At 72.4% G+C, this 55,150-nt stretch carries 53 protein-coding genes, 1 tRNA gene, 3 pseudogenes and 1 riboswitch (1 of these 58 cut by a window edge); of the genes and pseudogenes, 24 read left to right on the top strand and 33 right to left on the bottom strand.

Annotation, left to right across the window (positions count from 1 at the left end; genetic code table 11):
• Both BU197_RS30265 and BU197_RS05995 read left to right on the top strand, forming a co-directional pair.
• A pseudogene (locus tag BU197_RS30265) lies at nt 1–2,618 on the top strand (phosphoribosyltransferase domain-containing protein) (it extends 221 nt beyond the left edge of the window).
• Nucleotides 2,615–3,520, top strand: coding sequence for an HAD family hydrolase (locus BU197_RS05995; protein WP_223183342.1), 906 nt, complete (start codon nt 2,615–2,617; stop codon nt 3,518–3,520). The pseudogene BU197_RS30265 and the gene BU197_RS05995 overlap by 4 nt, the downstream one beginning before the upstream one ends.
• Before the next feature lie 22 nt (nt 3,521–3,542).
• Here the strand turns inward: BU197_RS05995 and BU197_RS05990 are convergent, their stop codons facing one another.
• The 3 genes from BU197_RS05990 to BU197_RS05980 form a co-directional block, all read right to left on the bottom strand.
• Nucleotides 3,543–3,758, bottom strand: a complete 216-nt coding sequence (locus tag BU197_RS05990) for an FmdB family zinc ribbon protein (protein ID WP_188267154.1) — start codon at nt 3,756–3,758, stop codon at nt 3,543–3,545.
• Nucleotides 3,759–4,068: 310 nt separating this feature from the next.
• Nucleotides 4,069–5,394 (bottom strand): hypothetical protein, encoded by a 1,326-nt coding sequence (locus BU197_RS05985; RefSeq protein WP_223183343.1) that lies wholly within the window; start codon nt 5,392–5,394, stop codon nt 4,069–4,071.
• Nucleotides 5,395–5,697: 303 nt separating this feature from the next.
• A complete protein-coding gene (locus BU197_RS05980; RefSeq protein WP_188267152.1) occupies nt 5,698–6,465 on the bottom strand; it encodes a DUF4097 family beta strand repeat-containing protein in 768 nt (255 codons plus the stop codon).
• Between the two features lie 164 nt (nt 6,466–6,629).
• Here BU197_RS05980 and BU197_RS05975 point away from each other — a divergent pair.
• Nucleotides 6,630–6,704 (top strand) — tRNA-Val (locus tag BU197_RS05975).
• Between the two features lie 151 nt (nt 6,705–6,855).
• Here the strand turns inward: BU197_RS05975 and BU197_RS05970 are convergent.
• Complete coding sequence (locus BU197_RS05970) at nt 6,856–7,743, bottom strand: LysR family transcriptional regulator (RefSeq protein WP_188267151.1); 888 nt, start codon at nt 7,741–7,743, stop codon at nt 6,856–6,858.
• 143 nt (nt 7,744–7,886) lie between these two features.
• On the opposite strand from BU197_RS05970, the gene BU197_RS05965 reads away from it, so the two are divergent.
• Nucleotides 7,887–8,252 carry a YybH family protein gene (locus BU197_RS05965; protein WP_188267150.1) on the top strand — a complete coding sequence of 122 codons (366 nt, stop codon included), beginning with the start codon at nt 7,887–7,889 and terminating at the stop codon, nt 8,250–8,252.
• Between the two features lie 85 nt (nt 8,253–8,337).
• Here the strand turns inward: BU197_RS05965 and BU197_RS05960 are convergent, their stop codons facing one another.
• From BU197_RS05960 to BU197_RS05945, 4 genes are all read right to left on the bottom strand, one after another.
• Nucleotides 8,338–8,964, bottom strand: coding sequence for a DUF4865 family protein (locus BU197_RS05960; protein ID WP_188267149.1), 627 nt, complete (start codon nt 8,962–8,964; stop codon nt 8,338–8,340).
• Between the two features lie 31 nt (nt 8,965–8,995).
• Nucleotides 8,996–9,406: a cupin domain-containing protein gene (locus BU197_RS05955; protein ID WP_188267148.1), complete on the bottom strand. Its 411-nt coding sequence runs from the start codon at nt 9,404–9,406 to the stop codon at nt 8,996–8,998.
• A 46-nt stretch (nt 9,407–9,452) separates the two neighbouring features.
• Nucleotides 9,453–10,028: a TetR/AcrR family transcriptional regulator gene (locus BU197_RS05950; protein ID WP_188267147.1), complete on the bottom strand. Its 576-nt coding sequence runs from the start codon at nt 10,026–10,028 to the stop codon at nt 9,453–9,455.
• Nucleotides 10,029–10,211: 183 nt separating this feature from the next.
• Nucleotides 10,212–10,490 carry a hypothetical protein gene (locus BU197_RS05945; RefSeq protein ID WP_188267146.1) on the bottom strand — a complete coding sequence of 93 codons (279 nt, stop codon included), beginning with the start codon at nt 10,488–10,490 and terminating at the stop codon, nt 10,212–10,214.
• A gap of 117 nt (nt 10,491–10,607) precedes the next feature.
• On the opposite strand from BU197_RS05945, the gene BU197_RS05940 reads away from it, so the two are divergent.
• Nucleotides 10,608–11,186: a DUF4231 domain-containing protein gene (locus tag BU197_RS05940; protein ID WP_223183344.1), complete on the top strand. Its 579-nt coding sequence runs from the start codon at nt 10,608–10,610 to the stop codon at nt 11,184–11,186.
• A 29-nt stretch (nt 11,187–11,215) separates the two neighbouring features.
• Here BU197_RS05940 and BU197_RS05935 read toward each other — a convergent pair whose 3' ends face one another.
• Both BU197_RS05935 and BU197_RS05930 read right to left on the bottom strand, forming a co-directional pair.
• Nucleotides 11,216–11,665 (bottom strand): lamin tail domain-containing protein, encoded by a 450-nt coding sequence (locus BU197_RS05935; RefSeq protein WP_188267145.1) that lies wholly within the window; start codon nt 11,663–11,665, stop codon nt 11,216–11,218.
• A gap of 210 nt (nt 11,666–11,875) precedes the next feature.
• A complete protein-coding gene (locus tag BU197_RS05930; protein ID WP_188267144.1) occupies nt 11,876–12,637 on the bottom strand; it encodes a GntR family transcriptional regulator in 762 nt (253 codons plus the stop codon).
• 220 nt (nt 12,638–12,857) lie between these two features.
• On the opposite strand from BU197_RS05930, the gene BU197_RS05925 reads away from it, so the two are divergent.
• Both BU197_RS05925 and BU197_RS05920 read left to right on the top strand, forming a co-directional pair.
• Nucleotides 12,858–13,088: a hypothetical protein gene (locus BU197_RS05925; protein ID WP_188267143.1), complete on the top strand. Its 231-nt coding sequence runs from the start codon at nt 12,858–12,860 to the stop codon at nt 13,086–13,088.
• 195 nt (nt 13,089–13,283) lie between these two features.
• Entirely contained in the window at nt 13,284–13,544 is a 261-nt protein-coding gene (locus tag BU197_RS05920; protein ID WP_188267142.1) for a DUF2277 domain-containing protein, read from the top strand.
• On the opposite strand, the gene BU197_RS05915 is transcribed toward BU197_RS05920, so the two are convergent.
• From BU197_RS05915 to BU197_RS05895, 5 genes are all read right to left on the bottom strand, one after another.
• A complete protein-coding gene (locus BU197_RS05915; RefSeq protein WP_411158447.1) occupies nt 13,504–14,133 on the bottom strand; it encodes a DedA family protein in 630 nt (209 codons plus the stop codon). The genes BU197_RS05920 and BU197_RS05915 overlap by 41 nt on opposite strands.
• Before the next feature lie 374 nt (nt 14,134–14,507).
• Nucleotides 14,508–15,071 carry a DoxX family protein gene (locus tag BU197_RS05910; RefSeq protein ID WP_188267141.1) on the bottom strand — a complete coding sequence of 188 codons (564 nt, stop codon included), beginning with the start codon at nt 15,069–15,071 and terminating at the stop codon, nt 14,508–14,510.
• A 185-nt stretch (nt 15,072–15,256) separates the two neighbouring features.
• Nucleotides 15,257–15,907 carry an HNH endonuclease family protein gene (locus tag BU197_RS05905; RefSeq protein ID WP_188267140.1) on the bottom strand — a complete coding sequence of 217 codons (651 nt, stop codon included), beginning with the start codon at nt 15,905–15,907 and terminating at the stop codon, nt 15,257–15,259.
• Between the two features lie 302 nt (nt 15,908–16,209).
• Entirely contained in the window at nt 16,210–16,878 is a 669-nt protein-coding gene (locus BU197_RS05900) for an HAD-IA family hydrolase (protein WP_188267139.1), read from the bottom strand.
• A 158-nt stretch (nt 16,879–17,036) separates the two neighbouring features.
• A complete protein-coding gene (locus BU197_RS05895) occupies nt 17,037–17,747 on the bottom strand; it encodes a peptidoglycan-binding protein (RefSeq protein WP_188267138.1) in 711 nt (236 codons plus the stop codon).
• A 683-nt stretch (nt 17,748–18,430) separates the two neighbouring features.
• Here BU197_RS05895 and BU197_RS05890 point away from each other — a divergent pair.
• Complete coding sequence (locus BU197_RS05890) at nt 18,431–20,497, top strand: MFS transporter (protein ID WP_188267137.1); 2,067 nt, start codon at nt 18,431–18,433, stop codon at nt 20,495–20,497.
• Nucleotides 20,498–20,512: 15 nt separating this feature from the next.
• Here BU197_RS05890 and BU197_RS05885 read toward each other — a convergent pair whose 3' ends face one another.
• From BU197_RS05885 to BU197_RS05870, 4 genes are all read right to left on the bottom strand, one after another.
• Complete coding sequence (locus BU197_RS05885; protein ID WP_188267136.1) at nt 20,513–20,998, bottom strand: GNAT family N-acetyltransferase; 486 nt, start codon at nt 20,996–20,998, stop codon at nt 20,513–20,515.
• A gap of 43 nt (nt 20,999–21,041) precedes the next feature.
• The gene (locus BU197_RS05880) at nt 21,042–21,368 is read right to left on the bottom strand and encodes an antibiotic biosynthesis monooxygenase family protein (protein ID WP_188267135.1); all 327 of its coding nucleotides are present in this window, start codon (nt 21,366–21,368) and stop codon (nt 21,042–21,044) included.
• A 58-nt stretch (nt 21,369–21,426) separates the two neighbouring features.
• Nucleotides 21,427–22,128: an O-methyltransferase gene (locus BU197_RS05875; protein ID WP_188267134.1), complete on the bottom strand. Its 702-nt coding sequence runs from the start codon at nt 22,126–22,128 to the stop codon at nt 21,427–21,429.
• A gap of 71 nt (nt 22,129–22,199) precedes the next feature.
• Nucleotides 22,200–23,447 (bottom strand): cytochrome P450, encoded by a 1,248-nt coding sequence (locus BU197_RS05870; RefSeq protein WP_188267133.1) that lies wholly within the window; start codon nt 23,445–23,447, stop codon nt 22,200–22,202.
• A gap of 266 nt (nt 23,448–23,713) precedes the next feature.
• On the opposite strand from BU197_RS05870, the gene BU197_RS05865 reads away from it, so the two are divergent.
• A complete protein-coding gene (locus BU197_RS05865) occupies nt 23,714–24,883 on the top strand; it encodes a steroid 3-ketoacyl-CoA thiolase (RefSeq protein WP_188267132.1) in 1,170 nt (389 codons plus the stop codon).
• Between the two features lie 102 nt (nt 24,884–24,985).
• Here BU197_RS05865 and BU197_RS05860 read toward each other — a convergent pair whose 3' ends face one another.
• From BU197_RS05860 to BU197_RS05830, 7 genes are all read right to left on the bottom strand, one after another.
• Nucleotides 24,986–25,387 (bottom strand): transglycosylase SLT domain-containing protein, encoded by a 402-nt coding sequence (locus tag BU197_RS05860; protein WP_188267131.1) that lies wholly within the window; start codon nt 25,385–25,387, stop codon nt 24,986–24,988.
• Nucleotides 25,388–25,663: 276 nt separating this feature from the next.
• Nucleotides 25,664–26,512, bottom strand: coding sequence for an ECF transporter S component (locus tag BU197_RS05855; RefSeq protein ID WP_188267262.1), 849 nt, complete (start codon nt 26,510–26,512; stop codon nt 25,664–25,666).
• Between the two features lie 11 nt (nt 26,513–26,523).
• Nucleotides 26,524–28,443: an ABC transporter ATP-binding protein gene (locus tag BU197_RS05850; RefSeq protein ID WP_188267130.1), complete on the bottom strand. Its 1,920-nt coding sequence runs from the start codon at nt 28,441–28,443 to the stop codon at nt 26,524–26,526.
• On the bottom strand, nt 28,440–29,528 hold the full coding sequence (locus tag BU197_RS05845; RefSeq protein WP_188267129.1) for a CbiQ family ECF transporter T component: 1,089 nt from the start codon (nt 29,526–29,528) through the stop codon (nt 28,440–28,442). Before BU197_RS05845 ends, BU197_RS05850 begins: the two co-directional genes overlap by 4 nt.
• Before the next feature lie 484 nt (nt 29,529–30,012).
• Nucleotides 30,013–30,714: an SCO2322 family protein gene (locus BU197_RS05840; RefSeq protein ID WP_188267128.1), complete on the bottom strand. Its 702-nt coding sequence runs from the start codon at nt 30,712–30,714 to the stop codon at nt 30,013–30,015.
• The gene (locus tag BU197_RS05835; protein ID WP_188267127.1) at nt 30,711–31,961 is read right to left on the bottom strand and encodes a prenyltransferase/squalene oxidase repeat-containing protein; all 1,251 of its coding nucleotides are present in this window, start codon (nt 31,959–31,961) and stop codon (nt 30,711–30,713) included. The genes BU197_RS05840 and BU197_RS05835 overlap by 4 nt, the downstream gene beginning before the upstream one ends.
• 74 nt (nt 31,962–32,035) lie before the next feature.
• Nucleotides 32,036–32,175, bottom strand: a riboswitch (cobalamin riboswitch).
• A gap of 27 nt (nt 32,176–32,202) precedes the next feature.
• Nucleotides 32,203–33,267, bottom strand: a complete 1,065-nt coding sequence (locus BU197_RS05830) for an MBL fold metallo-hydrolase (RefSeq protein WP_188267126.1) — start codon at nt 33,265–33,267, stop codon at nt 32,203–32,205.
• A gap of 386 nt (nt 33,268–33,653) precedes the next feature.
• Between BU197_RS05830 and BU197_RS05825 the strand changes: the two genes are divergently transcribed.
• The 6 genes from BU197_RS05825 to BU197_RS05800 all read left to right on the top strand — a co-directional run bounded on the left by BU197_RS05825 (nt 33,654) and on the right by BU197_RS05800 (nt 38,626).
• The gene (locus BU197_RS05825) at nt 33,654–33,797 is read left to right on the top strand and encodes an HGGxSTG domain-containing protein (protein WP_188267125.1); all 144 of its coding nucleotides are present in this window, start codon (nt 33,654–33,656) and stop codon (nt 33,795–33,797) included.
• A gap of 172 nt (nt 33,798–33,969) precedes the next feature.
• Nucleotides 33,970–35,439, top strand: coding sequence for an aldehyde dehydrogenase (locus BU197_RS05820; protein ID WP_188267124.1), 1,470 nt, complete (start codon nt 33,970–33,972; stop codon nt 35,437–35,439).
• Nucleotides 35,439–35,672 (top strand): ferredoxin, encoded by a 234-nt coding sequence (locus BU197_RS05815; protein WP_188267123.1) that lies wholly within the window; start codon nt 35,439–35,441, stop codon nt 35,670–35,672. Before BU197_RS05820 ends, BU197_RS05815 begins: the two co-directional genes overlap by 1 nt.
• 331 nt (nt 35,673–36,003) lie before the next feature.
• Nucleotides 36,004–36,549 (top strand): TetR/AcrR family transcriptional regulator, encoded by a 546-nt coding sequence (locus tag BU197_RS05810; RefSeq protein WP_262928231.1) that lies wholly within the window; start codon nt 36,004–36,006, stop codon nt 36,547–36,549.
• Between the two features lie 142 nt (nt 36,550–36,691).
• Nucleotides 36,692–37,885, top strand: coding sequence for an MFS transporter (locus BU197_RS05805; protein WP_188267121.1), 1,194 nt, complete (start codon nt 36,692–36,694; stop codon nt 37,883–37,885).
• Nucleotides 37,886–38,359: 474 nt separating this feature from the next.
• The gene (locus BU197_RS05800) at nt 38,360–38,626 is read left to right on the top strand and encodes a hypothetical protein (RefSeq protein ID WP_188267120.1); all 267 of its coding nucleotides are present in this window, start codon (nt 38,360–38,362) and stop codon (nt 38,624–38,626) included.
• Nucleotides 38,627–38,823: 197 nt separating this feature from the next.
• Here BU197_RS05800 and BU197_RS05795 read toward each other — a convergent pair whose 3' ends face one another.
• Nucleotides 38,824–39,615: an MBL fold metallo-hydrolase gene (locus BU197_RS05795; RefSeq protein ID WP_188267119.1), complete on the bottom strand. Its 792-nt coding sequence runs from the start codon at nt 39,613–39,615 to the stop codon at nt 38,824–38,826.
• Nucleotides 39,616–39,699: 84 nt separating this feature from the next.
• Here BU197_RS05795 and BU197_RS05790 point away from each other — a divergent pair, with 84 nt between their 5' ends.
• The gene (locus tag BU197_RS05790; protein WP_411158446.1) at nt 39,700–40,317 is read left to right on the top strand and encodes an ABATE domain-containing protein; all 618 of its coding nucleotides are present in this window, start codon (nt 39,700–39,702) and stop codon (nt 40,315–40,317) included.
• Between the two features lie 336 nt (nt 40,318–40,653).
• Here the strand turns inward: BU197_RS05790 and BU197_RS05785 are convergent, their stop codons facing one another.
• Nucleotides 40,654–41,280 carry a TetR family transcriptional regulator gene (locus tag BU197_RS05785; RefSeq protein ID WP_188267117.1) on the bottom strand — a complete coding sequence of 209 codons (627 nt, stop codon included), beginning with the start codon at nt 41,278–41,280 and terminating at the stop codon, nt 40,654–40,656.
• Between the two features lie 319 nt (nt 41,281–41,599).
• On the opposite strand from BU197_RS05785, the gene BU197_RS05780 reads away from it, so the two are divergent.
• From BU197_RS05780 to BU197_RS05765, 4 genes are all read left to right on the top strand, one after another.
• Nucleotides 41,600–42,919: a glycosyltransferase family 4 protein gene (locus BU197_RS05780; protein ID WP_188267116.1), complete on the top strand. Its 1,320-nt coding sequence runs from the start codon at nt 41,600–41,602 to the stop codon at nt 42,917–42,919.
• Between the two features lie 148 nt (nt 42,920–43,067).
• A complete protein-coding gene (locus BU197_RS05775; RefSeq protein ID WP_317452207.1) occupies nt 43,068–43,907 on the top strand; it encodes a class I SAM-dependent methyltransferase in 840 nt (279 codons plus the stop codon).
• Nucleotides 43,904–44,989, top strand: a complete 1,086-nt coding sequence (locus BU197_RS05770; protein WP_188267115.1) for a prenyltransferase — start codon at nt 43,904–43,906, stop codon at nt 44,987–44,989. The genes BU197_RS05775 and BU197_RS05770 overlap by 4 nt, the downstream gene beginning before the upstream one ends.
• Before the next feature lie 155 nt (nt 44,990–45,144).
• Entirely contained in the window at nt 45,145–46,674 is a 1,530-nt protein-coding gene (locus BU197_RS05765; protein ID WP_188267114.1) for an RICIN domain-containing protein, read from the top strand.
• 58 nt (nt 46,675–46,732) lie between these two features.
• On the opposite strand, the gene BU197_RS05760 is transcribed toward BU197_RS05765, so the two are convergent.
• Both BU197_RS05760 and BU197_RS05755 read right to left on the bottom strand, forming a co-directional pair.
• Entirely contained in the window at nt 46,733–47,221 is a 489-nt protein-coding gene (locus tag BU197_RS05760) for a hypothetical protein (RefSeq protein ID WP_188267113.1), read from the bottom strand.
• Nucleotides 47,222–47,267: 46 nt separating this feature from the next.
• Nucleotides 47,268–48,368, bottom strand: coding sequence for a hypothetical protein (locus BU197_RS05755; protein ID WP_188267112.1), 1,101 nt, complete (start codon nt 48,366–48,368; stop codon nt 47,268–47,270).
• A gap of 364 nt (nt 48,369–48,732) precedes the next feature.
• On the opposite strand from BU197_RS05755, the gene BU197_RS05750 reads away from it, so the two are divergent.
• From BU197_RS05750 to BU197_RS05740, 3 genes are all read left to right on the top strand, one after another.
• A complete protein-coding gene (locus BU197_RS05750; protein ID WP_188267111.1) occupies nt 48,733–49,488 on the top strand; it encodes a hypothetical protein in 756 nt (251 codons plus the stop codon).
• A gap of 68 nt (nt 49,489–49,556) precedes the next feature.
• On the top strand, nt 49,557–51,392 hold the full coding sequence (locus BU197_RS05745; protein ID WP_188267110.1) for an FG-GAP-like repeat-containing protein: 1,836 nt from the start codon (nt 49,557–49,559) through the stop codon (nt 51,390–51,392).
• Between the two features lie 151 nt (nt 51,393–51,543).
• Nucleotides 51,544–52,068 (top strand): hypothetical protein, encoded by a 525-nt coding sequence (locus tag BU197_RS05740; RefSeq protein WP_223183379.1) that lies wholly within the window; start codon nt 51,544–51,546, stop codon nt 52,066–52,068.
• Between the two features lie 263 nt (nt 52,069–52,331).
• Here BU197_RS05740 and BU197_RS31250 read toward each other — a convergent pair whose 3' ends face one another.
• Entirely contained in the window at nt 52,332–52,490 is a 159-nt protein-coding gene (locus BU197_RS31250; protein ID WP_317452208.1) for a hypothetical protein, read from the bottom strand.
• Between BU197_RS31250 and BU197_RS05735 the strand changes: the two are divergent.
• Nucleotides 52,470–52,910, top strand: a pseudogene (locus tag BU197_RS05735) (DUF4157 domain-containing protein); the annotation flags it as partial. The gene BU197_RS31250 and the pseudogene BU197_RS05735 overlap by 21 nt on opposite strands.
• 781 nt (nt 52,911–53,691) lie before the next feature.
• Here BU197_RS05735 and BU197_RS05730 read toward each other — a convergent pair.
• Entirely contained in the window at nt 53,692–54,702 is a 1,011-nt protein-coding gene (locus tag BU197_RS05730) for an LLM class F420-dependent oxidoreductase (protein ID WP_188267108.1), read from the bottom strand.
• Nucleotides 54,703–54,867: 165 nt separating this feature from the next.
• Nucleotides 54,868–55,150, bottom strand: a pseudogene (locus tag BU197_RS05725) (hypothetical protein); the annotation flags it as partial.

Raw genomic sequence — 55,150 nt, 5'->3', positions numbered from 1 at the left:
CGAGGCCGCCCGCGCGGTCGTCCTCGGTTACGCCGAGACCGCCACCGCCCTCGGCCACTCCGTCGCCGACGGCCTCCGGCACGCCCCCTACCTCCACTCCACCCGGCGCCCGGTCCCCGGCGTCGCCCGCGCGGGCGGCTTCGAGGAGTCCCACTCCCACGCCACCTCGCACCTGCTGCTCCCCGAGGACCCGGCCCTGCTCGCGGGCGACGGCCCCCTCGTCCTCGTCGACGACGAGTTCTCCACCGGGAACACCGTCCTCAACACCATCCGCGCCCTGCACGAGCGCTACCCGCGCGGCCGGTACGTCGTCGTCGCCCTCGTCGACATGCGCTCCGCCGCCGACCTCGGCCGCCTCGACGCCTTCGCCGAGGAGATCGGCGCCCGCGTCGACCTGGTGACCCGCGCCGCCGGCACCGTACGCCTTCCGGAGGGCGTACTGGAGAAGGGACAGGCCCTGGTCGCACGGCACGAGACGGCGGGCGGGGAGCCGGCCGGCGAGACAGCGGGGGAGGCCGCAGGGGAGACAGCGGGGGAGGCCGCAGGGGAGACGGCGGGGGAGGCCGCGGGGGAGACGGCGGGGGAGGCCAAGAGGGCGGTCACCGGGACGACCACGACCGCCGTGGGGACCCCCGATACGGCTACCGGTACGGCCCCCGAGGGGACCCCTGATACCCCCGATATGCCCTCCGAGGCGGCGCCCCGGCCCGCCGCCCCCCTCCGTGTCGACCTCGGCTGGCCCTCCGGCGTGCCCGACGGCGGACGGCACGGCTTCACGCCCGCGCACCGCACCCGCCTCGAAGCGGCGCTCCCCGGCCTCGCCACCCGTATCGCACCCGCCCTCGGCGGCGCCCGCCGTATCCTCGTCCTGGGCTTCGAGGAGCTGATGTACGCGCCGCTGCGCCTCGGCACCGCCCTGGAGGAGGCCGGACACGACGTCCGGTTCTCCACCACCACCCGCTCACCCGTCCTGGCCGTCGACGACCCCGGCTACGCGATCCGCACCCGGCTCGTCTTCCCCGCACACGACGACCCGGCCGACGGACCCGGCGAGCGGTACGCGTACAACGTGGCGGGCGCGGACTTCGACGCCGTCGTCGCGGTCGTCGACTCCGCCGCCGACACCCCCGCGCTGCACGCCCCGGACGGCCTCCTCGCCCGGCTGGCCGCGCACATCCCACGCGTCGTCCTCGCGGTCGTGCCCTCGTACAGGCCCCGGACCACGGGACCGGAGACGCCGGAGACGCCGGAAGCCACGGTGACGCCTGTGACGACCGAGGCCCCCAAGGCACCCGAGGCCCCCAAGGCTCCCGAAGCCTCCAAAGCCGTCCAAGGCCTCCAGGGGCCCCAACCTCCCCAGGCCTCCCAACCTCCCCAGGCCTCCCAACCTCCCCAGGCCCCCCAGGTTCCCCAGGCCCCCCAGGTTCCCCAGGCTCCCGAAAGGAGCTAGCTCCATGCTGCCCGAGCCCCTTCGCGGCCCCGCCTTCTCCTCGTACGCCCCCGAGGAGGTCGGCTGGCTGCTCCAGGACCTCTCGGACGTCGTCCTGGAGGCGCCCACCGAGGAACGTGAGGAGGCCATCCAGAGCGGCGGCGCCCACTACGCCGAGTCGCTGCCCGTCGAGTACCAGCCCGACGCCCGCTACCAGGAGCTTTTCCACAGCGCACTGGAGGCCTCCGCCGCCCGTATCGCCCGCGCCGTCGGCACCGTCACGGAGACCGTCCTCGCCGAGCGCGCGGGCCGCCGCCCGGTCCTCGTCTCGCTGGCCCGCGCCGGCACCCCCGTGGGCGTCCTCATGCGCCGCTGGGCCCAGGCCCGGCACGGCCTCGACCTGCCCCACTACGCCGTCTCGATCGTGCGCGGCCGGGGCATCGACGCCACCGCCCTGCGCTGGCTAGCCGCCCACCACGACCCGGCCGACGTCGTGTTCGTCGACGGCTGGACGGGCAAGGGCGCCATCACCCGCGAACTCGCCCAGGCCATCGAGCGGTTCGAGGCGGCCGAGGGCGTCACCGGCTTCGACCCGGAGATCGCGGTCCTCGCCGACCCGGGCTCGTGCGTCCGCGTCCACGGCACCCGCGAGGACTTCCTCATCCCCTCCGCCTGCCTCAACTCCACGGTCTCCGGCCTGATCTCGCGTACGGTGCTCCGCGCCGACCTCGTCGGACCCGACGACTTCCACGGCGGGAAGTACTACCGCGAGCTGGCCGGTGTCGATGTCTCCGGCGTCTTCCTCGACGCCGTGTCCGCCCGCTACGACGAGGTCGCCGAGTCCGTCGCGTACGAGGTGAAGGAACTCCTCTCGACCGACCGCACCCCCACCTGGGAGGGCTGGGCGGCGGTGGAGCGGATCAGCGAGGAGTACGGCATCCACGACGTGAACCTCGTCAAGCCGGGCGTCGGCGAGACCACCCGCGTCCTGCTCCGCCGGGTCCCCTGGAAGATCCTCGCCAAGCGCGGCGCCGAAGCCGACCTCGCGCACATCCGCCTGCTCGCCGACCAGCGCGGAGTGCCGGTCGAGGAGGTCGACGACCTTCCGTACAGCTGTGTCGGCCTGATCCACCCCCGCTACACCCGGGGTGCCACGGGCGCCGACGGCAAGGCGGTGGCGGCCCGATGAACGCGACCCCGCCCACGACGGGCACGGGCACGGGAACAGGCACGGATACGGGACCGGGAACGGGTGCGGGGCGGGCGGGCGGCACCACCCTCGTCGCCAGCGACCTCGACCGCACCCTCATCTACTCCTCCGCCGCGCTCGCCCTCGGCATGCCCGACCCGCAGGCGCCCCGGCTGCTCTGCGTCGAGGTGCACGAGTCCAAGCCGCTGTCGTACATGACGGAGGAGGCGGCCGTTCTCCTCGCCCGGCTCACCGGCGAGGCCGTCTTCGTGCCGACCACGACCCGGACGCGCAAGCAGTATCTGCGGATCAGGCTCCCCGGCACCGCGCCGAAGTACGCGATCTGCGCCAACGGCGGGCACATCCTCGTCGACGGCGTCTCCGACCCCGAGTGGCACGCCTCCGTGCTGCGCCGGATCGCCGAGGAGTGCGCGCCGCTCTCCGAGATCCGCGCGTACCTCACCGCCACCACCGACCTGTCGTGGGTCCGCAAGCACCGGGTCGCCGAGGACCTCTTCGCCTACCTCGTCGTCGAACGGGAGCGGCTGCCCGCCGACTGGCTGGCCCGCTTCGGCGCCTGGGCGGGCGAGCGGGGCTGGACGGTCTCGCTCCAGGGCCGCAAGGTGTACGCGGTCCCGAAGCCGCTCACCAAGAGCGCGGCGGTCCGGGAGGTCGCCCGCCGCACCGGGGCCGCCCTCACCCTGGCCGCGGGCGACTCGCTCCTCGACGCGGACCTGCTGCTCGCCGCCGACCGTGCCTGGCGGCCCGGCCACGGCGAACTGGCCGACCACGACTGGACCGCCCCGCACGTCGACGTCCTCACGGAACGGGGGGTCGCGGCGGGCGAGGAGATCCTGCGCCGCTTCCGCGCGCGGGCAGCCGAGGCCGCCCGCGGGGTGTAGCTCCTAGGTCGGAAGAGACGGCCTAGCCGCAGCAGCCACCGCCACAGCAGCCGCCCCCGCCGCCGCCACTCGGTGCGGGGGCGGCGGCGGTCGAGCCGCCGACGGCCACGGCGGAGAGCAGCTTCACGGTGTCGTCGTGCCCGGCGGGGCAGGACGCCGGAGCGGAGGACTCGGCCATCGGCCGACTGAGTTCGAAGGTGTCACCACAGGTACGGCAACGGAATTCGTAACGGGGCATGGGGACAGGCTAGAGGCAGACCCCGGTCGCGCACGAGACCGGGGAGACCCCGGAGAGACCGGAGAGACCGTGGAGCGGCCCTGAGCCCATCACGGAGCCGGGGCCCGGCCATTCCCGGAGAACCGGCCATCAGGGGCGGGTGGACCGGCCGCCCCGAGCCGCCGGACCGGCCATCACCGGGCCTGGGGCCCGCCCACCGCCGGAGAACCGCCCACTGCCGGAGAACCGCCCACTGCCGGAGCACCACCCACCGCCGGAGAACCGGCTGCCGCCGGAGCACCACCCACCGCAGGCCGGGGCCCGGACTCGCTCACTGCCCGCCGCCGCGCTCCTCCCGTATCCGGCCGACGACCTGCGCGGCGGTGGCGCGTACGCCCTCCAGTTCGGTGAGGAAGTGCCAGTAGTCCGGGTGGCGCCCCTCCAGGGTGCCGACCGCCCGGTCGAGCCGGGCCACGGCCTCGTCGAGCGGGCGGGCGTGCTGCGGCTCGGGCGTGCTGCGGCCCTCCATGGCGAGCCGCTGGGCATCGCGTACGGCGAACCGCGTCCGGTCGATCTCGGCGCTCGGGTCCACCGCGACGGCGTCCAGGCGCCGCAGCCGCTCTCCGGCGGCGGAGACGGCCTCGTCGGTGGTGTCGAGCAGGGCGCGGACGGTCGAGAGCAGCGAGGTGGCGTCGGGCCAGCGCTGCTCGGCCCGCGCCGTGGCGGCCTCGGCGAGCCGGTCCCGCGCCTGCTTGAGGGAGTCGGCGGCCTGATCGGGCACGTGCTGGAGGTCCTGCCAGCAGGCGGCGGCGAACCGGCGCCGCAGCTCGGAGAGGACGGGCTCGACGCCCTCGGTGCGGGTGGTGAGGGCTTCGGCACGGGTCCGCAGGGAGACCAGGCGCCGGTCGATCTCGGCGGCCCGTCCGGGCAGCCGCTCGGCCTCGGTGCGTACGGCCTCGGCGTCCCTGAGCACCCGGTCGGCGCGCTGGAGGGTCTCGGGGACGCCGTGTCGCCCGGCACCTTCGTTGAGCGCGGTCAGCTCGGGGCCGAGGGCGGCGAGCCGGGCGGCGAGGTCGTCGGCGCGCAGCCCCGCTTCCCGTACGGAGTCCAGGGCGCCGCTCGCGCCCCGCAGGGCCTGCCGGGCGCGTTCGACGGCGGGGGCGAGCCGGGCCAGCTGGGTCTCGGCCCGGCCGAGGAGGGGGCCGAGGCTCTGTTCGAAGCGGTCGAGTTCGGTCCTGGCGCGGTCCAGCTCCTCCTTGGCGCGGGTCAGCTCGGTGCGGGCGCGGGTGGCGGTCGCGGCGTCGAGTTCGTCGCGGTCCAGGTCGTGGGCGTCGACGGCGCTGATGTAGGTGTGGCTGACCTCGTCGATCCGGCGCCCGAGGGCCTCGAAGCCCTCGACGGCGCGCCGGGCCTCGAGGGAGTTGTCGACGGCGGTGATGGTCTCGATGGAGATCCGCAGCCCGCGCTGGGCGGTGTCCAGCTCGTAGAAGGCGGCTGCGGCGGCGTCCTTCGCGGCCTGTGCCTCGGCGCGCTGACTCTCGCCGCGCCCGCCGAACCAGCGCCGGGTGCCGCCACCGGCGAAGGCGCCGGGCAGGAGGGCGCCGGCGAGCAGGGGCAGGGCGAGGGCGAGCCGGAGAGCGGTGAGACCGGGAGGCATACGGCCGCCGGAGGGGGCGCCGGAGGGGGCGCCGGTCGGGCGGGGCGCGGCGGGGACCCGACGGGGAGGCTCGGGGCGGGAACCGGGGTCCGCCGGACTGGGGGCCAAAGGCTGGGGACAGGAGCCCGCCGGGCTGGGAGCCGCGGGGTGGGAAGGGGTGTCTGTCGGGCGGAGCGCGTCACGACGCCGGACGTCGCCCGCCCCCCTCGCGTCGCTCGCCGCCACGTGCCTCTCCCGTGCTGTGTCCGCCGTGCCCGGTCAGGGTTCATTCTCCCATCCGGTAAGGACGAACACACAGGCCGGTCAGTTCGCGGTGCGGACGGTCACGTCGCCGTTGTCGCTGCGGGCGCGGACGGAGCCCTCGCCCGCGTCCCGGCGGGGGACGTCGACACGGACCCGGCCGTTGCCGCTGGTGGCGTCGACGGCGTACTCGGCGGTGGGTACGGAGACGGTGATGTCGCCGTTGTCGGTGGAGGTCTCGACGCGGCGGGGGACGGCGCCGAGGGAGACCCGGACGGTCCCGTTGTCGGAGCGGGCGGTGACGTCGGGGGCGGTGACGTCCGGTTCGACGGTGATGTCGCCGTTGGCGGTGTGCAGATCGAGCGGGGCGGTGGACTTGTGGACCCGGACGTCCCCGTTGTCGGAGCGGATCTTCAAGGGGGTGGCGAAGCCCTCGGCGGTGACCCCGCCGTTGTCGTCGTCGATGGTGACGGCGACGCCCCGGGGGACCTGGACGCGGTGGACGCCGCTGCAACTGGAGGCGACGGCCTCGCAGTGGACGCGCAGGGTGAGCCGCCCGTCGGCCAGCTTCCACTCGGGCTCGGGCCCGGAGCCGAGGAAGGCCCACCCGTCGATCTGCCGCTCGACCCGTACGTCGTCGACGTCGGCGGGGGTGACGACCAGCTTGGTGTTGTCGGAGTCGATGGTCAGCGCCTTGCCCTCGAAGGCGAAGTTCTCGCGCTCGACAGGCGCACCCTCGACATCGGCGGACCCGCACCCTCCGAGCGTGAGCGCCCCGAGCAGCACCGCACCGGAAGCGAACAGCACGCGCGTCGCACGACCAACCACCATGAAACCGAACCCCCAGAACCGTGAGCAGTCCCCGCACGCTATTCCCCCCGCCCACCCGACCACGATCCGGCAGCCCACCGCCCCCGGGGTGGGGCTACCCCTAGGCCCCGCCACAGGGTTTGCGGCATCCACCCCGGCGCCATGTAGGCTGATGGTTCTTCCACGGGTGCGTAGCTCAGGGGTAGAGCGCTGCTCTTACAAAGCAGATGTCGGCGGTTCGAAACCGTCCGCGCCCACCACTCCGGCCTTGCATTCAGGTCGGTGACGGCCCAGGTCGGACAGTATCCGGCCTGGGCCGTCGGCGTTTCGTCGCGCCTTCGTCGGGGCCGGGTCGTGTGCCGGGGACGGTGCCACCCGTCGAGTCGAGTGGGGCGCGGTTGGCCCCCGCCATCAGGCGTCAGCCCCCGCAAACGCCCGCCCGCTGTAGTCGAGCATTTCGCGTACAGCCGGGCTCAGGGTGTTCTTCCAGACCAGGGCCAGTACGGCGGGGGTTTCCGCGTCCGTGATGGGGCGGGCGGTGAGGCGGTCGGTGTAGCTCGTGGCCATGGATTCGCTCAGGATGGCGACGCCCAGGCCGCGGGCTGACAGGTCGGCGATGGCGTCTCCGGCGCTGGCCTGGAGGGCGATCTTCGGGTGGAGGTTCTGTGCGGCGCACGCGAGGTCGAAGACCGTGCGCAGGCCGGTGCCGGGAGGCATGCAGACGATCGGGTGGGTCACCAGTTCGCGCAGGGTGATCCGGTCCTGGGCCAGCAGGGGGTGGCCGGCCGGTACCGCCACGACGAGCCGTTCGCTGATGATCGTCAGGGCTTCCAGGCCGTCGGGGGCGGCCGTCGCGGTTCCGACGAGGGCCAGGTCGAGGGTGCCGGATCGGACCCCCTCGACGAGGCGGTCCGACGTGTCCTCCAGGAGGGAGATCTCCACCCCGGGGTGTGCCTGGTGGAAGGCGGAGAGCGCGTCGAACAGGGGCGTGATCGTGCAGCCGATGACCATTCCCACCGTGAGCCGCCCCCGGATCAGGTCGGCGACCTCGCTCACCGCCTGGTCGACCGCTCCGGCCGCGGCGAGTGCCGCGCGGGCGTGTTCGAGCGCGGCCTTTCCCGCGACGGTGAGCGTGGCGATCCGCGCCGACCGGTCGAACAGTTCGGCGCCGAGTTCCCGTTCCAGCTGGCGGATCTGAGCGCTGACCCCGGACTGGCTGATGTGCACCCGTTCCGCCGCTCGGGTGAAGTTCCGTTCTTCCGCGACCGCGACGAAGTACTCTAGCTGCCTCAGTTCCATGACTACGGATTCTAGTTTCCATCGGAATCATTTGTTGGACTTCTGGATCATGGCAGATCAGGCTGGACGTGCGGGGCCGGAGACCTCAGTGGTTCCTCGGTTCCGTGGTTCGCGGTCGACAGAGCAATGCCAGGAGAAGAAACATGACCGAGTACGAGAAGGCCATGCGGCCCGAGGACATCACCCGTCTCTTCGTCGAGCGGTCGAACGAGGGCGACGCGGCCGGGGTCGCCGCGCTCTACGCGGAGGACGCGGTGATGGCCTATCCGCACGACGACTGGACGGTGGGCCGGGAGGCGATCCGTGAGCTGTGGGAGAAGGTCCTCGCCGACCGTCCCCGCTTCGAGTTGGAGACGCCGCTCCCGACGCTGGTCAGCGGGGACACCGCCCTCACCTCGACCCCGCCGAGGGACGGGGCCGGTGCGCGGGCGCAGGTCGTCCGGCGGCAGGCCGACGGGAGTTGGGTGCGGCTGCTCGACCAGCCCGAGTTCCTCCAGCCCGGCCAGTAGGAAGCCCGTTTCAGGAGCAGGCCCGTCCAGGAGGAGTCGAGCGCCGTACGGCTCCGAACGCGGCTCCCGGCGGTCCCGCCCGTGCCTACCAGCCCCGCCCCTCCGGCAGCGCGTCCAGGCCCGGCGCCGACAGGTGCAGTACCTCGTAGCGCTCCGTGGCCTCCTCGTCCGGTGCGGAGGAGTCCGCCCACAGGACGAAGCGCAGCAGTCGCCAGTGGTGCGGGTCGAAGGCGAGCGCGGCGGTGTGGACGGACTCGTGGGCGGCGAGGCGGCGCAGTTCCTCCGTCTCCCGGTCGATCAGGGCGGACAGGCCCAGGCCCGTGCCGGCCAGGTCGGTGCCGGCGTCGACATCGGCGGGGATCGGGGTGAGGCGGCGGGAGGCCGCCTTGGGCGGTGCCGTGCGGGCGGGGCCGGTGTGGCAGGCGATGCCGGTCCAGTGGCGGGCGGCGGGGCGGCCGAAGTCCCGGAGGATGTTCTGGAACCCTCCGCCGCCGACGAGGAACCGGGCCATCGCACCCGTGTCGTTCCACAGATAGAAGGGTGCGTACTGGTTGACCGGCGAGCCGTCCGTACCGCGTTCGCGGATGGCGTACGCCTTCAGGCCCAGTCCGGCCCGGTCGTCGAGGAGGGGGCCGCTCCTGGCCACCCGCTCGCGGATGATCCCCATGTCGTAGTCGGCGGGCAGGGTGATCTCGTACTGCTGGGCATACACGGGCGGGCGGCCTTTCCTCGCGGAGGGGTGGTCAGGGGGTGTGCGGTGCCGCGCGGTACTCGGTCTCGGAGACCTGGGGGCCGCGCTCGGCCTCGGTGCCGTCCGGGGCGACGTCCTGGACGGCCAGATGCGTCATGAAGGTGGTGGGCGAGGCGCCGTGCCAGTGCCACTCGTCCGGCGCGATGCGCACGGTGTCGCCCGCGCGGATGACGGTGACCTCTCCGCCCCGGCACTGGACGAGCCCGGCCCCCTCGGTGACATGGAGGACCTGGCCGAAGGGGTGACGGTGCCAGGCGGTGCGGGCACCCGGTGCGAAGTGGACGCTGTCGATCCGGAAGCGTGACGTCCCCTCGGGCGGGGCGATCTCGTCGATCCACGCCGCCCCGGAGATCCACTCGGGCGGCGCGACGGCGGTGGTGCGCGGCGTACGGGAGACACGCATGGAGGCTTCTTTCCGGGGGTGCGGCTGTCTGCGGTGCGGTACGGGACTACTCGGGCGCGGTGCGTTCCTGTGCGGCCAGCAGGCTCAGTACTCCGCCGACCGCCTGGTCGAAGGGCCGCATCGAACCGGCCGCGCGGGCCAGGACGTAGCCGCCCTGGAGCGTCGCGACGAGCGTCGCGGCCGTCGCGTCCGGGTCGAGCGTCGCGGCCAGTTCGCCGCGCTCGCGTCCCTCGGCCAGTACGCCGGCCAGCCGTTCCCGCAGCCAGGCGAGGGTGTCGTCGACGGGGGCCCGCAGCGCCGGGTCGGCCATGACGTCCGGGTCCTGGGTGAGCCGCCCGATCGGACAGCCCTTGAGGACCTCGCGCTCGCGGCGCAGATACGCGGTGACGCGGTCGACCGCGGTCCCCGGCGCGGAGAGCTGCTCGTCGGCTTTGGCGCGCATCTCCTCGGCCGTCCGCCGGATCGCGGCGAGCGCCAGATCCGGCTTCCCGGCGAAGTGGTGGTACATGCTGCCCTGCCCTGCACCGGCCCGTTGCTGGATGGCCTTGGGGCTGGTGCCGGTGTAGCCGCGTTCCCACAGCAGTTCGCGCGTGCTCTCGATGAGGCGGTCCGCAGTGTCCATGGCCGGGAGTGTACATACTAGTAGGTACAGAAGGGGGTGGACTGGCCTGCGCGGGGGTGTGACCTGGTGGAAAGGGGGAGGGCCCTCCCGTCCGGCGTCCGGCGTTTGGAGCCTGGCGTCCGGCGTCCGGCGCTCAGAATCCGGCCTCCGGCGGAGGGCGCCTCCAGTGCGCGGCCGGGCGGGTCAGCCCTTGATGACCTCGACCTTCTTGTCCCCGGCCGACTTCGCCGAGGCGGCGACCGCCTTGACCGTTCCGTTCTCCCGATCGGACGACGGCTTGACCGTGCCCGTCTCGCGGTCGGAAGCCGCGGTGACCCACTTGACCGTGCCCGTCTCGCGGTCGGACGCCGCCGTCGTGCTCGGGCCGGTGTGGGCCGCGAGGGCGACGAAGGTCGCGGCCAGGACGCCGAGGGCTATGCCCGCCTTGGTCGCCATGGGGTGGGTGGTGTGGATCTGCGCCATGGGGTGTCTCCCTGAAGTGCCTTTGCCTGAAGGTGAGATGAACGTACCTTGTGCAGGGTTGTGGGGGGAATGGATGGCGAGTTGACGTCGAGCCCGCGCGGCCGGTGTACTCCCCGCATGGCTGATGTCGGGGACGCGCCCGAACCGGGGGCGCAGAGCGGTGAGATGACGCCGCAGCGGTATATCGAGGGCCGGCTCGTCCAGTACCAGGGCTGGTACGACGCCAAGGCGGCCCGCATGAAGGCGATGCATCTGCGGATGCGGACCGTCTCGGTCGTCGGCGGGGCGCTCGTGCCCGTCTTCGTCAACGTGGACGCGGGCTTCGCGCGGATAACGGCCACCATACTGAGCGTGATCGTCGTCGCCGCCGTCTCCCTGGAGAGCGTCTTCCGGTACCGGGAGCAGTGGAAGAACTACCGGTCGACCGAGCAGCTCCTCGGGCACGAGCGCGTCTACTTCGAGACCAAGGTCGGGCCGTACCACGGCCTGCCCCGGCGGGAGGCGTTCTCGACGCTCGTCGCCCGGGTCGAGAAGGCCATCGCCAACGAGAACTCCGCCACTCTCAACGTCATGACGCTCGGCGGGCAGGTCAACGCCGACGTCCAGCAGCACGGCATCCCCGGCCCCCGTACGGCCGGCGACTCCCTCGACCCCGCCGACGACAAGGGGCCCCGGAGTCCCTCCGAAGCCCCCTGAAACCGGCGTAGTACGTCAGGTTCCCGACGTCAGCACCACTTGTAGTCGACTCGGGACGAGTTGTACGAGCAGACGCTCATCCGCGTGCCGTTCGACTTGCGCAGGGTCGCCGTGTCACGGTCGTTGTTCCAGACGTAGGCGCCGCGGTTCTGGTACACGTTCGTGGCGGTGTTCTTGCCCCGGCCCGTACGGACCGTCACGATCTTGCCCTTGCCGAGGGTGAAGTTGCCGAAGGTGTACTTGTGGTTGGACGCGTCCGTGAGCGTCCAGCCGCGCAGGTTGACCGCCGCGCCGGTCGTGTTCCGTATCTGCACGTACTCGCCGTTGAGGCTCGCGTTCGAGCGGTTGTCCGTACCCGGGCTGTCGTAGTAGATCTTGTACAGGTGGACCGACCCTGCGGCCTGCGCCTGCGTGGGCAGCAGCAGGATGCCGGAGGCGGCGGCCGCGGTCACGGCCGCGAGCGTGCGTACGCGAAGCATGAATGTCCCTCAGTTCTCTCCCCGGCTCCACCGATGGGGCCTGGGGAGCACACAGGATACGCACGCCCTTCACGCCATCTGCACGACTTCGCGAACTTCGACCCCGCCCCCGGCTCCCGCCCCACCCTCGCCTTCCTCCCCGGCCGCCCGCTCCGTCCCCGGCTCCCCGTCTCCCCGGCTCCGCCTCGGCCCCGCCCCCTGCCCGGCGCCTCACGCCCCGAACTCGTACTCCAGGACATACGCCGACGAGTCCAGCGTCATCTCGTTCAGTTCCACCGCCACCCCCGGCGCCGTGTACGCCGTGCGCCCGATCAGCACCACCGGCGTCCCGGACGCCAGCCCGAGCAGTTGCGACTCGTCCGCCGTCGGCATCCGGCACCGGATCTCCTCCCGGAACCGCACCGGCCGCTGTCCCAGCTCCGTCAGCCGGGCGTACGTGCCGCCGGGACCGGTGTCCATCTCCGCGATCAGCGTCCCCCGGACCAGCGCGGCGGGCAGATACGAGACCGAGAGCAGCACCGGCTCGGCGTCCAGGACGAAGCGGCGGCTGCGGACGCACACCGGCGCGCCCGGCGGCAGGCCCAGCGCCTCCGCGACCCGCGCCCCGGCCGGTCCCTCGGTCACCTCTATCCGGTCGACGAGCAGGTCACGGTCGTCCGGCACGTCCGCCGACCAGATCGAGTGCCCATGCGTCCAGCGCTCCCCGGACAGGCGCGGGATGCCCCGCCGCCGCAGCGGACGGAAGGCGCGGACGAACACGCCGGCGCCCTTGCGCGCCTCCGCCAGCCCCTCGTTGCGCAGCACGGAAAGCGCCTGACGTACCGTCATCCGCGCCACGCCGTACGTCGCCATGAGGTCGTTCTCGCCGGGGAGGCGGTCACCCGGCGCGAACTCCCCGGACTGGATCGCGGTCCTCAACTCGTCTGCGATTCTTTGGTACTTGGGCCGACGAGGGCTGTCCTGGTCAGTCACGGCTGGGCCACTCCCTTCCTCTGCGTGACACCCTACGGCGCACCCCGGGGGCCCGGCCCGCGTGCGCGTTCCGTACCGCCGGGTGGTCCATCCGGTGAGGGACATCTCTAGAGATACGTTGACAGGACGCCCCCGGAGGGCTTCCCTAGTGGTCCCCATGCGTCGGGAGCGCTCCAGGAACGCTTTCGGAACGCTTCGGCAATCGGGACGGAGGGGATGGGTGCAGCCACAGCCCGAGGTCGGTGACCTCGTCCGTGACACCGCCACCGGGCGGGTCGGTTTCTATGTGGGAAGCGTCGCGGGACGCCTTCTGCTCCGGGCTGTCCACGGCGGTCTGCGCTGGGAGGCCGAGCCTTCCGACGTACAGGCCGCCACCCCGCTGCGCGAGCTGCGGGCCCGCGCGGCGGAGATCAACGCCAGGAGCAGACGGGAGGCCGGAGGGCTGGGGTGAACACGGCCGCCCCGAGGCACGGGCCAGGGGGACGGAGCCGAAGCCGAGGGCGAGGGCGCGCGTCTACTGGGACGAAGCCGGGGACGCGGGCCTGCGGAACGAAGGCCGGGGCTACGGGCCCGGGGCGCGGAGCCGGGAGCATGGGCCGGAGGCGGGGGGCGGGCCGTTGTCAGTGGCGCGCGCCACACTGGAGGCATGTGCCGCAGCATCAAGACGCTCCGCCCGCCCGCGCTGCCCGAGGAGGCGACCGAGGACGACATCCGCGCCGCCGCCTTGCAGTACGTCCGCAAGGTCTCCGGCTTCCGTGCCCCCGCCGCCCACAACCGCGAGGTCTTCGAGCGGGCCGTGGACGAGATCGCGGAGGCCACCGCGAGACTCCTCGACGGGCTTGAGATACGCGGGGCGCACCCCGCCGTCAGGAAGCGGGAGCGGGAGCCGGTCCCGGACGCCGGATGACGCAGGCGGCGAGTCCGCCCGCGAGGAAGAGCGCGAGGGTCGACACCCCCGCGCTGAACCAGGTCGCGCCCAGCCACTGACCGCCGAGCCAGCCGAGCCCCACGCTGTACGCGGCCCAGGTCAGGCCCGCCAGGGCCGACCACGGCAGGAACTCCTTGACGTGCCGCTTCGCCGCGCCCGCGCCCAGGGAGACCACGGAGCGCCCGGCGGGGGCGAACCGTGCGAGGACGACGAGCAGGCCGCCGCCCCGGGCCAGCGCGGTGCCGAGGCGCTCCCGCGCGAGGGCGAGGCGCTTCGAGCGGGAGAGGGCCCGGTCGATCCTGGCCCCGCCCCGGTGGGCGAGCCGGTACGCCAGGAAGTCGCCGAGCACGGAGGAACCGGCCGCGCAGAGGAGCAGGGGGAGGAGCGAGGGGACGTGGGGGGTGGCCGCCGTGGCGGATGCCGCTGCCGTGGCGGCGGTGATCACCAGGAAACCGCTCGGCAGCACGGGCAGGAAGACGTCGAGCAGGATCGACGCCGACACCACCGGATATATCCATGGGCCGGCGGTGAGCGACCGCAGCGATCCCAGGCTGTCGAGCAGATTCACAGGGCAAGAGCCTACGCGGGGCTGAAGCCCTGACGTCCGGGTGGGGTACGGGGCCCGGCCGCCGTCCTCCCGGGCGCGAAGCGGAATGCCCTTCGGGCGCCACTCGGGCGCCCCGCCCCGGGTGCGGTGCGGGCCCGCCACGGGCGGACCCAAGGGGTACGGGCGCTTCCCGGACGGGTGCGGGACCGGCCATCGGCGTGCGTCCGGTCGGTCCCTCTGGCGGGCGCGGCCCCGGAGGAGACCTGACAGGGCCGCGCGGTGCTGTGCGAATGTGACGGAAACCGCTCGGTGCGAGGGCCGGATTCCTTCGGCTCGGGCGGAGGGAAAGGGCCGGAATACACGCTGTGGATTCCGGCCCTCTCCGGTAGCGCGCCTCAGGCCGAGACCCGTGCGCCCTTCTCCTCGTGTCCGGCGTGCGTGCCGCGCGCCGTTCCGTCGGGACCCACCCGGCCGCCGAACAGGCGGTCGAGCGCCAGCGCTCCGGGCCCGGTGAAGGCGATGAGGAGGAAGGCCCAGCAGAACAGGGCCGCGTCCTCGCCGCCGTTCTGGAGCGGGAAGAGGGCCTCCGGCTGGTGCACGTTGAAGTACGCGTACGCCATCGAGCCCGAGGCGAGGAACGCGGCGCTCCGGGTGCCGAGTCCGGCCAGGACCAGACCACCGGCCCCGAGCTGGATGACGGCGGCGTACCAACCAGGCCAGGTGCCCGCCGGTACCGTGCCGCCGCCGTAGGCGCCGCCGAGGACCCCGAAGAGGGCGGCGGCGCCGTGGCAGGCGAACAGCAGGCCGACGACGATCCGGAAGAGGCCGAGGGCGTACGGCTGGGCCTGGTTCAGCCGGTCCGCGAGGCCGGCCGGGTGGCCGGCGGGGCGGGCCGGGTTGCCCCGGGTGTGCAGGGCGCTCCGGTCGCCCTGGACTATCGGGGTTTTCGGTTCGTTCATGGGGGGAGCTCCTTCGGCCTTGCCCCGTCCTTGGGCGGACGGGGGGTGGGGGCGGAAACCGATGAGGCCGAAAGGTTAGGCACCCCTCAGTAATGCTTTCAAGTTCAACATTCGGTCGACGAGAAGTGTGTGAAGCTGTGCGCTTCCCGCCGACCGAAGCCGAACCCGTCTCAAGGGGCGGGCGTTCAGCAGCCGTTGAGGATGTTCCCGAGCGCGGTCTTCTCCGCCGGGTCGACGCTGAGGTTCCAGTAGTGCTTCACGTGCACCCACGCGCGGACGTACGTGCAGAGGTAGGCGGTCCGCGACGGCAGCCACTTCGCCGGGTCCTTGTCGCCCTTGGACTGGTTGACGTTGTCGGTGACGGCGATGAGCTGGGGGCGGGTCAGGTCGTTGGCGAAGTCGCGGCGCTGCGCGGTCGTCCACGAGGAGGCGCCCGAGCGCCATGCCTCGGCGAGCGGGACCATGTGGTCGATGTCGAGGTCCGTCGCGAGGGTCCAGGTGGCGCCGTCGTACTCGGAGTACCAACTGCCGCTGACCGGAGAACAGTTGGCGTCCGTGACGACGTTCACGCCGTCCCGCTTGAGGACGGTCTCGCGCGTGTTGCAGGTCCCGGACTGGGTGATCCAGTGCGGGAAGAGGTCCCGGCTGTAGCCCGAGAGGGTGCCTTCCGCCTTGACGGTCAGCTCGGTCAGATAGGTGCGGGCCGTCGCGGCGCTGACCGGTGTGGGCATGGCCGCCTGGGCGGTCGGGGCGGTGGCGAGGACTCCGGTGAGGGAGAGGGCGACCGAGGCGGCCAGGACGGTGAGTCGACGCGCGTAGATCATGCCGTGGGGCATGGAAACTCCCTTGAGGTGGGGGGACTTCGGCTGTTGCCGTCCCCGCGTGGGTGCCGGGCGACGGCCCGGTCATCGTGGCGGCGCCAGGTTTCGATGGGGGGTGCGCCAGGTAACAGCGTGGCGACATGGACACATCACATCAATGGGTGTGACGCATTCTGGCGGAGCGTCAGATTCCGCCCGGTGTCAGGAAGGCGGGGGAGGAGGGGCGGGCGGGCGCATGACGAAAGGCGGGACCCCGGGCCGTCGATCGGCCCGGGGTCCCGCCTCGGTCTCTGGATCGCCCAGGGGGCGAAGGGGTGTTACGGAAGGATCGTCAGCGCGATCGAGCCGTCCGCCGCCGGTTCGATCCGGATCCGCGTGAGGTCCTCGACGTGCACGTCCGGTCCGAAGGCCGCCGCGCGCGGGCCCACGCCCACGACCCGCATCCCGGCGGCGCGACCCGCCGCGATGCCCGCCTCGGAGTCCTCGAAGACGAGACAGTCCGCCGGGGCGAAGCCCAGCTCGGCCGCGCCCTTGAGGAAGCCCTCGGGGTCCGGCTTGCTGGCGCCGACCTGCTCGGCGGTGACCCGGAGCTCCGGCATGCGCAGCCCCGCCGCACCCATCCGCGCCTGCGCGAGGGCCTCGTCCGCCGAGGTCACCAGGGCGTGCGGCAGCTCGGCGATCGCGGCCATGAAGGCGGGGGCGCCGGGGACCGGCACGACCCCGTCGAGATCGGCGGTCTCCTCGGCGAGCATGAGCCGGTTGTCGGCGTGGTTCTCCTCCATCGGGCGCTCCGGGAGGAGGACCGCCATCGTGGCGTACCCCTGACGTCCGTGGACGACCTTGAGCACGGCGTCCGCGTCGAGGCCCTGCCGGTCGGCCCAGCGGCGCCAGCAGCGCTCGACGACGGCGTCCGAGTTGACGAGGGTGCCGTCCATGTCCAGGAGGAGGGCGCGGGCGGTGAGCGTTGCCGGGGTGGTGGCGGCCATCGGGTCTCCAGGGGGGTGGTGCGGAGAACGAAGCGGTCCCGCCCACCGGTCAGGGATTGCGGGCGGGGCCACTTTGTTCTTCCACGATACAAAACGGGGGGTCGTCTTGGCCACCCCGTCCGCATTCCGGTCCCTTCATCCCCTCCCGCACCCGGGACTCACAGGTGGGGCGTGAGCCGTTCGAGCACCTTCCGGGTGTTCGGCCCGTAGACGCCCTCCGGGTCCCCCTGGATGTACATGTACGACTGGTAGATCCGTACCGCGTCCTGGACGTTGTCGTCGTACTTGCCGTTGGTGCGCCCCTTGTACGCCCCCACGACGATCAGCCGCCGCTGGAGTTCCCGCACCTCCGGTCCGGACGAGCCCAGGCTCAGCGTCGGCGCGTCCTCGTCCGTGTCCGTGTCCTCGTCCTTCGTGGCCGTGGGGGTCGGGGCCGTCTGCGGCGCCGTCGTCGTCGGGGCGACGGGTGCCTGGGCGGACGGGGAGGTGGTGGGGGACCCCGGGACCTCCGTGGTCGCCGAGGCGCTGGGCGAGGCGGTGGCGTCGGCGCTCGCGGTCGGGGTGGACGTGGGGGAGGGGGACGCGGAGTCGGGCCGGACCGTCGGGGCCGAGGTGGAGGGCTCCGGGGTCTCGGAGGAGGGCGACGGCTCCTCCGACACGGCGATGTTCAGCGAGGCGCTGGTGGTCACCTCGGGAATCCCCGCCCGGTCCTCGGTCTTGCCGGAGCCGCCGAGCAGGGAGGCGGCCAGGGCGGCGGTGCCCGCCACGGCGACGGCGGCCACGGCCGCGATCAGCACCCCCCGCTTGCGGCTGCGCCGCTCCGGATCCTCCGGGGGTACGCCGCCGTCGCCGCGCAGCAGGAGCGCCATGGTCTCGGCGGGGTCACCTTCGGGATGCCCACCGTGGGCACCGGGACCGCTGGGACCGTCGTGTCCACCGTGCCCGATGGGACCACCGGGACCACCTTGCCCACCGGGACCACCGTTCCCGCCGTGACCGCCGTACGAGCCGCCCTCCGGCAGCCGGATCGCGGTCAGCCGCGCGGTCGGCGGATCGGCGGCGTCGAAGGCCCCACCGGAGCCCCCGGCCCCACCAGGCACTGTGGTCCCACCGGACCCACCAAGCCCTCCGGCACCCCCGGCACGGCCCCCGGCACGCCCGGCATCCCCGGCACCACCAAGCCCCCCGGCACCCCCGGCACGCCCCCCGGCGCGCCCGGCATCCCCGGCACCCGCGCCCCCTCCGTACGCCCCTTCCCCCTCCTCCGAGGAGTCGAGGGTCACGTACGGCCTGATCCTCAACGGGTCGAAGTCCTCGGCCGCCGCCATCTCCGCCCGTGCGCAGGCGCAGCCAGGTCTGTGTACACCGCATTCAGGACAGACGTGTCCGGTCATGATTGGGCCCCTCCCCGATACAACTGCGAGCGATTATGCAGCCCGCCCCCTTCCCATGGGGGAACAGTCGCGCCCTCCACGGGCCATATCCGGACATTCGGATCAGGATGGAGGGGTCGTACGCCGTGAGGTCCGAGGAGACACCGGAGGAGACGCCCATGGCTCAGGAGACTCGCCTGTCATCGCCCGGCGGCGGAGCCCCGCCCGTTCCGGGCGAGGGGCAGAGCCACCGTACGGTCCTCGTCGCCATCGGCGCGCTGCTGCTCGGCATGCTGCTCGCCGCCCTCGACCAGACGATCGTGTCCACCGCCCTGCCGACCATCGTCAGCGACCTCGGCGGCATGGAGCATCTGTCCTGGGTGGTCACCGCCTACATCCTGGCGTCCACGGCGGCCACCCCGCTCTGGGGCAAGCTCGGCGACCAGTACGGCCGCAAACGCCTCTTCCAGTCGGCGATCGTCCTCTTCCTGATCGGCTCGGCCCTCTGCGGCATAGCCCGGAACATGCCGGAACTCATCGCCTTCCGCGCCCTCCAGGGACTCGGCGGCGGCGGTCTCATGGTCCTGTCCATGGCGATCGTCGGCGACCTCGTCTCTCCCCGGGACCGGGGCAGGTACCAGGGTCTCTTCGGCGCGGTCTTCGGCGCCACCAGCGTCCTGGGCCCGCTGCTCGGCGGGTTCTTCACCGAGCATCTCTCCTGGCGCTGGGTCTTCTACATCAATCTGCCGATCGGGGTCGTCGCCCTCTTCGTGATCGCCGCCGTGCTGCACATCCCGGTCGGCTCGACCCGGCACACCATCGACTACCTGGGCACCTTCCTCATCGCCGCCGTCGCCACCTGTCTGGTGCTCGTCGCCTCCCTCGGCGGCACCACCTGGGCCTGGGGCTCGGTGCAGCTCCTCGGCACCACCGTGCTCGGCGTCGTCCTGCTCGTCTGTTTCGTGTACGTGGAGCGGCGGGCGGCGGAACCGGTGCTCCCGCTCAAGCTGTTCCGCATCCGGACCTTCAGCCTGGTCGCCGTGATCAGCTTCGTCGTCGGCTTCGCGATGTTCGGCGCCATGACCTATCTGCCGACCTTCCTCCAGGTCGTCCAGGGCATCACCCCGACGCTCTCCGGCGTCCACATGCTGCCCATGGTCCTGGGCCTGCTGATCACCTCGACGGCCTCGGGCCAGATCGTCTCGCACACGGGCCGCTGGAAGGTCTTCCCCGTCGCCGGGACCGGGCTCACCGCGATCGGGCTCCTGCTGCTCCACCGGATGACGGAGGCCAGCCCGACCTGGGAGATGAGCGTCTACTTCTTCGTCTTCGGCGCCGGACTCGGCCTCGTCATGCAGGTCCTCGTCCTGGTCGTGCAGAACGCCGTCTCCTACCAGGATCTCGGCGTCGCCACCTCGGGCGCGACCTTCTTCCGCTCCATCGGCGCCTCCTTCGGCGTCGCGATCTTCGGCACGATCTTCACCAGCCGGCTCAACGGAAAGCTGGCGGAGGTCTTCGCGGGGGCGGGGGCCGTCGTGCCGCCGGGCACCGGAGCGGGCGAGGTCGCCGCCGACCCGCACGCCGTCGACCGGCTGCCGCCCGGACTGCGCCCCCAGGTCCTGCACGCGTACGCCACCTCGATCACCGACGTCTTCCTGTACGCGGCGCCCGTCGCCCTGGTGGCCTTCGCCGTCTCCTGGTTCCTCAAGGAGGACAAGCTGCGGGCTTCCGTCACCGCGCCCGACACCAGCGAGACGCTCGCCTCCAACCCCGTACAGCGCTCCTCGTACGACGAGTGCGCCCGCGCCCTTTCGGTCCTCGGCTCGCGCGCGGGGCGCCGGAAGATCTACGAGAAGATCACCGCCCGCGCCGGTCTCGACCTGCTGCCCGCCGCGAGCTGGCTGCTGCTGCGCATCCGCCGGCACGGGGTCGTCGAGCCCTCCCTCCTGGCCGAGACGGCTCCGGTGCCCCTCGCGACGATCACGGAGGCCGCCCGGCAGGTGGAGGAGCGGGAGCTGGTACGGCGGGAGGGGCACCGGCTGTTCCTCAGCGAGGAGGGCACGGTGGTGGCGTCCCGGCTCGCCGCCGCGCGGGAGGAGTCCCTCGCCGAGCTGCTCGGTGATTGGTGGGGACCGGAAAGGCCGACCGATCTGGTACGCCTGGTGGAGCTGCTGACCTCGGAACTCTCCGGCTCCGACGCCGAACGCCCGCACGCGGAGGGCCCGCCCCGCGACCACCGGGCCTGACGGGACCCGGTCCGCTCAGAGGTCCTTGCCGTACCAGATCTGGCTGTACGGCCCCGAGGAGTACGCCGGTATCTCCCCGTATCCGTGCCGGACGTACGCGGCGCGCGCCTCCACCAGGTCGAGACGGGTGTCGAGGACCATCCGGCGGGCGCCCAGGGCCCGTGCGTCCGCTTCGAGAGCGGAGAGCAGGGGGCCGACGCCGCCGCGCCCCCGGAAGGCGGGCCGCAGATAGATCCGGGTCAGTTCGGCCCGCTCCGCGTCGAGGAGGCGGAATCCGCCGCAGCCGGCCGGCACGCCCCCGTACCGCGCCACCAGGAACCGCCCGGTCGGCGGGGTCAGCAGCTCGGCGCCGTCGTCCTTGAGCCCCTCGTCGATCTCGGCCTCGGTCGCGGGCCGGTTCCAGTACCGCCCGGCCACGTCGCCGTAGTAGTCGCGGCGCAGCGCGGCGGATTCCGGGCGGTCGACGGGTTCGGGGGAGAACGTCCAGGTCATGAGGGCCATTCTTGGCGATCACGACCTGGACCGCAGCCGGTTTTCCGCCGGGTCAGGCCTTCGGGCCCGCCTGCTGGACGACCTCGAAGGACCACAGGGTGGAGCCGGTGGCGGCGGGCTTCGGGCGCTCGCCGCCACCCTCGCCACCGGCGCCGTGGGCGCCCTTCATGGAGCCGTTCATCCAGTTCTGGAAGTCCTCCTCGCTGCGCCAGCGGGTGTACACCAGGTACTGGTCGGTGCCTTCGAGGGGCCGCAGCAGCTCGAAGCCCTCGAAGCCGTCGGAGTTCTCCACGGCACCGGCGCGCGCGGCGAACCGCTGTTCGAGCACCTCGCGCTGCTCGGCGGGCACGGTCAGGACGTTGATCTTCACGATGCTCATGAAGGGCAGGATATGACCCCGGCCCGCACCGCCCGCCGTGCGCCCTCGGCGGGGTGGCTCAGTCGGTCACCCGGGCGATGAGCAGCCCGTCGTAGCCCTTGGCGCCGACCGTCTGGAGGGCGGTGGCGTCGAGCCGGGGTTCGCGGGCGACCAGCTCGAAGAGTTCCCTGGTGCCGGTGACCGCCGGGTCGTCCGGGTCCGGGACGAGGATCTTCCCGTCGCGTACGACGTTGTCGACGATGATCAGGGTGCCGGGGCGGGAGAGCCGCAGGGCCCACTCCGTGTAGCGCGGGTTGTTGACCTTGTCGGCGTCGATGAACACCAGGTCGAAGGGGCCCGCGCCCTCCGTCTCCAGGAGCGGCAGGGTGTCGAGGGCGGCGCCGGTGCGGATCTCGACGAGCCGGTCGAGCCCCGCGCGGGCGAGGTTGGCGCGGGCCACGTCCGCGCGCGCCGGGTCGGACTCCAGGGTGACGAGCCGCCCGTCGGCGGGGAGCGCGCGGGCCAGCCAGATCGTGCTGTAGCCGCCGAGGGTGCCGATCTCCAGGATGGCGCGGGCGCCCTGGGTGAGGGCGAGCAGCCGGAGCAGCTTGCCCTGGTTGGGGGCGACGGAGATGGCGGGCAGCCCGGCGGCGGCGGAGTCGGCGAGCGCGGCGGTGAGGGCGTCGTCGACGGGCGCGACGGTGGCGGCGAAGTAGGCGTCGACTTCGGCCCAGCGCGGGTCGGGCGCCGGGCTCGGGGACGAGGGGCGAGGGTGCGTCATGTGTGCGAACGTACACCCGGGTTGGCGGGGATCCGCCGAGCCCGGGTCCCGAACGCCGGTGCGAGGCGCGGTCAGTTCGCCGTGCGGACCCGGAGTTCCTTGACGCCGTTGAGCCAGGCGGCGCGCAGCCGACGGGGCTCTCCGGCGAGGGTGAGGTCCGGCAGGGTGTCCGCGAGGGCGTTGAAGATCAGTTCGATCTCCTTGACGGCGAGGGACTTGCCCAGGCAGAAGTGGGGTCCACCGCCGCCGAAGCCGAGGTGCGGGTTGGGGTCGCGGGTGATGTCGAAGCGTTCGGGGTCGGTGAAGACCTCGGGGTCGTAGTTGGCGGAGGAGTAGAAGAGTCCGACGCGGTCGCCCTTGGCGATCTTCTGTCCGGCGATCTCGGTGTCCTGGGTGGCGGTCCGCTGGAAGGAGACGACGGGGGTCGCCCAGCGGACGATCTCCTCGGCGGTGGTCGCGGGCCGTTCCCGCTTGAAGCGTTCCCACTCCCCGGGGTGGGTGAGGAAGGCGTGCATGCCGTGGCTGATGGCGTTGCGGGTGGTCTCGTTCCCCGCGACGGCGAGCAGCAGGACGAAGAAGCCGAACTCGTCGGAGGAGAGGTTGCCTTCGCCCTCCGCCGCGACGAGCCGGCTGACGATGTCGTCGGCGGGGCACTTCTTGCGGGCGGCGGCCATGTTCATCGAGTAGCCGATGAGTTCCATGGCGGCTTCGGCGCCGATCTCCTCGGTGATGGCGTACTCGGGATCGTCGTACGCGACCATCTTGTTCGACCAGTCGAAGATCCGGGAGCGGTCCTCCTGGGGGACGCCGATGAGTTCGGCGATGGCCTGGAGGGGCAGTTCGACGGCGACCCGGGTGACGAAGTCGAAGGTCCCGTCGGCGTCCGCGCCGCGCTTCGCCTCCTCGACGATGGCCCGCGCCCGCTCGCGCAGGGCGGTCTCCAGACTCCGGACGGCGCGCGGGGTGAAGCCGCGCTGGACGATCTGGCGGACCCGGGTGTGCTCGGGCGGGTCCATGTTGAGCATGATCAGTTTCTGGACCTCGATCTGGTCCCGGCTGATGTGCTCGTTGAAGCGGATGACGGCGGTGTTCTCGTTCGAGGAGAACAGTTCGGGGTGGGTGGAGACGTACTTGACGTCCGCGTGGCGCGTGACGGCCCAGTACCCGCTGTCCCCGAAGCCGGTGACGCCGGGCGGCTGGGGGCACCACCAGACGGGCGCGGTCCGCCGCAGCCGGGCGAACTCGGGGAAGGGGACGCGGGTGCGGAGCAGATCGGGGTCGGTGGCGTCGAACCCTTCGGGGAGGTGGGGGCAGGGCATCGGCAACACACTCCACAGCTGAGGGGATCCGCGGGGGTGTACGGGATCCGGAGGGTTCTGATGGACCGTCAGGAGTCGTCGGGAAAGCTAGTGACGAGTTCCGCAAGAGGCAAGGGGCGTCGCGGGAAGTCTTGCCTCCCTGACCCTTGCGCACCCATGGGCGCGGTCATAAGACTGCAAGAGGAACTAGAACGCGTACTAGTTCCCCCGTGACGCCGACCGACGGGATGCCGGGACGCCCCGTCCGTCGAGGAGAGGACGAGCTCATGGCCGCGGAACCCGTCATCGTCGAAGCCGTACGCACCCCCATCGGCAAGCGCGGAGGCGCGCTCGCCAATCTCCATCCCGCCTACCTCCTGGGCGAGACCTACCGCGAACTCCTCGGCCGCACCGGCATCCCCGCCGACTGCGTCGAACAGATCGTCGGCGGTACGGTCACCCACGCGGGGGAACAGTCCATGAACCCCGCCCGCACCGCCTGGCTCGCCATGGGCCTTCCGTACGAGACCGCCGCCACCACCGTCGACTGCCAGTGCGGCTCCTCGCAGCAGGCGAGTCACATGGTGGCCAACATGGTCGCGGCCGGCGTCATCGACATCGGGATCAGCTGCGGCGTCGAGGCCATGTCACGGGTGCCGCTGGGCTCGGGCTCCAAGCACGGCCCCGGCAAGCCCTTCCCCGACGAGTGGAACGTCGACCTGCCCAACCAGTTCGAGGCGGCCGAGCGCATCGCCCGCAAGCGGGGGCTCGGCCGCGAGCGCGTCGACTCCCTCGGCCTGCTCTCCCAGGAGCGGGCCGCGAAGGCCTGGGCGGAGGAGCGCTTCAAGCGGGAGACCTTCGCCGTCCAGGTCCCCACCACCGAGGACGAGCAGGCGGCGGGCCAGGGCATGTGGCGGCTCGTCGACCGGGACGAGGGCCTGCGCGACACCACCATGGAGGGTCTGGCCGGGCTCAAGACCGTCCTGCCGACCGCCGTGCACACGGCGGGCAACTCCTCGCAGATCTCCGACGGCGCCGCCGCGCTCCTGTGGGCCTCCAAGCGCATGGCCCGCGCCCTCAAGCTCAGGCCGCGCGCCCGGATCGTCGCCCAGGCGCTGGTGGGCGCCGATCCCCACTACCACCTGGACGGCCCGATCGACGCGACCCGCGCGGTCCTCGGCAAGGCGGGGATGTCCCTGCGCGACATCGACCTGGTGGAGATCAACGAGGCCTTCGCCTCGGTCGTGCTGAGCTGGGCGCAGGTCTTCGAGCAGGACCTGGAGAAGGTCAACGTCAACGGCGGGGCCATCGCCCTCGGCCACCCCGTGGGGGCCACCGGCGCCCGTCTGATCGCCACCGCGCTCCACGAGCTGGAACGCGCGGACAAGGAGTTCGCCCTGATCACGATGTGCGCGGGCGGCGCGGTGGCCACGGGCACGATCATCCAGCGCCTCTGAGCCCCGTCCCCTACGGGATCCCCCGGAAAACGCCGCAGGCCCCGGTCTCCCTGGCGGGAGCGGGGCCTTGCGGAAAGCTGGGGGTGGCGGCGCGGCGGTCTCTTAGTACCAGCCGTTGGCCTGCCAGAACGCCCACGCGGCGTTCGGGGAGCCGTAGCGCTCGTTCATGTAGTTGAGGCCCCACTTGATCTGGGTCGCGGGGTTCGTCTTCCAGTCGGAACCGGCCGAGGACATCTTCGAGGCCGGAAGGGCCTGGACCAGGCCGTAGGCGCCGCTGGAGGAGTTGGTGGCGGTGTGGCTCCAGCCGGACTCGTGGGACACGATCTTGCTGAAGGAGGCGTACTGGCCCGAGGGAACGATCTTGCGGGCGATGTCCTGCGGGCTGGCGGCCGAAGCCGTACCGGTCGTGCCGAGCACCGCACCCGAAGCGGCCATCAGCACGGCGGCGGAGGCGGCGAGGGACTTCTTGCGGGCAAGGACACGAGTGGCGAGCGAGCTGAACAACGGAGCGACCTAACGTCGGGGACAAGGGGCGCGCCGGGCGGTTTCGGCAAGCCGGAACCAGGGCCCGGGAGACCCGGGAACTGGGGGGAACCGGCCGTCCGCGGTGCTGCGATGAGCACCGGCTGCCTGGCGACGTCCACCAGAGAACCAGGGCGGGAAGGCCTGCGCAACGACCCCCTGTACGAGGGAGCTTCGGACCCGGGGCCTGCGGGACCCGCCCCACCGGAAGGGCGTTTTCGCAGCTCACCACCGGTTCGGGCGGTCGCGGTACGCCTACTACTCCCGCTCGTACGTGATCTGGGTCCTGTGGGGCGCCTCACCCGGGGAGGGCTCTCCGGGTGCCTTGAATGTGACCTGGGCCTCGAAGTTCGCCCGTCGCGTCGCCCGCCGCAGGGCCTTCAGGAGCGTCCCGCCGACCGTGAGGGTGAGGACCACCGCGAGCACCGCCCGGCCCAGGTCCCAGCCCATGGACGTCGCGGTCACATAGGCGAGGAACCGGACCAGGTTCTCCTGGAGCGGGGCGCCCGGCACGAACGAGATCCCGCTGCCCGGCCCCTGGAACAGCACCCAGCCCTGAAGGTTCATGATCGTGCCGTACGCGAAGGCCGCCACGAAGCCGTACGCGGCGAGCATCAGCAGCTCCGCCCGCCCCCGCAGCCGCTCCGGGCCCGGAAGCAGCCCCGCGCCCATCGTGAACCAGCCCATCGCCAGCATCTGGAACGGCATCCAGGGCCCCACCCCGCCGGTCAGCAGCGCCGAGGCGAACATCGTGACGCCCCCGAGGACGAAGCCGAAGCCCGGCCCGAGGACCCGCCCGCTCAGCACCATCAGGAAGAACATCGGTTCGAGACCGGCCGTCCCCGCGCCGAGGGGCCGCAGCGCCGCGCCCACGGCGGCGAGCACCCCCAGCATCGCCACCGCCTTCGCGTCCATCCCGGAGTCGGCGATGGTCGCCACCACCACGGCCACCAGCAGCGGGAGCAGCAGGGCGAACAGCCACGGCGCGTCCGCCGCGTGCGAGGTGACCGCCGCGTCGGCGCTCGCGAAGAGCGGCCAGCAGAAGGCGGTGAGCCCCACCAGGGAGACCAGGACGAGCGCCGCCACCGAGCGCGGCCCGAGCCGCATCGGCCGGGCGCTCACGGGGCCTCCTCGGGAGCGGGAGCCGTGGCAGGAGTGGCAGGGGTGGCGGAAGAGGCGGAAGAAGAGGAGGGGGAGGGAGTGGGGGCCGTGGAGGGGGCCGGAGCGTCCAGGGCCCGTTCCACCTGCTCGACCGTGAGCCAGGGCTGCGGCGCGAGGATCTTCGCCACCTGCGGGGAGAAGGCGGGCGAGGAGACGACGATCTCGGCCGTGGGGCCGTCCGCGACCACCTCGCCGTCCGCGACGATCACCACCCGGTGCGCGAGGTCCGCCGCCAGCTCCACGTCATGGGTGGCGAGGACGATCGCGTGCCCCTCCGAGGCGAGGGCCCGCAGCCGGGTGATCAGCCGTGCCTTGGCCGCGTAGTCCAGGCCGCGGGTCGGTTCGTCGAGCAGGAGCAGCGGCGGGCGCCCGGTCAGGACGACGGCCAGCGCGAGCGCGAGCCGCTGCCCCTCGGAGAGGTCCCGGGGGTGGGTGTCGTCCGCGACTCCCGGCAGGAGTACGGAGACCAGCTCCCGGCAGGTTCCGGGCGCCGCCTCCGCGTCGGCGTCGGCTGCCGCGCACTCGGCGGCCACCGTGTCGGCGTAGAGCAGGTCGCGCGGCTCCTGCGGGACCAGGCCCACGTGCCGGATCAGCTCGCGCGGGTCGGTGGTGTGCGGGGCGTGGCCCGCGACGAGGACCGTGCCCGAGGTGGGGGCGAGCATGCCGACGAGGGTGGAGAGGAGGGTGGACTTCCCGGCGCCGTTGCGGCCCATGAGCGCGACCGTCTCGCCGGGCGCGACCCGCAGGTCGACCCGGCGGAGCGCCTCGACCCTGCCCCGCCGGACACCGAGCCCGGAGACCTCCACGAGGGGGGCGGCGGGGTCGGGGACGGCGGCGGCGGGTCGCCGCCGCCGGAAGGGACGGAACCCGCCACCCGACGCGCTACGAGTACCGGAGACGCGGGTGCCGGAAACGGGGGCACCGGAGACGGGGGTGCCGGAGCCCTGGGCCCCCGGCACCGGCGAGGCGCCGACGGGCAGCGCGGACACGCCTCCGGCACCCCCCTCGTACCCCTCTTCCAGCCGTCCCCCATGCCGTCCCCCGAGCCGCTCCCCAAGCCGCTCTCCAAGCCGTTCCTCCAGCCGTTCCTTCAGTGGTCCGGATCGGCGGCGGGCGTCTCGTACGGTCAGCGGGAGGGGTTTCCAGCCGGCGAGGCGGCCGAGGGCCACCACCGGGGGGTGGACGGGGGAGACCGCCATGATCTCCTCGGGCGGGCCCATCAGGGCCTCCGGCAGGAGGATGACCTGATCGGCGTACTGCACCACCCGTTCCAGGCGGTGCTCGGCGAGCAGGACCGTGGTCCCCAGGTCGTGCACCAGGCGCTGGAGGACGGCGAGGACCTCCTCCGCCGCCGACGGGTCGAGAGCGGACGTCGGCTCGTCGAGGACCAGGACCTTCGGGTGCGGGGTGAGGACGGAGCCGATGGCCACCCGCTGCCGCTGCCCGCCGGAGAGCGTGGCGATCGGCCGGTCCCGCAGTTCGGCGAGCCCGAGCAGGTCGAGGGTCTCCTCCACGCGCCGCCGCATGACGCCGGGCGCCAGGCCCAGGGACTCCATGCCGTACGCCAGCTCGTCCTCGACGGTGTCGGTGACGAAGTGCGCCGACGGGTCCTGGCCGACCGTGCCGACCAGGTCCGCCAGCTCGCGCGGCGGATGCGTGCGGGTGTCGCGCCCGTCGACGGTGACCCGCCCGGTGAGGGTGCCGCCGGTGAAGTGGGGGACGAGCCCGGAGACCGCGCCGAGCAGGGTCGACTTGCCGACGCCCGAGGGACCGACGAGCAGCACCAGCTCGCCCTCGGGGACGGTGAGGTCCAGGGCGCGCAGGGTGGGCGCGGAATCCGCCTCGTAGGTCATCGAGACGTTCTCGAAGCGGATCACGCGTTCTCCTTGGGAACGGGGGCGGTGAACGCGGGCACCAGGCCCACCAGGACCGACACGGCGGGCCACAGCGGCAGCTCAGGGGCTGTCAGGGGTACGACCCCGGGGTGCAGGGCGTCCGGCGCGTACGCGTTCGCCTTGATCATCAGGGCCGCGACCAGCATTCCGGAGCCCGCGACCAGCCAGGCGCGGGCGTCCCAGCGGTCCGGGCGGTAGCGGGTGCGGACCGTGCGGCGCCCGCCGAGCCGCAGCCCGGCCATGGCCGCGAGCACCCCCGCGACCAGCAGTGGGAGCCCGTACCCCGCGCCTTCGGCGGCGAGCAGCCCGTAGGTGCCCGCGCAGACGCCGAGCAGCCCGCCGAGGGTGAGCAGATGGGTGGTGCGCCGTACGGAGGCGGGGACGTGCGCGGTCCGTCCGTAGCCGCGCGCGTCCATGGAGGCGGCGACCGCGATGGACCGCTCCAGGGCTCCTTCCAGTACGGGCAGGCCGATCTGGAGCACCGCACGGACGCCGCCCGTGGGGCGCCCGCGCAGCCGCCGGGCGGTCCGCAGCCGGGCCACGTCCGCGACCACGTTCGGCGCGAAGGTCATCGCCACGACGACGGCGACCCCCGCCTCGTACAGGGCGCCCGGCAGCGACTTGAGCAGCCGCGCCGGGTTGGCGAGGGCGTTCGCCGCGCCCACGCAGATCAGCAGGGTGGCCAGCTTGAGGCCGCCGTACAGGGCGAAGACCAGTTGCTCGGCCGTCACCCGGCCGCCGATCCGGATGCCCTGCGCCCAGTCGGGCAGCGGCGCCTCGGGCAGGGTGAACAGGACGTGCGAGCCGGGGAGGGGGGAGCCGAGCAGCAGGGTGAAGACGACCCGCAGGAGGACGACGAACAGGCCGAGCTTGACGAAGGCGCCGTACGAGCGGGACCAGGGCGCGTCGGTACGGCGGGCGGCGACGACGTATCCGGCGACGCCGATGATCAGCCCGAGCAGCAGCGGGTTGGTGGTCCGCGAACCGGCCACGGCGAGCCCGAGCGCCCACAGCCACCAGGCACCGGCGTGCAGCGCGTTGGCACGGCTGGCCTCGGGCGCCCGCAACGAGCCCCGCGTCCGCGCGAGCCACCCGGGACCGGGGCCCCCTACGGGACCGGGGCCCCCTACGGGGGTGGACGCCCTTACGGGGGTGGACGCCCTTACGGGCCCTGCGCCCCTGAGGTCCCCTAGGTCCCCTGGATCCCCTAGGCCACGTACAGCCCCTGGATCCCGTAGGCCCCCTATGGTCCCTAGGGCCCCTACGGCTCTCAGGGATCTCGGGGACCCGGTCCTGCCGGAAGCCCCGTCGACGGCGCCAGCCACATCAGCCCTGCCAGCCCCACGAGCCGTTTCGGCCCGGTCGGCCCGGTCGGCCCCGTCGGGCACGCTAGGCCCCACAGGCCCCACAGGCCCCACAGGCCCCACAGGCCCCACAGGCCCCACAGGCCCCACACGCTCCCTAGGATCCACAGGCTCCCCAGGTCCCACAGGTCCCATCGGCTGCCCGGTCGCCCCCACCGGTTTTCCCTCGGCGTCGCTCATGCCGGGATCATCCGCGTCGTCGGCCCTTCCAGACCGCCGCGCCACCCAGGGCGAGGACGGCCGCGCCGCCCGCGAGGACGCCGAAGGAGGGACCGCCGCCCGTGTCGGTGCCGTCGGTGCCGTCGGTGGCGGCAGGAGGCGCGGTGGCGGTGGTGTCCGGGGCGGGGGAGGCGGTCTGCTCGGCGACCTGTTCGCCGCAGCCGCGCGCCGGGTAGCCCGCGATCCCGCAGAGCATGGCGGAGCTGTCGTACCGCAGCGGCTTGACGAGGATGGCGAGGGCCTCGGCGGCGCTCGCGTCCTCGCGGATCACGGCGCAGCCGACCCGGACCGGCGGCTGCGGCGGGTTCTCGCCGGGTGGGGCGTCCTGGGCGCCGCCGAAGTCGACGACGACCCCCACGCGCTTCTCGCCGCTCTTGGGGGTGGCGTCGCCGCAGATGGTGGTGAAGCCGGGGGCGGTGGTGGGCTTGGTGGCGTCGGAGGTGCCGCTGCTGACGGCGAAGCGGAAGCCGACGAGGTCGCCGTCGCCGGGCCGGGCGGTGGCGGCGCCCTGGGTGGCGTACGTCCAGGGCTTTCCGCCGGCGCTTTCCCAGAACGACCAGTACCGGTATCCGGCGGCCTGTGCGGGCGCGGCGGCCGTTCCGGCGAGTATGAGGAGCGCTCCGGCGAGGGCGCCCGCGAGCCGGGCGCCGGTCCTGCGGATCGCCGTCACTTCTTGCGGCCGCTCACGAGGAAGCCGATGCCGACGCCGACGACCGTGCCGATGCCGACGATCCACCACACGTCGAAGCCGGAGTCGTCGCCGTCGGCGGCGCTGCCGGCGGTGGAGGTGTCGGGGGTCTTGGGCGTGGGACCGGAGGCGTTGAGCTGCTCGACGAGGTCGGTGGTGCCGAACTCGCGGGGGTCGGTCTCGGTCGCGCGGGCGGCGAGGATCAGCTGCGCGTACGCGGCCGGTCCGCCTTCCTTCGCCCAGTCGGCGGAGTTCTTCTCCAGCCATTCCAGGGCGGGCTTGGCCTCCTTGGCGGCGCCCGCTGCGGCGAGGGCGACGACGGCGTCGGCGGTGTTGCCGAAGTCGGGCCGCTCGGTGGTGTCGGTGGCGCCGGGCATCGGGGGCAGGGCGAGGTGGCCGGTGGCGGCGAGGGCCTTGGCCAGGTGGGAGGCGCCGTTGAGGGCGGCCCGCTCGACGGTCGGCTTCGACAGGTCGGCGCAGCTCGTGGGCTGGTCGGGGGAGGCCTTGGTGGCGACGACGCTCTTGCCGAGTCCGGCGAGGGTGGCGGCGGCGGTGGCGTCGTCGTTGGCGAGGAGCTTGCCGCTCTTGTCGGGCTGGTAGGCGAAGGCGCCCGCGCCGTCCTTGTCGGAACAGGGCAGGGCGAAGGTGAGGAGGGCGTCGTAGGGGGTGCGGCCCTCGGCGGAGGTGTAGGAGCCGGGCTTCACCCCGGTGGCGGCGAGCGCGCCGATGACGATCGAGGTGGAGTTGGCGTCGGAGGCGCCGCCCTCGCCGTATCCCCAGCCGCCGTCCTTGTTCTGTACGCTCCGCAGCCAGCCGGTGCCCGTCTCGACGGCCTTGTCGACCTTCTCGGCGTCGGCGCTCTGGCGGCGGACGGCGGCGAGTGCCTGGACGGCGAGGGCGGTGGCGTTGGTGTCCCGCATGGTCTTGGCGTCGCAGGGCGTGCCGGGCTCGGGGCGGTACGCGGCGAAGGAGCCGTCCTCGCACTGCTGGCCGAGCAGCCAGTCCACGGCCTGGTCGGCGGGCTGGTAGCCGGTGCCGCGCTGGGCGAGGAAGGCGAGGGACTGGCGCCACACGCCGTCGTACGTCGGGTCCTTCGTGCCGTAGAGGCCCGGCGGGAGCGTCCCGGCGGTGGCCGAGGGGGAGGGCGCGGCGGTGGCCGCGCCTGCGGCTCCGGTGCCGAGCAGGACGGCGGCTGCGAGTGCGGCGGCGGTGCTGCGGACGGTGATCATGGGGCCCTCTCCTGGCGGCCGGGCACCGGCACGCCACGGGGGCACCAGGCTCCGGCTCCGTATTCCTCGACGGTGCCGGCGGTCACGTCCCGGGCGGGGCATTCCGACTTCGCCACCCCGGGGGCGGCTCACGGCTGCGGGTCAGTGCCGGATTTCCACCGGCTTCCCCCCGTACGGGCATGATGACGACCGAACCAGTCTACCGGCCCGTAGCCCGGTCCTCCGGTGGGTGGGAGGTGCCTCACACCGCGAGGTACGCGACGGGGTCGGTGCCCGGGGCGGGCTCGGCGCGGCCGAGTTTCACCAGGCGGCGGAGGTGGGCCTCGGCTTCGCTGACGGCGATGGAGCGGGAGCCGTGGGGGATGCGGTCCCAGGGGCGGTTCCACTCCATGCGTTCGGCGAGCTGCCAGGGGGTGAGGGGGGTGGTGAGGAGGGCGAGGAGTCCGCCGAGCCGTTCTTCGTGGTGGGCGAGGAGGGCGTGGACGCGTCCGGTGGCGTCGGTGAAGGCGTGCTGGTGGGCGGGGAGGACTTCGGCGACGCCGAGGCGTCCGACGCGTTCGAGGGAGTCCAGGTAGTCGCCGAGGGGGTCGTCGTCCTGTCCCGTAGCCCCGGTGGTGTCGTCGGGGTCCTCGTAGAGCCCGATGTGCGGGGAGATGCCGGGCAGGAGATGGTCGCCGGAGAAGAGCCGGCCGTGGCCGGGCAGTCCGGCGGGGTGGGCTTCCTCCAGGTGGAGGCAGACGTGGCCGGGGGTGTGGCCGGGGGTCCAGACGGCGCGGAGTCTGCGTCCGGCGAGGTCGAGGAGTTCGCCGGGGACGATCTCGCGGTCGGGGAGCGCGGCGCGCTGTCCGGGAAGGGTGGTCGTACGGCGGGCGCTGCGGGCGGCGCGGAGCGGGGCGAGGTGGTCCTCGGGGGCGCCGACGGCGGTGAGCTTGCGGAGGAGGTAGTCGAGCCAGGTGCCGGGCGGGGATTCGCGGGAGCGGCGGACGAGGGCGGCGTCGGCGGCGTGCATGGCGATCCAGGCGCCGGACTCCTCCCGGACGCGTCCGGAGAGTCCGTGGTGGTCGGGGTGGTGGTGGGTGACGAGGACCCCGTGGACGTCGGAGACGCCGATGCCGAGGGCGGCGAGTCCGTCGGTGAGTTCGGTCCAGGAGGCGGGGTCGTCCCAGCCGGTGTCGACGAGGACGGGCCCCCGGTCGGTGTCGAGGACGTGGACGAGGGTGTGCCCGAGCGGATTGTCGGGGATGGGCACCCGAAGCGACCAGACGCCTCCGCCGTGCGCGGTGACCTGGGGCGCGGTTTCCTGCATGGGTCCTCATCTCTCCGTGACGGATGGACCGTTGGGCCATGGTAGCGAGAGCTGACTGTCCGTCAGTATGACGAGGGGCGCCCTTTGCCGGATTGCCGGATTGCCGGCGGCGCGGAGGGCCGGAGGGCCGGAAGGGCGGAGGCGCGGAGGGACGAAAGGGCGGCGGCGCGGCGGCGCGGAAGGTCGGAAGGGCGGCGGCGACGCGGAGGTGCGGGCGGGTTCGGGGCCCCGCCCTCCCGCCCTCCCGCCTCTCCCCGCGCGGGAGGCGGACCGCTCGGATCCGGCCGAGTCGCCCGAGGAATCGGCCTGCCGGAGGGAAGTCCCCTCCGGGGGCGGCCGGACCGGAGGACGCTCTTCCTGTCCGTTCCGGTTCGACAGGAGGCCGTGTGGCATACCAGGTCAAGTGTGGATCGCTCAAGACCACGACGGGGAAGCCGTGCAAGAACCCCGCGATGGTCGGCTACTCCCGGTGCCAGATCCACCGGGGCGCGTGGACCCCGCCGCAACGACGGAAGACCAAGAAGCGCTGATCCCGGGCGGCTTCGCGTCCCTGGCCATGTCCGACGGGAACTGGTATCAGTTCTGAAGCACCGTGTCTGACGCATCGTCAGGCTATGGGCATCGTCAGGGTTCCCCGGCCGGGGTCCGCCCCCTCGGGGCGGGCGCCCGGCCGGGGTTCGTCCCCTCGGGAAGGTGGCGGTCGTGAGCGGGCTTGTGGAGCACGGGAAGCTGTTCGTCGGCGGGGAGTGGGTCGATCCGCTCGGCGACGAGGTCATCGAGGTCGTCTCGCCGCACACCGAGGAGGTCATGGGGCGCGTCCCGCACGCCTCCCGGGCCGATGTCGACCGGGCCGTGGCCGCCGCGCGCCGGGCCTTCGACGAGGGGCCCTGGCCCCGGCTGCCGCTCGCGGAGCGGATCGAGGTCGTCGGGCGGATCAAGGACGCCATCGCCGTACGGCACGAGGAGATCGCCCGTTCCGTCAGCGCGCAGAACGGCTCCCCGTACTCCTGGTCGGTCCTCGCCCAGGCGCTCGGCGCGATGCTGGTCTGGGACTCGGCGATCGCCGTCGCCCGTGACTTCCCGTTCGAGGAGCGGCGTGCCGGTGTCCTCGGGCCGCTGCTCGTGCGGCGTGAGCCGGTGGGCGTGGTCGCCGCCGTCGTCCCGTGGAACGTGCCGCAGTTCACCGCCGCCGCCAAGCTGGCGCCCGCCCTGCTCGCGGGCTGCCCGGTGATCCTCAAGCCCTCGCCCGAGACTCCCCTGGACTCGTACATCCTCGCCGACATCGCGGCGGAGGCCGGGCTGCCCGAGGGGGTGCTCAGCGTGCTGCCCGCCGACCGGGAGGTGAGCGAGTACCTGGTGGGTCACCCCGGTGTCGACAAGGTCTCCTTCACCGGTTCGGTCGCGGCGGGCCGCCGGATCATGGAGGTCGCCTCCCGCAACCTCACCCGCGTCACCCTGGAGCTGGGAGGGAAGTCGGCGGCGGTGATCCTGCCGGACGCGGACGCGGCCGCCGCCGTCGCCGGGATCGTCCCCTCCGCGTGGATGAACAACGGCCAGGCGTGCGTGGCCCAGACCCGCATCCTCGCCCCCCGTTCGCGGTACGGGGAGTTCGCCGAGGCCCTCGCGGCGGCGGCGGGCGCGCTGGTCGTCGGCGATCCGATGGACCCGGCGACCCAGGTCGGTCCGCTGGTCGCCCGCCGCCAGCGGGAACGGTCCCTGGACTACATCCGGATCGGCCAGGAGGAGGGCGCCAAGGTCCTCGCGGGCGGCGGGCGCCCGGCGGGGCTCGACCGGGGCTGGTACGTGGAGCCGACGCTCTTCGGCGAGGTCGACAACGGGATGCGGATCGCCCGGGAGGAGATCTTCGGGCCGGTGATCTGCCTTCTGCCGTACGGGGACGAGGCCGAGGCCCTGCGCCTCGCCGACGACTCCGACTTCGGGCTCAGCGGCAGCGTGTGGACGGGGGACGTGGAACGGGGCGTCGCCTTCGCCCGGAGGGTCCGCACCGGTACCTTCAACGTCAACACGTTCAGCCTGGACATGCTCGGCCCGTTCGGCGGTTACAAGAACTCCGGTTTCGGGCGCGAGTTCGGTCCCGAGGGCTTCGGCGAGTACCTGGAGCACAAGATGATCCACCTGCCGGCCGGATACGGAAACGAGGGCGGTGCCTGATGGGCGACCGCTGGCACATCGAGGTCGACCGGAGCCTCTGCATCGGCTCCGGCATGTGCGCCGCCACCGCCCCGGACGGCTTCCTCCTCGACGCGGCCCGTCAGTCCCACCCGCTGACCCCGGACACCGACGCGGGCGAACGCCTCCTCGCGGCGGCCGAGGGCTGCCCGGTGGAGGCCATCCTGATCACCCTGGGCGAGACGGGCGAGCCGGTGTTCCCGCCGGAGGACTGACCGGCGGCCGGAGCCGACTGTGCGACATCCCGTGGGTTGCTCTGAACCCTCCGGAGCCCTTGACCCCGTGGCCAGGCGGTTCGTCCTCTCTCTCATGGCGGTTCGCGGGCTGACGCAACTTCGGGACAGCACATCGGCCTCGCCCCGGTCGGCTACGACATCCACCCGGCCCTGGAGGTCATCGCCTTCGAGGTGGTCGACGCGGCAGCGCACCCCGGCCGCCTTCCGGCCGCTGAACCATCTCGTTTTGCATCGCCCGATGCAGAATGGGTAGCATGATCGTATGGCGAGGCCGAGATCATTCGATGAGGACCAAGTCCTGGATGCTGCGATGCGCACGTTCTGGGCGAAGGGCTACGAGTCGACCTCGACCAGGGATCTGTGCGAGGCGCTCGGTCTGGACCGCAGCAGCTTGTACAACGCCTTCACCAACAAGTGCGGGCTGTTCAAGCGTGCGCTCACGCGCTACATGGACGTCACCACTGCCAACCAGCTGAGGATCCTTGACAATCACGAGGTGCCGGCGACCGAACGGATCCGCGCGCTTTTCGACGAGATCCTCCAGGTGGAGAGGGAGAACCGGCGCAACGGATACGGCCTCGGCTGTCTGACCGTCAACACCACGACGGAGCTTTCCGGCCGCGACCAGGAGATCGCCCTGATGCTCGACCGCAACACCGAGCAGCGGGTCGCCGGCCTGAGCGCCGTCATCGCGATCGGGCAGCGCGACGGAGACATCGGCTCCGTCCGCGATGCCACCGAACTCGCCAGGTTCATCAACGCCGTGATCGCCGGGATCCGGGTGGCGGCTCAAGGCGGCGAGGACGACGACGCCATCGCGGCCATCGCGGCTACGGCCATGGACGTCCTGGCCTGACCTCTGCTTTTTTCATACCCGAGTTCTACACCGAACGATGCAAAATCGCGGCCACGGCCACGGCCACGGCCACGCATGCCCTGGCCTGACCTCTGCTTTTTCATCTCCAAGTTCTACACCGATCGATGCAAAAGGAATCCCCTTGCCCAGAGCCATCTACGTCCTGGCCATAGGCATCTTCGCCATGGTGACCAGCGAGTTCGCCGTCGGCGGCCTGATGCCCGAAATGGCAGGCGCGCTCGGCGTGACCATCTCCCAAATCGGCTATCTGATCACCGCGTTCGCGGTGGCCATGACGGCGGGCGGACCGCTGATGACCGTGGCACTGGCACGGATACGCCCGAAACCCGCACTCATGCTGCTGTTCGCGGTCTTCCTGGTGGGCAATGTGCTCGCGGCTGTCGCGCCCTCCTACACGGTCATGGTGGTCGCGCGCGTCATCACCGGCATCGCCTCCCAGGCGTTCTTCGGAATCGCCATCTCGGTGGCGGTCCAGCTGAGCCGCCCAGAGGTACGCGGCCGCGCCCTCGCCATCGTCTTGAACGGATTGACGCTCGGCACCCTGCTCGGGCTGCCGCTGTCCACGCTGATCGGCGGGCACTTCGGCTGGCGTGCCGCCTTCTGGGCCGTCGGCGCCCTGACCGTCATCGCCGCACTCGCCACGATGGCGGGCGTTCCCAAGCTTGAGCGCAGTAACGGCAACGGCAACTTCAGGCAGGAGCTGGCCGCTTTCAAGAACGGCCGGCTGTGGCTGGCACTGTCGACCAGCACCCTCATCATCGGCGCGACCTTCGCCGCCTTCAGCTACATCAGCCCGATCCTCACCGAGGTCACCGGGTTCGCCTCGGGGGCCGTCCCCCTCCTGCTCGTCGCGTACGGCGCAGCCACCGTGGTCGGGAACTACGTCGTCGGACGCCTGGCCGACAAGCACACCATCACCGTCCTGCTGTCCGGACTGACCCTCAACACGATCTTCCTGGCCGCGTTCGCGGTATTCGCCCATCTCCGCGCCCCCGCAGTGATAGCCCTGATGGGCATCGGGCTGGTCGGGGTGACCATGAACCCGGCGATGACCGTACGCGTCCAGCGCGTGGGCAATGCGGGGTCGCTGGTCAACACTGTCCACGCCTCCTGCATCACCCTCGGGGTGATCATCGGGTCCTCGGTCGGCGGGGTGATCATCAACAGCTTCGGGCTGCGGGCCACCCTCTGGCTGGGCGTCGGGCTGGCCATACTCGGGATAGCGTCAGTCCTGCCCGACCTGGGCCGCACCAAGGCGCAGCCGTCGACGGAGAGCCTCGCCGAGGAGCACGTCGAAGCCGTCCTCACCTCCTGAACGCCGCGCGGGCCGAGTCCGGTCGAGTCATGCCCGTGAGCATGCGTTGTTCCGCGACCGGACCAGGTTCCTGATGAAGCGGCAGGCGGCGTCGGCCGCTTCATCGGCGTACTCCTCGATGCCGGGCCGCGCCCGCTCCGCCAGCTCCACGGAGGGCCGTCGGAAACCGCGCCGGGACGCCGGTTCGGCCGAAGGTGCCCCCGTACGAGTGCGCGGCGGCCGTGGTGTCCGCGCTCGGTCTGGAGTGCCGCCCGGCGCCGCGTACGCCGGTCAGCGTTTCACTCACAGGGGGGCGACCCGGGTAGTACGGGGCGTGCGCGCTGTCTGCGCTCGCGCCTCCGCTCTCACCCTTCAGGTGGTTTGCCCCCGCCCCGCTTCCGGTGGACGACTCCACGCGCTGTCATGGCCACCTCCCCTCACATCCGAGGGGACGGGACTCCCGGTCTCCTTCACCCCCCCCGAAAGGACCGTCCCATGCACGCCGTCAAGCGCACTCTCGCAGCCCTCTCCCTCGCCCTCCCTCTGCTGATCGGCTCCGCCGGCCTCGCCGCCGCCGACACCGTCCTCACGACGGGCGCGACCACCAGCGTCGGCGCCGGCGGGGTGTCGACCGGCACCTTCACGTCGTTCAGCTCACCGGTCGGCACCTCCGGCATCACCTTCGAAAGCTTCTCGGACACCTTCGTCGGTCCTGCGGGCATCGACACGAGCCAGGGCACCACCGTCACCCTCGGCAGCTGAGCCGGGCGGGCGGCTCGATCAGGCCGCGAGAAGGCCCGCAGCGCCTGGGTGAGTCGGCCCACGGCGCCGTGGGGCCGCGCTATCTGCTTCAGGCGCCGGGCCCGGTACGGCTTGTCCTTCACGGGTCAGACCTGCGAGGACGCCTGGACGCCTGCCGCGGCCCTGTTCTCGTATCGCTACGGCCGTGTGGTCCAGGCTCAGGCGCGCTGTGCCCAGTCCTGGTCCAGGCGGTCGGTCAGACCTGCGGCGGCGAAGGCTGCCTCCAGCTCGTCGCGGCCCTCGGTGAAGTGGGCCCAGCTGTCGTGATGGACCGGGACGACACGGCGGGCGTCAAGAATGCGGGTGGCCTCGGCGGCCTGGGCGCTGTCCAGGACGATCAGGTCGCCGTCGAAGAGCATGGGGAAGCGGGGTGCGCCGGCGAACAGGAGGGCGGTGTCGATCGGGGCGAATCGCTCGGCGATCTCCCTGACCGCGTCGAGCGAGGCGTTGTCGCCGCTGACGTAGACCGTCGGCAGTCCCTCGCCCGTCAGGACGAAGCCGACGACCTGGCCGGCGAAGGGCTCGATCTCCTCACGCGCTCCGGGGCCGTGGATGGCAGGAACCCCGGTCACGGTGATGGTGCCGCCGCCCGGACGCTCCAGCTCGGTCGACTCCCAGTCGGCCAGGCCCTTGGCCTTCGCCCCGAGGCGCTTGCCGCCGCCGGGTGTGGTGAGAGTGAGGGGGACGTCGGCGAGCAGGGCGCGGCCGGAGGTGTCGAGGTTGTCGGCGTGTTCGTCGTGGGAGAGCAGGACCACGTCGATGGGGCCGAGGTCGGCAGGGGCGGTGGTGGAGGAGGCGGTCTTGGTCAGGGTCGGGCCGCCGGGCGAGGCGTAGTCGCCGGGGCCGTCGAAGGTCGGGTCGGTCAGGAAGCGCAGGCCGCCGTACTCGAACAGGGCGGTCGGACCGCCGAACGTGCGGACCGGGAACTGGCTGGCGTTGAGCTGGGACATCACATCTCCATTTCTCACGAAAAACACCCACAGTTAACGTGATTCCAAGCTAGGCAGGCATCACGGAAAAACGCAAGCGCTACCATGAGAGATATGGACGACGCCCTGGCCGCCAACGTGGCACCAACCACTCTGCCCCCGGCACCGGGTGCCGACCGGTACCGCTCCCTGGACTTCGCCGACACCGCCGCCACCCTGCCCGCCGGTCAGAGCTACGACCTGCTCGCCGCCCCGGAATCCGCCATGCGCTGGCTCGTCGCCCACGACCTGACCACCCCGGACGTGCAGCTGTACGAGGTGTGCGCACAGCGGATGCGCACGCTGCGCGCCCACATCCGCGCCCTGTTCGCCGCCCGCGTCGACACCACCACCCCGCCCGAGGAATCCCTGCGCGCGGTGAACGAGACCCTCACGGCCGTGCCCACCGCCCCCCTCCTCGCCTGGGACGGGGCCCAAGGGCTGCGCCGCGTCCAGGCGCACCCCACCGACCAGGCCGTCAACCACGCACTGGCGACCCTCGCCGCCGACGCCGCCGATCTGCTCACCGGTCCCGACGCCGACATCCTCGCCGCCTGCGGATCAGCCCCCTGTGACCGGTTCCTCCTGCGCACCCACGGCCGGCGCCACTGGTGCTCCACACGCTGCGGCGACCGCGCCCGCGCCGCCCGCGCCTACGCCCGGCGCAGCGGCGCCTCGGACTGACGCACCACCCCCAGGGCCGCCCACGGCCTGGTCCTGGAGATGCTCGCCGGTCCGCTGCCCGGCACCTACGACCCGACCGGGCCGGGCGAGCTGCTGTTCGCGTTCTTCGCCGCGATGGCGGAGAACGAGCGGGAGGACATCCGCGAGTCCACCCCGGATCCAGCCCGGTCTGATCATCCCCACCGGCAAGCGCAAGGGGCAGAGCCCCTCCGTCGCCGGCGCCTACGGGGCGCTCGCCGAACACGCCAAGCGCGAGGCGCACCCCGAGGCCGTCGAGCAGGCCCACACCGACGTCGCCGCCCTCCGGACCGGCGACGTTCCCCGCCCCCCGGACACTCAGCGCCCCCGCTTCCCCGCCCCGGGCTCCGCCCCCGTCCCCCCGATCAACCGGCACACCGTCTCGATGTCGATCTTCACCTGGGCGATCGACGCGCGGCCGGAGAGCCAGGTGATGAGGGCGGAGTGCCAGGTGTGTTCGATCACCCGGACCACCGAGAGCTGGGCCGGTGTCGGGTGTTCCGCGCCCATCGCGTCGAGGATGATCGCGGTCGTCAGCCGGGAGACCGTGTCGACCTCGGGGCTCACTCCCCGGTCGGCGAAGGTCAGCGCCCTGACCATCGCGTCGGCGAGCTGCGGTTCCCGCTGGAGCGCGCGGAAGGCCCGCATCAGGGTCTCCGCCACCCGTTCGGCCGGGTCCGCCCCGGCGGGGGGCCGCTTCCGGAGGGTGGCGTGCATGTGCTGGAGCTGGTCCTGCATGGTGGCGACCAGCAGATGGATCTTGGAGGGGAAGTACCGGTAGAGCGTCCCCAGGGCCACTCCGGCGGCCTCGGCGACCTCCCGCATCTGCACGGCGTCGAAGCCGCCCCGGGACGCGAGCCGCGCGCTGGCGTCGAGGATGCGGCGGCGGCGCGCTTCCTGGCGCTCGGTGAGGGGCGGCGTCGCCGCTCTGTGGTCTGCGGTCATGAGGTCCCGTTCCGTGCGGTGGGGAGCGACAGTATGGCGCTGCGGGTGCCATGGCGTGAATCACCCGTACCGGCTCTCACGCCGTGGCGCGAATCACCCGTTCCGGCTCTCACCACGGAGCTACCTGCCGGTAGATTCTGTCCTCCTCGGGGGGATCGGGACGTACGGTGACGATCAGGCCGGGCGCGTGTCCGATGAGGCCGGACGGGTCCGTGTCCGATCAGGCCAGACGGGTACGTGAACGACCAAGTCTGTAACTTGTTCTAGATTAGCGCGAGCGGTTACGCTCCGGCCAAACGCACGCTCGAAGGGGGTCGCGATGACCGCGGAGGCCATGGAGGCAAGCCCCCGACAGGGCGTCGCCGCCGCAGATGACGAACCGTTGCGGATCGCTCTCCTCACTTACAAGGGGAATCCTTTCTGCGGTGGTCAGGGCGTCTACGTCCGCCACCTCTCGCGCGAACTGGCCCGCCTCGGCCACCACGTGGAGGTCATCGGCTCCCAGCCGTACCCGGTCCTCGACGAAGGCGTCCCGCTCACCGAGATTTCCAGCCTCGACCTCTACCGCTCGCCGGACCCCTTCCGGACCCCGAAGCGCGAGGAGTACCGGGACTGGATCGACGGTCTCGAAGTCGCCACCATGTGGACCGGCGGCTTCCCCGAGCCGCTCACCTTCTCCCTCAGGGCCCGCCGGATGCTCGCCGCCCGCCGGGGCGAGTTCGACGTCGTCCACGACAACCAGACCCTCGGTTACGGGCTCCTCGGCGGTCCCCGCGCCCTCGGCGCCCCGCTGGTGACGACGATTCACCACCCGATCACCGTCGACCGGCAGCTGGAGATCGACGCCGCCGCCGACTGGAAGCGCCGCGCCTCCGTCCGCCGCTGGTACGCCTTCACCCGGATGCAGAAGCGGGTCTCCCGCAGGCTGCCGTCCGTCCTCACCGTCTCCGGCACCTCCCGCCAGGAGATCGTGGAGCACCTCGGCGTACGGGAGGACCGCATCCGGGTCGTCCACATCGGCGCCGACACCGACCTCTGGTCGCCGGACCCGGCGGTCGCCGAGGTCCCCGGGCGGATCGTCACGACCTCCAGCGCGGACGTCCCCCTCAAGGGCCTGGTCCATCTGATCGAGGCGCTGGCCAAGCTCCGTACGGAGAACCAGGACGCGCATCTCGTCGTCGTCGGCAAGCGCGCCGAGGACGGGCCGGTCGCCGCCGCGATCGAGCGGTACGGCCTTGACGGCGCCGTGGAGTTCGTCAAGGGCATCAGCGACGCCGAGCTGGTGGACCTCGTGCGCTCGGCCCAGGTGTCGTGCGTGCCGTCGCTGTACGAGGGTTTCTCGCTGCCCGCCGCCGAGGCGATGGCCACCGGCACCGCCCTGGTCGCCACCACGGGCGGCGCGATCCCCGAGGTGGCGGGGCCCGACGGCGAGACCTGTCTCGCGGTGCCGCCGGGCGACGCGGGGGCACTGGCCGGGGCGCTGGGCCGGGTCCTGGGCGATGCCGAGCTGCGCTCCCGGCTCGGCGCGGCGGGCCGGGCGAGGGTCCTGGACCGCTTCACCTGGGCCAGGGCCGCCCGGGGGACGGCCGAGCTGTACCGGGAGGCGGTCGCCGCCCAGGCGCGCGGGGGCGCTCGATGACACCCGCCCACCCGCACCCGGGCGGCGACGCGCGCCCGGCGCCGGGCGAAGACGCCCGCCCGCGTCCGGCGCGTCCAGGCGGCGGGACCCCGCACCCGGGCGGCCACGCCCGCCTCCACCCCCTCTCCCCTCGCGAAAGCAGGATCCCGTGCTGACCGTCGACTTCACCCGCTTCCCGCTCGCCCCCGGCGACCGTGTGCTCGATCTGGGCTGTGGTGCGGGTCGGCACGCCTTCGAGTGCTACCGGCGCGGAGCCCGGGTCGTGGCGCTCGACCGGAACGCCGAGGAGATCCGCGAGGTCGCCAAGTGGTTCGCGGCGATGGAGGCGGAGGGGGAGGCGCCCGCCGGGGCGACCGCCACCGCGATGGAGGGCGACGCCCTCAACCTGCCGTTCCCGGACGAGTCCTTCGACGTCGTCATCATCTCCGAGGTGATGGAGCACATCCCCGACGACAAGGGGGTGCTCGCGGAGATGGTCCGGGTCCTCAAGCCGGGCGGCCGGATCGCGGTCACGGTTCCCCGGTACGGCCCGGAGAAGGTCTGCTGGACGCTGTCGGACGCCTACCACGAGGTCGAGGGCGGTCACATCCGCATCTACAAGGCGGACGAACTCCTCGCCAAGATCCGGCAGGCGGGTCTGCGGCCGTACGGCACCCACCACGCGCACGCCCTGCACTCGCCGTACTGGTGGCTGAAGTGCGCGTTCGGCGTGGACAACGACAAGGCGCTGCCGGTCCGGGCGTACCACAAGCTCCTGGTCTGGGACATCATGAAGAAGCCGGCCCTGACCCGGGTCACCGAACAGCTGCTCAACCCGGTGGTCGGCAAGAGCTTCGTGGCGTACGCGACCAAGCCCCACCTCCCCAAGGCCGCCGTCCCCGAGGCCGACGTCCCCGAGACGGACGTCCCCGAGGCCGACCTGTCCGAGACGGACCTGCCCGGTGCCGGTCTCTCCGAGTCCGGTCTCCCCGAGGTCGATTCCCGGTGACCGAGCGGATCGCGGAGCATCTCGTCCTGCCCGGGGTGCTCACCGCCGAGCAGGCGGCGCGGACCGTCGCGGGCATCCTCGCCGCGCAGCGCGCGGACGGCGCCATCCCCTGGTTCCGGGGCCACCACCTGGACCCCTGGGACCACACCGAGGCGGCCATGGCCCTGGACGCGGCCGGTGAGCACGAGGCCGCCGCCCGCGCCTACGCCTGGCTGGCCCGGCACCAGAACGGCGACGGCTCCTGGTTCGCCGCCTATCACGACGGCGACCCGGAGCAGGTCACCGACCGGAGCCGGGAATCCAACTTCGTCGCCTACATAGCCGTCGGCGTCTGGCACCACTATCTCTCCACCGGGGACGACGCCTTCCTTGACCGGATGTGGCCGGTGGTCTACGCGGCCGTCGAGTTCGTCCTGGGGCTCCAGCGGCCCGGCGGGCAGATCGGCTGGAAGCGGGAGCCCGACGGCACCCCGGTCGAGGACGCCCTGCTGACCGGCAGCTCCTCGATCCATCAGGCCCTGCGCTGCGCCCTGGCGATCGCCGAGGCGCGCGAGGAACCGCAGCCCGACTGGGAGTTGGCGACGGGGGCGCTCGGGCACGCGATCCGGCGCCATCCGGAGCGGTTCCTCGACAAGTCGCGCTATTCGATGGACTGGTACTACCCGGTGCTCGGCGGCGCGGTCACGGGCGCCGAGGCGAAGGCCAGGATCGAGGGGTCCTGGGACGCCTTCGTGGTCCCCGGGCTCGGGGTGCGCTGCGTGGTCCCGAACCCGTGGGTGACCGGCGGCGAGAGCTGTGAACTGGCCCTGACGCTCTGGGCGATGGGGGAGTCCGACCGGGCGCTCACGATCCTCCAGGACCTCCGTCATCTGCGGGCCGGGAACGGCATGTACTGGACGGGGTACGTCTTCGAGGGCGAGCCTGCGGTCTGGCCGGAGGAGCAGACGACCTGGACGGCGGGTTCCCTGCTGCTCGCGGTCGCGGCGCTCGGCGGCGAGCAGGCGACGGTCGCGGTCTTCGGCGGCGACTGCCTCCCGCGGGGCCTGGAGCCGGACTGCTGCGGGGAGCGGACCGGCGGGTAGCGGGGGCGGGGACGGCGATTCCGTTCGAATCGCCGTCAACTCCCTTCTCTGGAACCACTCCTGGGTGTTCTTGCCAGCGTGATGCTCATGTGACTTTCTGGAGTCAGACGACGACCGCCCGTGGTGTGCGGTCGTCGAACGGTGAAGGGATGACGATGAGCACTACCCAAGCGGGGGCCACGAGCGGCGAGGACTCCGCCCCGCCCATCGGCACGATCGCGGGGACCGGGCTCCCCGGCTTCAAGGGGGAGAAGGAGCCCGCCGTGGCCGCCCAGCTGAACCTTCCCTACGAGGTCGTGGTGGACGCCACCGGCGCCCTCTACGTCTCCGACTACGAGAACCACCGGGTCCGGCGGATCGCGACGGACGGGAGGGTCAGTACGGTCGCGGGGACCGGGGTCAAGGGGTTCGGAGGGGACAACGGGCCTGCGGTGTCGGCCCAGTTGAACGGCCCGCGCGGGGTGGCGGTGGACCGGGAGGGCGGCCTCTACGTCGTCGACGGGGGCAACCACCGGGTCCGGCGGATCGCGCCGGACGGGAGGATCACCACGGTCGCCGGATCGGGCGTCGCGGGCTTCGCCGGAGACGGCGGTCCCGCCACCGCCGCCCGGCTGAACCTCCCGATGGGGGTGGCCGTGGACGGCGCCGGAGCGCTCTACGTCGCCGAGTACCACAACCACCGGGTCCGGAAGGTCACGCCTGACGGGAAGATCGCCACGGTCGTGGGGAACGGCACGGCGGGGTCCAGGGGTGACGGCGGTCCCGCGGCTTCCGCCCAGCTGAACCGCCCGTACGGGGTGGCGGTGGACGGCGAGGACGCGCTCTACGTCGCCGACGCCGAGAACCACCGGGTCCGGAAGGTCACGGCGGACGGGAAGATCGCCACGGTCGCGGGCACGGGCGTCGCGGGCTTCGGCGGTGACGGCGGTCCCGCCGCCTCGGCGCAGCTGAGCTTTCCGCTGGCTGTCGTGGTGGACGGCGACGGCTCCCTCTACATCGCGGACCACCGCAACCACCGGGTCCGGAAGGTCACGGCGGACGGCAGGATCGGCACGGTCGCCGGTACGGGCGTCGCGGGCTTCGGCGGTGACGGCGGTCCCGCCGCCTCGGCGCAGCTGAACAAGCCGCTGGGGCTCGCCGTGGACAGCGTCGACACCCTCTACGTCGCGGACTACGGCAACCACCGGATCCGCCGGGTCGCCTCGGCGAGGATGGCCGGTCTGCCCGACTCCGGCACGGTCGTCTCCTGGGCCAACGTCCGGAGCAGGCTGCGGATGTCGGTCCTGCGCGAGTCCACCAAGGACGGCGCCGAGATCCACCAGTCCCTCGCCGCCCCCAGGGACCACCAGCGGTGGCGCCTCGTGGTGGCGGGGCAGGAGGACGGCGAGGTGCTGTACGCGATCGAGAACGTGCGCAGCGGCAAGGTCCTTGAGGTCGTCGGCGCCCAGCGGATGGACGGCGTGCCGGTGGCGCAGCGCGCCTACGAGGGCGGTGGCGCCCGCCATCAGCAGTGGCGGCTGATCCCGGTCGGCGCGGCGGCGGAGGGCGCTCCCCGGGTGTACGAGATCGCCAACCGGAACAGCGGACTGCTCCTGCGGATCGACACCAACGCCCGGACACCGATCAGGCAGTACGGGGCGGAGGGCGACCACCGGGACCGGCAGTGGCAGTTGCTGCCCGTGTGACGCACGGGAGGGGGGTGGGGACGGTCTCGTCCCCACCCCCCTCCCGGCGGCGCGTGCGCTACTTGGCGCCGGACGGCTTCTCCGCTTCGGGCTTGGCCGCCTCGGGCGCGTCAGGCGTCTTGGGCGGCTTGCCGAAGTCGCTCTTCTTCGGCATGCCTTCCAGGTTCTCGTCCTTCTGGAGACCGCTGTGCTCCGTCACCGTCGTACTCGACTCCCGCATGCCGGCGGACGCCGCCCGGGACACCGAGCCGGGGTCCTGGGCGTAGCGGGCTTGCGTGCCCGCCGATTCCTGGGTGGTCTGGATGAAGGAGCCGAGGAAGCCCAGGATGGCCCGTGCCTCGGGGGACTGTTCCTGGACGGTCTTGGCGCGGGAGGAAGCCCCGTGGATCGCGCTGTCGAACAGGCTCGTGCTCGTGTCGTCGTACGTCTCGTCGTCGGAGTCCTCGAAGTCGACGCCCGCCCCGGGCTGTGGCTTGGCGGCGCCGGTGGTCACCGAGAAGAGGCCCGCGCCCTTGCTCGCGAAGCCGAAGATGTTGTCGAACGTCATGCTGGTCACCCTTGGTCGTCGTCATGGGGCGGTGCCGCCCGTCCGGTCAGGGCTGCTTGTGCAGCTCCCGGTCGCTGCCGGTCAGGCTCTCGCCGTCGAACATCGTGTGGTGGACCTCCAGGGCGGAGACGACCTCGGCCAGTCCCTTCATCCGGAAGCCGGCGCCGCCGCCCAAATCGATGTCGCCGATGTCGCGGGCGACGACCTGGGCGAGTCCCGGATACGTCCCGGACTGCGGGGGAGAGAGGACCGCCACCGGCACGTCGTACTTGACCGCGATCAGTCCGGAGAAGGTCACCGGGATCTCGTAGACGTACTGCTTGCGGGTGCGCCGCTGGGTCGCGAGGGTGCCGATCCGCGTGTTCGGCGGGATCTCGCCGGAGATCTGCGAGTTCGACGCCCACCCGGTGGTCAGGGTCCCGCCGACGGAGGCGGTGATGCCGAGGGCCAGTTGGGCGTTGAGGGTCGCGTTGCCGGTGGCGCTGCCCTGGGTCGTGAACGCCGCCGTGCTCTCCACCGAGTTGGCCGCCGAGTTCGTCGCCGAGTTCTTCACGCCCGTCTCGGTGGCGTTGGACGTGTCCACCCCGATGTCGTCTTTGCTGTTCTCGTTGGTGGTCGTGGTGGTGTTCTTGTTCTCCAGGTCGTTCTGGAGCTGTGTCTGCAACTGCGTCTGGAGGGCCACCTGGAGCTGCGCCTGCAACTGGAGCTGGAGTTCCGCGCTGACGCTGCCGCCGAAGGTGAGCTGGGCTTCGCCCTGGAGCGACCAGGTGACCGCGTTCGACACGGTGAACTCGACCGAGTCGGTGAAGGTCATCGTGGAGGTCAGGCTGCGGTTGACGTAGCTGCGCGAGGAGAACGTCTCGGGCGGCGGCTGGCTGATGTTCCCGCGCTGCTCGATCAGCGGTTCGCCGAGATTCATATAGGCGAGCCAGCCGAGTTGGTGGGCGGTTCCGGGGAAGGCGCCGAAGCTCGATTTGTTCACGGAGAACCCGACGGGCTTGTGCTTCACGCCGTAGTCGTCGACGTAGACCAGATTGGGATGGTCCAGGATGGACCGCCAGGTCTGCTCGATGTCGAGTTCCCGTAGGTTCTTCTTCGTCAGTGGCTGGCGCTTGGCCTGTTCCAGGTTGTACGCGTTGGAAGGCATTCCCCGTCCTCGGCTGATCCGGTCGAACTGTCTCGATGAGTCGAGCTGTGTCGATTGAAATGAAGGCAGAAACCTGCGCATGCTCGGGAAATCGAAGCTAGCACGGGCCTGATTGCCTGGGGAGCGGGTTCCGGGCATCTTGCCCGATCGGGTGATTAAATCTCGGCGAGACCTCTCGAATAACCGGGTTTGAGGGGTTTTTATTCGTTCGCGCATTCGCTTCCGAGGGTTTTTGGGCAGGGTGTGATTGGCCCTGCCGGAAATCCGCGTGATAGACCACTGAGCCGAGTGCCAGAAGTGTTGTCCTCTTCATTCAGAAGCGTCAGAACCATCAGCAGCATCAGAAGCAGGTGAGGTTTCCGCGATGTACACCCAGGAACGCACGGCTATGGCGAATATGGTGGTCGGCGGCCCGGTGGCGGTGAACGGCTACGACAACGCGATCGTGGCAGCACTGCTGGAGAACCGGCCGGTCATGCTCGTCCACGCCTTCAACGGCGGCTATCTGCGCCCCGCCGAGCTGAAGGAGGAGAGCCACGACAAGGGGGTCAAGCTGGCCACCGCCCTCGACCCGGCCACCAAGGAGGCGCAGGGCCACCTCTGGTACATCACGCCCGGCGGCTTCTTCGGCCAGCGCCCGCTGTACTACCTCGAAAGCGCCGCAGGCCAGGTCACGCCCAAGCCCGCGGGCACCGGCGGCGGCACAGGCGGCACCGGCGGTACCGGTGGCACCGGCGGTGACGCCGGTCGCGGCGACGACGGCACGCCCAAGCCCCGGCGCAGGCGGATCGCCGTCCACCAGGAAGCCCCGAAGAGCCCCACCGACACCGTGCAGGTCGGGCTTCCCGACAAGGTCGGCGAGAAGTGGCGGGGAAGGAACGGCGCGCCCGAGGACACCCAGCTCTGGGTGGTCACGGTGACGCCGTGGGGCGGGATCACCTTCGTGCCGATCACCCACCCGGACGCCATCCTCGGCTTCAAGGACCACGCGGTGACCGCCGACGCCGAGGTGCGCCTCACCCACAACTGGGGCGGCGACTTCACCGGGACGGTCATCAACACCTTCTACCCCCGGCTGCCCAGCGAGTGGAGCGTCCCGTACCACCACGTCTTCACGTGATCCATGGCCACCGCCGCGCCGAACCCGTCCCGAGCCCACGCCCGTAACCGCCAGGAAGGGGCAGCCCGATGCCCGTGCCCACGGAAGAACTGAAGCTGGAGATCGTCAACGCCGCCACGGGGCAGCCCCTGGGGCTCCCCGCGGCGCCGAGCACGGACGGCGCGCTCGTCGTCCGCGACGTCCCCGAGGGGGGTCCGCGCCCCGGGCGGTGGCGGCTCGTCCCCGTGCCGACCGCGCGCGACGGGGAGGACGAACCGGCGTACGTGATCCGCGAAGCGGTCGGCGGCAAGGTCCTCGACACCCCCGCCGTCAAGGGGGGCGCGGTCCGTCAGGGAGCCGCCGCCGACGGTCGGAAGAGTCAGCAGTGGCGGCTCGTCCCCGTCGAGGGGGAGGCGGGTCTCCATGTCATCGAGGGGGTGGCCGACGGCACCGTCCTCGATCTCGCCGAGCCCGGCGAGGGCGGCACCCGGGTGGTGCTGCGCGAGCACGACGACGGGGCGGCGAGCCAGCGGTGGCGGTTCGTCCCGGCGGAGCCCGAGCGGATCGCCGATCCCGTGCTGCGCTGGGAGCCGCTCGACCACTGGAACGGGCGCCGGTCCTGGCGCCTCGCCCCCTCCGCCGCGCTGCGCCCTGCGCCCGGCGCCACCCCTTCCTTCAGCGATCCGCTGCTGGTCCTGGAGGGGTTCGGGAGCGACGAGACGGCCGGCGGGTGGAAGAGCGAGGGGGGCGACCGCCCTCCGGTGGGGCAGCCCGGCTGGTGGGCGGGGGCCGGTGCGCGGTTCCTCGCCGACACCGAGGGCGCGAAGCGGGCGGACATCGTGGCGCTCAGGAAGGGGAAGGGGGCGGTGACGGCGTCCAGCAGGGGCGACGGCACGTTCGACGAGGAGGAGCGGGTCCTGTACCGGCCCGTGCTCTCGCCGAGCCCCGCCGATCTGTGGACCCTGGCGGACGTGACCGGCGACGGCAGGCCCGATGTCGTGGTGCTCGCCGCCGACGGCGTCCTGGTCTCCCCGCAGGGGGAGGACGGGACGTACGGGCAGGGGGCGCCGGTCGTCAAGGCGTTCGGCCACGGCGGGCAGGCGGGCGGCTGGCTGACCGACCGGCACCCCCGTTTCCTCGTGGACACGACGGGTGACGGCAGGCTGGACGTGGTCGGCTGTCACGACGAGGGGGTGTGGATCTCGCGTCAGGACGAGGAGGGCAAGTTCGCCCCGCTCGGCGACGAGCCGGCCCTCCGCGCGTTCGGGCACGGCGAGAAGGCGGGCGGCTGGCTCGTCGACCGGCATCCCCGTTTCCTCGCCGACACGACGGGTGACGGCAGGCTGGACGTGGTCGGCTGCCATGACGACGGGGTGTGGGTGTCGGTCCAGGACGAGGAGGGCGCGTTCGCGGAACCGCTGTACGTCCTGGACGACTTCGGCGCCGATCAGGGGTGGGGTTCGGCCAGGGAGCACCCCCGGTTCATGGCGGGGCTCTCCGAGGGCGGGGCTTCGTGGCTCGTCGGCTTCGGTCCGCAGGGCGTCGTGGTGTCCCGGGCGCGCGAGGACGGTACGTTCGCGCGCTCGCGGCTGGTCCTGAACGACTTCGGCACCGCCCAGGGCTGGTCGGGCGAGCGGCATCCGCGCTTCGTCGCGGACGTCACCGGGGACGGCACCCCGGACCTCGTCGGCTTCGGCGACCAGGGGGTCTGGGTGGCGCACGGTCTCGGCGACGGGCGGTTCGAGCAGGCGCGCCTGGTCTGCCGGGGCTTCGGCTACGCCGAGGAGGCGGGCGGCTGGCGGGTCGACCGGCATCCCCGTTTCCTCGCGGACGTCACCGGGGACGGGCGCCTCGACCTCGTGGGCTTCGGTGGCCCCGGGGTGTACGTGGCCCGGAACCTGTTCCGCCGGTTCCGGACGCGGTAGCCGGGGCGTACGGCCAGGGAGGGGGCGCCCGGACCCGTTCGGGCGCCCCCGCTGGCGGCCCCCCGTGCGCCGGGTGACGCTGGCCGCATTCGGTTCCCAGGGAGGTCTCCTCGTGCCCAGAGGTCTGTCGCGCGGTGTCGTGGCGCTGCTGATGTCCTGTTTCCTGCTGCTGACCACCGCCGCCTGCGGGGGGAGTGGTGACGAGGCCGTGCATACGGGCACGGGTGTCGCCGCGACCGCGTCCCCGTCGCCGACCGGTACGTTCGAGCAGCAGCGGCTCGCCAAGACGCGGTTCGTGGCGAACGCGGGGCTCGCCGCGGGAGCCGCGTACCAGTGGATCGTGAAGCCGTACCGCGCGGGCAAGTTCACCAAGGGCGCCGACGGCCGCACGTTCGCGCTGGTCAAGGCGGGTCTCGCGGGTGCCTTCACCTACAACAGGCTCAAGGCGGCCGTGCACAACGCCGAGGGCGACCCGACGCTCTCGAAGGCCCTCGCGCCGCTCTCCGCCGGGATCGAGTCGCTGAAGGACATGGGGACCAAGCTCCGCAAGGGCGAGGCGGGCGCCGGGGACGTCGGCGCCTTCGAGAGCGTGATCAACAGCGTCAAGGACGCGGGGAAGAGCGCGGGCGCCGAGGTCGTCGACAAGGTGCCGAGCGCCTCCCAGTTGGGGAGTTGACCCCGGGGCGCGCCATCGCCGAAGTCCGCTGCGGCGGGCGTCGAGCCGAACCCCCTTGCCCGTCCGGTCAGTTCGTCCTGCCCCTCCGCACCTGGCACCCACGCATCCCCGCGGGGTAAGCAAGAGGGTCTGACGAACTCACACTGGAGGTGGCTCCTTTGAGCGATCCCGAGAACGCTCACCTCGACAGGGCCGGTGGCGGACGTACGCCGGCCAGGAAGCAGTCGTTAGCCGGGTCGGCGGCACCGAACGTTCTGCTGGGCCTACAGGCCACGGCCGGGAACGCCGCCGTCGTCCAGATGCTCCGCCGGGCCGGCCACGCCTGGGCTCAGCCGGAGCAGCACCAGCACGGTGCGGGGTGCGGTCACCAGCGGGCCGAGCAGCCTGCCCAGCAGCCCGCCGTGCAGCGTTCCGAGGTCCACGATGTGCTGCGCACCCCCGGACGCCCTCTGGACGCCGCCACCCGCACCGACATGGAATCCCGGCTCGAAGCGGACTTCTCCGACGTGCGCATCCACAACGACAGCGCCGCCAAAGCCTCGGCCGCAGAAGTCGGGGCCCGCGCCTACACCTCGGGTCACCATGTCGTCATCGGCGAGGGAGGAGGCGACAAGCACACTCTCGCCCACGAGCTGACCCATGTGATCCAGCAGCGGCAGGGGCCGGTGGCGGGCACGGACGACGGCTCGGGTCTGCGCGTGAGCAACCCGGCCGACAGCTTCGAACGGGAAGCCGAAGCCAACGCGCGCCGTGTCATGTCGGGCGGGTCGGCGGTGCTCGGCGTGCAGCGTCGCGAGGCGACTTCGCTCGCGCCGTCGGATGCGCCTTTCGTGCAGCGCATTGAATATCCGGAGAATCCGAGCGATATGCTGGGCCAGTCTTTCTGGCAAGGAGCGGCCGGAGGGGCGGTCGCGGTGAGGAACGCCCAGAAGACACTGAAGAAGGTGCTCCCGAAAGGGCAGCCGAGAAGGCTGGACAACATAGTCGGCGGTGTCGCCAACAGGCTTCTGGCGCAATTGGCCGGTGAAACAAGTTCCGGGGCCCTGAAGCTCTATCGGGCGATGAATAACGAAGAGGCTGAAGCGGTCCTGGCGTGGGCTCAGGAGAGCAAGGTCGCCAGTGAGGAATGGGTCAGGGGAAATCCGGCGGGCAACTCTGCGGGGTGGCGTGGGGCGGAAGGTACGGGCATCATTCCGGTCGGAAGCCACCTGGGTGACCTGAGGCAGGCTCATGAGTACATAAGGGCCGGTCGCATGCTTGAGTTCGAACTGAAGCCCGGAGCCCATAAATTCCTCTTCTCCCCGGAGTACGCCGCACTGGCGCCCGTGGGGGATGCGACGGCTGCCATGCACAAGGCGTATTCGCCGGGGAAGGGCGACCCCGTTCATTCGGCCGGAAACGCCGGCGAAGGAAACCTTGGCGGCTACATAGGGATCAAGGCGGAGCAGCACGGTTATTTCAGCGTCAATCCCGGTAAGGCGACGGAGCAGAGCGACGGAAGCTGGGCCGGGGGACCGGGGCACCTTCTCTTCCAGATGTTCCTGGCGAGCGTGCGGGATGTGACGGAGACCTATCAGGAGGGACTGCTGCCGAACGCGCCGAGAACGCGACCGTAGTGCGGTCCTAGGCGTTCAGCTCGGCGAGGAGTCGCAGGGTGTCCGGGTCCGGTGCCGTGACCAGGAGGTCGGTCACCGGGCCCTGCCGCCAGCGGTCGAGCCGGGCGGCGATCCGTTTCCGGGGGCCGGTCAGGGAGATCTCGTCGGCGAAGGCGTCCGGCACGGCGGCCACCGCCTCCTCGCGCCGCCCGGCGGCGAACAGCTCCCGGACGCGCCCCGCCTCCTTCCCGTAGCCCATCCGTCCCATCAGGTCGGCGTGGAAGTTGCGGCGGGCGTGTCCCATGCCGCCGATGTAGAAGCCCAGCATGGCCTTGACCGGCAGCAGCCCCTCCGCCACGTCGGCGCAGAGCCGGGCCCGGACGAGGGGGGCGACGAGGAAGCCGGCGGGCAGGGTCTCCGGGAGGGCGTAGACCTCGGACCAGCGGTCGGGGGTCCAGTAGAGCGGCAGCCAGCCGTCGGCGAGGGCGAGGGTCTGCGCGATGTTCCCCGGTCCTTCGGCGCCGAGGAGGACGGGCAGGTCGGCGCGGAGCGGGTGGGTGATCGGCTTGAGGGGCTTGCCGAGTCCGGTGCCGTCGGGTCCGGTGTACGGGTGGGGGTGGTGGCGTCCTTCGAGCCGTACGGGTCCCTCGCGGCGGAGCACCTGCCGGACGACGTCCACGTACTCGCGGGTGGCGGTGAGCGGGGAGCGGGGGAAGGGGCGCCCGTACCAGCCTTCGACGACCTGCGGTCCGGAGAGCCCGAGCCCGAGCAGGACGCGCCCGCCGGAGAGGTGGTCGAGGGTGAGGGCGTGCATGGCGGTGGTGGTGGGCGCGCGGGCGGCCATCTGCGCCACGGCGGTGCCGAGCCGGATGCGGCTGGTGTGGGCGGCGAGCCAGGTCAGTGTGGTGAAGGCGTCGGAGCCCCAGGCTTCGGCGGTCCAGACGGAGTCGTAGCCGAGCCGTTCGGCTTCGCGGGTGAGGTCGAGGGCGGTGGGGGAGGGGCCGCGGCCCCAGTAGCCGAGGGCGAGTCCGAGCCGCATGCCCGCGTCCTTTCTGACGTACCGTCAGGTGTGGCGCGGACTGTACGCCACGGCTCGCGCGGCCGGAAGGGCCCGCGCCCATGAGAAGCCCCTTACGCCGACGGCCCCCCACCCGGAGGTCCTCCCCGGGTGAGGGGCCGTGCGACGAAGGAAGGGACGGGCGGGTCAGCCGCGCTGGATGCCCGTCGTGTCCTGGAGGACGCCTCGGCGTCCGTCCTGCGTCTGGGCCACCAGAGCCTGGCCGCGCTGCTCGACGGCGAGGTACCAGGTGCCGGGGGCCAGCTCGGCGATCTGCGACGGCGAGCCGTCCTCCGCGTACAGCGGGCGGGCGACGGGCACGGCGAACCAGAAGGGGGAGAACTCGGCGGCGGACTGCGCCGGGGCGGGCTGCGGCTCCGGCGCGCGGTCCGCCTGCGGCTGCGGCTGCGGGGCGGCAGCGGCGGCGGGC

The sequence above is a fragment of the Streptomyces sp. CBMA291 genome (genome assembly GCF_014596525.1).
In the GTDB taxonomy this organism is placed as follows: domain Bacteria; phylum Actinomycetota; class Actinomycetes; order Streptomycetales; family Streptomycetaceae; genus Streptomyces.
Note: the sequence above shows the minus strand (reverse complement) of the source record. Positions and strands in the feature narration are given on the sequence as shown.

What these genes read in the sequence shown, in the direction of transcription:
- BU197_RS05910 (WP_188267141.1), bottom strand. Translation starts at nt 15,071, where the DNA reads ATGAACGAACCGAAAACCCCGATAGTCCAGGGCGACCGGAGCGCCCTG.
- BU197_RS05815 (WP_188267123.1), top strand. Translation starts at nt 35,439, where the DNA reads ATGGGCGACCGCTGGCACATCGAGGTCGACCGGAGCCTCTGCATCGGC.
- BU197_RS05755 (WP_188267112.1), bottom strand. Translation starts at nt 48,368, where the DNA reads ATGCCTTCCAACGCGTACAACCTGGAACAGGCCAAGCGCCAGCCACTG.
- BU197_RS05780 (WP_188267116.1), top strand. Translation starts at nt 41,600, where the DNA reads ATGACCGCGGAGGCCATGGAGGCAAGCCCCCGACAGGGCGTCGCCGCC.
- BU197_RS05810 (WP_262928231.1), top strand. Translation starts at nt 36,004, where the DNA reads ATGCGCACGTTCTGGGCGAAGGGCTACGAGTCGACCTCGACCAGGGAT.
- BU197_RS05785 (WP_188267117.1), bottom strand. Translation starts at nt 41,280, where the DNA reads ATGACCGCAGACCACAGAGCGGCGACGCCGCCCCTCACCGAGCGCCAG.
- BU197_RS05995 (WP_223183342.1), top strand. Translation starts at nt 2,615, where the DNA reads ATGAACGCGACCCCGCCCACGACGGGCACGGGCACGGGAACAGGCACG.
- BU197_RS05875 (WP_188267134.1), bottom strand. Translation starts at nt 22,128, where the DNA reads ATGACGCACCCTCGCCCCTCGTCCCCGAGCCCGGCGCCCGACCCGCGC.
- BU197_RS05980 (WP_188267152.1), bottom strand. Translation starts at nt 6,465, where the DNA reads ATGGTGGTTGGTCGTGCGACGCGCGTGCTGTTCGCTTCCGGTGCGGTG.
- BU197_RS05900 (WP_188267139.1), bottom strand. Translation starts at nt 16,878, where the DNA reads ATGGCCGCCACCACCCCGGCAACGCTCACCGCCCGCGCCCTCCTCCTG.
- BU197_RS05920 (WP_188267142.1), top strand. Translation starts at nt 13,284, where the DNA reads ATGTGCCGCAGCATCAAGACGCTCCGCCCGCCCGCGCTGCCCGAGGAG.
- BU197_RS05985 (WP_223183343.1), bottom strand. Translation starts at nt 5,394, where the DNA reads ATGCCTCCCGGTCTCACCGCTCTCCGGCTCGCCCTCGCCCTGCCCCTG.
- BU197_RS05880 (WP_188267135.1), bottom strand. Translation starts at nt 21,368, where the DNA reads ATGAGCATCGTGAAGATCAACGTCCTGACCGTGCCCGCCGAGCAGCGC.
- BU197_RS05905 (WP_188267140.1), bottom strand. Translation starts at nt 15,907, where the DNA reads ATGCCCCACGGCATGATCTACGCGCGTCGACTCACCGTCCTGGCCGCC.
- BU197_RS05940 (WP_223183344.1), top strand. Translation starts at nt 10,608, where the DNA reads ATGGCTGATGTCGGGGACGCGCCCGAACCGGGGGCGCAGAGCGGTGAG.
- BU197_RS05740 (WP_223183379.1), top strand. Translation starts at nt 51,544, where the DNA reads ATGTCCTGTTTCCTGCTGCTGACCACCGCCGCCTGCGGGGGGAGTGGT.
- BU197_RS05830 (WP_188267126.1), bottom strand. Translation starts at nt 33,267, where the DNA reads ATGCAGGAAACCGCGCCCCAGGTCACCGCGCACGGCGGAGGCGTCTGG.
- BU197_RS05935 (WP_188267145.1), bottom strand. Translation starts at nt 11,665, where the DNA reads ATGCTTCGCGTACGCACGCTCGCGGCCGTGACCGCGGCCGCCGCCTCC.
- BU197_RS05795 (WP_188267119.1), bottom strand. Translation starts at nt 39,615, where the DNA reads ATGTCCCAGCTCAACGCCAGCCAGTTCCCGGTCCGCACGTTCGGCGGT.
- BU197_RS05965 (WP_188267150.1), top strand. Translation starts at nt 7,887, where the DNA reads ATGACCGAGTACGAGAAGGCCATGCGGCCCGAGGACATCACCCGTCTC.
- BU197_RS05945 (WP_188267146.1), bottom strand. Translation starts at nt 10,490, where the DNA reads ATGGCGCAGATCCACACCACCCACCCCATGGCGACCAAGGCGGGCATA.
- BU197_RS05990 (WP_188267154.1), bottom strand. Translation starts at nt 3,758, where the DNA reads ATGCCCCGTTACGAATTCCGTTGCCGTACCTGTGGTGACACCTTCGAA.
- BU197_RS05730 (WP_188267108.1), bottom strand. Translation starts at nt 54,702, where the DNA reads ATGCGGCTCGGACTCGCCCTCGGCTACTGGGGCCGCGGCCCCTCCCCC.
- BU197_RS05865 (WP_188267132.1), top strand. Translation starts at nt 23,714, where the DNA reads ATGGCCGCGGAACCCGTCATCGTCGAAGCCGTACGCACCCCCATCGGC.
- BU197_RS05765 (WP_188267114.1), top strand. Translation starts at nt 45,145, where the DNA reads ATGAGCACTACCCAAGCGGGGGCCACGAGCGGCGAGGACTCCGCCCCG.
- BU197_RS05970 (WP_188267151.1), bottom strand. Translation starts at nt 7,743, where the DNA reads ATGGAACTGAGGCAGCTAGAGTACTTCGTCGCGGTCGCGGAAGAACGG.
- BU197_RS05855 (WP_188267262.1), bottom strand. Translation starts at nt 26,512, where the DNA reads ATGCGGCTCGGGCCGCGCTCGGTGGCGGCGCTCGTCCTGGTCTCCCTG.
- BU197_RS05760 (WP_188267113.1), bottom strand. Translation starts at nt 47,221, where the DNA reads ATGACGTTCGACAACATCTTCGGCTTCGCGAGCAAGGGCGCGGGCCTC.
- BU197_RS05790 (WP_411158446.1), top strand. Translation starts at nt 39,700, where the DNA reads ATGAGAGATATGGACGACGCCCTGGCCGCCAACGTGGCACCAACCACT.
- BU197_RS05950 (WP_188267147.1), bottom strand. Translation starts at nt 10,028, where the DNA reads ATGGACACTGCGGACCGCCTCATCGAGAGCACGCGCGAACTGCTGTGG.
- BU197_RS05745 (WP_188267110.1), top strand. Translation starts at nt 49,557, where the DNA reads ATGCCCGTGCCCACGGAAGAACTGAAGCTGGAGATCGTCAACGCCGCC.
- BU197_RS05750 (WP_188267111.1), top strand. Translation starts at nt 48,733, where the DNA reads ATGTACACCCAGGAACGCACGGCTATGGCGAATATGGTGGTCGGCGGC.
- BU197_RS05800 (WP_188267120.1), top strand. Translation starts at nt 38,360, where the DNA reads ATGCACGCCGTCAAGCGCACTCTCGCAGCCCTCTCCCTCGCCCTCCCT.
- BU197_RS05895 (WP_188267138.1), bottom strand. Translation starts at nt 17,747, where the DNA reads ATGGCGCTCCTGCTGCGCGGCGACGGCGGCGTACCCCCGGAGGATCCG.
- BU197_RS05885 (WP_188267136.1), bottom strand. Translation starts at nt 20,998, where the DNA reads ATGGCCCTCATGACCTGGACGTTCTCCCCCGAACCCGTCGACCGCCCG.
- BU197_RS05835 (WP_188267127.1), bottom strand. Translation starts at nt 31,961, where the DNA reads ATGATCACCGTCCGCAGCACCGCCGCCGCACTCGCAGCCGCCGTCCTG.
- BU197_RS05890 (WP_188267137.1), top strand. Translation starts at nt 18,431, where the DNA reads ATGGCTCAGGAGACTCGCCTGTCATCGCCCGGCGGCGGAGCCCCGCCC.
- BU197_RS05955 (WP_188267148.1), bottom strand. Translation starts at nt 9,406, where the DNA reads ATGCGTGTCTCCCGTACGCCGCGCACCACCGCCGTCGCGCCGCCCGAG.
- BU197_RS05870 (WP_188267133.1), bottom strand. Translation starts at nt 23,447, where the DNA reads ATGCCCTGCCCCCACCTCCCCGAAGGGTTCGACGCCACCGACCCCGAT.